The sequence below is a fragment of the Rufibacter roseus genome (genome assembly GCF_001647285.1).
Taxonomy (GTDB): Bacteria; Bacteroidota; Bacteroidia; order Cytophagales; family Hymenobacteraceae; genus Nibribacter; species Nibribacter roseus.
Genome location: NZ_LRML01000003.1, coordinates 1 through 57,671 on the forward strand (window position 1 = coordinate 1; position 57,671 = coordinate 57,671).

Genomic DNA, 57,671 nt, shown 5'->3' on the forward strand with positions numbered 1-57,671 from the left:
TTTATCGTCAATGCTTTTCTAATTACTTCTACACCTACAGAGGGCTTTTATGCAGATAACATTTAATTTCTTAAAGCTTTAAGTTCTTCCAATTAATGTTGAGTGGCGGCTCCTGCTCCACGCGGAATACGAATATCCTCTACCAGTTCCTGAATTTCTAAAGGTGGTGCAGGCGTGAATCTGGAAACAGTGAACGACACCACAAAATTGATTACCATACCCAATGTGCCTATGCCTTCGGGTGAAATTTGCAGAAACCAGTTCTCGGGTTTATTGGCTTCTGGGTGAATGAATTTGAAGTACGAGATATAGGCGATAGTAAACAGCAGACCCACTACCATACCGGCAATGGCGCCTTGCTTGTTCATGCGCTTAGAGAAAATACCCATAATAATAACCGGGAAGAACGAAGCGGCCGCCAACCCAAAGGCAAACGCCACCACCTCTGCCACGAAGCCTGGAGGATTGATACCGAAATAACCGGCAACCACCACTGCAACAGTAGCCGCCAAGCGAGCAGCTATCAATTCATTTTTTTCAGAAATACTGGGCATCACCGACTTCTTCAGCAGGTCATGGGAAATGGCCGTGGAGATAACTAGCAGTAAACCGGCCGCAGTAGAAAGTGCCGCCGCCAAACCACCGGCGGCTATCAACGCCACCACCCAATTCGGTAACTGCGCAATCTCAGGATTGGCCAGCACCATAATATCTTTGTCAATCATCAGTTCATTTTGCGCCGGGTCTTTCAGGTACTGCAACACCCCGTCACCGTTTTTATCATCAACGGTAATTAGCCCGGTTTTCTGCCAGTTGTTTACCCAAGACGGCATTGAGGCAATAGGCTGATTGCTGGTAGAATTGAGCAGATTGTACATACCAAAAGCACCCACTGCCGGCGCCGTAGTGTATAAAATAGCAATAAACACCAAAGCATATCCGGCAGACTTACGGGCGTCTTTCACTTTGGGCACGGTGAAAAACCTAACAATTACGTGCGGCAGTCCGGCAGTACCCACCATTAGCGCTGCGGTAATAAAGAAAATGTCTATAGTAGCTTTACTGCCGTTGGTGTAGGCATTGAAACCCAAATCTGTTAACAGACCATCTAGTTTATCAAGCAGGTACGTTCCGTCTTGCAGGGTGCCGCCCAAGCCCAGCTGCGGAATAGGGTTGTTCGTCAGCATTAAGGACAGGAAAATGGCCGGCACCATGTAAGCCACCATCAGCACACAGTACTGAGCCACTTGGGTATAGGTAATGCCTTTCATACCGCCCAACACAGCATAAAACAGCACGATGATCATGCCAATGACCACACCGGTTTCTATTTGAACTTCCAGAAAGCGGGAGAACACAATACCCACCCCCCGCATTTGGCCAGCCACATAAGTAAACGAAACGAAGATGGCGCAAATTACCGCAACTAAACGGGCTGTTTTAGAGTAGTAGCGATCACCCACAAAATCGGGCACGGTAAATTTGCCGAACTTACGCAGGTACGGGGCCAGCAGCAGCGCCAGCAAAACATATCCACCTGTCCAGCCCATCAGATACACTGATCCGTCGTAGCCCATAAAGGATATAAGCCCCGCCATGGAGATGAAAGAGGCCGCTGACATCCAATCGGCGGCGGTGGCCATGCCATTGGCCAGCGGAGAAACATCGCCGCCGGCTACGTAAAACTCTTTGGTTGAACCGGCTCTTGACCAAATGGCAATGCCTATGTACAGGGCAAACGTGATTCCTACAATTATATACGTCCAGGTTAAAATATCCATTTTGTTTGTTAGCAGAAGGTAAAGAAAAGGGTACTGAAAGCAGCCACCGGTGCCGCTCACAAGTTAGAGGGAAGCCGTTGTGGCTAATTATAGTTTCTGATGGTTTGTATTATGCAACTCTAATCCTCGTGCACGTCAAACTCGCGGTCAAGCTTGTTCATGTACCACACGTAAATGAAGATAATCAGAATGAAGGCGTAAATAGAACCTTGCTGAGCAAACCAAAAACCCAGTTTGAACCCGCCTAGTCGTGTGGTGTTCAATTTATTTACCAGCAGTATGCCGCAGACATAGGAAACCAGAAACCAAAAGCTCAATAAGAGTAATAGTATTTTGACATTTCGTCGCCAGTACGCCTGCATTCTTCCATTATTTTCCATAGATCAGTTCAGTTGAAGCTATTAATATATACATTTTCTATATATAAAAGCCACTTCTGTTGAAATGATGTTAATTTTTGATGGTTTGGTACTATCATTTTTTGAAGCCTATTATTCTTGACCAGCTACTCAATTGCACGTTTTCGGCTTCATTTCTGAAAAACATGCCTAAAACGCTAGTCCACTGGCACCTTTGGAGCTCTTGGGTTAAGTTTACAAATCTGATTAGCAACCAGGTTAGGTTATGCTTTAACATAATATGAATTCTGGACTATGCGTTAACCCTGAGGCAGGCCATTGCGTACCTGAATATCCCCGAAGCTGCCAAGCGCCTGCCTTAGTGCCTGGCAGAGCGTACACCATCTGTTACAACATGCTGTTCATATTTAAACAAAGCGCTTTACCCAGACATTTCTGCCTTCTGCTGTTTTGGTGCACCTTGTGCTTTTTAGGTTGCCAGGAGAAAAAAGAGCAACCCCATGACACGGTGGTTTTCAAGCCACAGCCCGTGCTGCCCCAAGACACCATCAAGTACCCTAACGCACTAATTACAGCCTTAAACCGCCAGAACGATTGGGTAGATTCGGTATTCAACCGTCTTACCCCCGATGAGCGAATTACGCAGTTGATGATGGTGGAGGTTTTTTCTAATCAGGGAGAAAAACACCTGAAAGATGTGCTGCTGCTGGTGAAAAAATATAAAATAGGCGGACTCATATTCTTTCAGGGAGGTCCGGTACGGCAGGCCAGAATGACCAACCTGCTGCAGGAAGCCTCTAAAGTACCTCTGCTTATTGGCATGGACGCCGAAAACGGAATAGGCATGCGCATGGACAGCGCTATACAGTATCCGTTGCCTATGCTCTTGGGCGCCATTAACAATGACAGTTTAATCTACCGCATGGGGGTGGAAATGGCGCATGAATTCAGGCGCCTGGGCATGCACCTTAATTTTGCTCCGGTGGTAGACGTAAACAACAATCCGCAGAACCCCATCATCAGCTACCGCGCCTTCGGCGAAAACAAAGAGGACGTCAGCTCTAAAAGCTTGGCCCAGATGATGGGCATGCAGGATTATGGAATTATTGCCACCGCCAAACACTTTCCCGGCCATGGTGACACAGAGGTAGACTCGCACCACGACCTGCCCATCATTCCTTACGGCCGAGAACGACTTGACTCTTTAGAACTGCACCCCTTCCGGCACCTGATTCAAAGTGGCGTGGGTGGCATAATGGTAGGGCACATTCACATGCCCAAATTAGATTCAGCCCGGCACATGCCCGCATCGCTCTCCAAACCCATAGTCACAGGCCTACTCCGGAATGAGCTACAGTTCAGCGGTCTTATTTTTACTGATGCTATGGTTATGAAAGGGGTGACCAAATACTTTGAGCCTGGCGAGGCCGAGGTAATGGCGCTGGAAGCCGGCAACGATGTGCTGGAAAGATTGGTAAGTGTACCTAAAGCACTGGCAGCCATCAAAGCCGCTATCAAAGAAGGGCGGCTCAGCCAAAAGGAGCTGGACCGTCGCTGCAAAAAAGTATTGGCCGCTAAGTATTGGGTGGGCTTGCACAGCTATGAACCTGTTCCGCTGGAGAATATTTACCAAGACCTGCACTCTTCCTCGGCACAGGAAACTCTGCGCCAGTTAGCCGAAGGGTCGCTTACAATGCTTATAAACAAGCGAAACCAAATACCAATTGAAAACAAAAAGCGTAAAAAAGTAGCCAGTCTGGCCGTGGGAGCCAATGAACCTACTCTATTTCAGGAAACGCTCAGCAAAACAATCACAGCACCCAATTTCTTCCTGCCCCGCAGGCTTTCTAAAAAGAACCGTGAGAAGCTAAGAAAGCAGTTGCTTAAATATGACTTGGTCATCATCAGTATATATGGCCCCAGCATTCGCCCTAGCAACAACCTTGGGTTTAGCAAAGAAGAGCAGGATCTGGTGAATGAACTTATCCGGAAGAAACGATGCGTAGTGGTGCTGTTTGACAATGCTTACACCCTCAACCAATTCAGCAACATTCACCAGGCCACATCACTGGTGGTGGGGTACCAAAAATTAAAGGCGGTTCAGACAGCCGCCGCTAAACTTGTGGTAGGTGACCTTCAGCCCCAAGGAAAGCTTCCGGTTACGGTAAACCATCATTTCCAGTATGGGCAAGGATTGTAATTTTTGAGAGTAGCTTATCTGTTCCAGGCATTTTTCCTCGGGCAAGTGATTGGGGAAAGAATTCCTCTGCCTACATTTTCATTTCATAAACCTTTGAGGCTGTTTTAGGTCTGTTTTTCAAAAAATAGCCCTAAAACAGATAAATAATTAATTTAAAAAGTCTCTCTTGCCTATATTACGGCATGAAGAAACTTCTCTGCATTCGCTTTGCCATTGCTGCCTTAGCTGTTTTGGCATGTGGTACTGGCTGCTCAAACCACACTCCTACCGCCACTCAATCTACGGGAGCCAACCGTGTGACCATTGGCATAGAAAGATTGGTAACCCCAGAGTTTTTGCCCTTCATTAAAGACCGAAGAATAGCCATCTTGACAAACCACACCGGCATAATGCCAGACAAAGGCCATATTGTAGATTTGCTAACAGCCCGCCAGGATATCAAAGTAGTAAAGCTTTTCAGCCCAGAGCACGGCATCAGGGGTGAAGAAGACACACATGTCACCGATCAGGTAGACAAGAGAACCGGATTGAAAGTAATTTCTTTATATGGGCAAGTACGAAAGCCCACGCCCGAAATACTGCAGGATGTTGACATTATTGTTTTTGACATTCAGGATGTTGGAGCAAGGTACTACACCTACATAGCCACCATGAATTCAGTGATGGAAGCCGCCGCCGAAAACAATAAGCTGATGATTGTGCTAGACCGGCCAAACCCAATCTCAGGAATGTATGTAGATGGCGCAGTGGGCAAAGATGCAAATGAACCTGTAACGGGTCCTAATTACCTGCCCATTACACATGGCATGACGGTAGGTGAGTTGGCCCGAATGTTCAACGGTGAGCGGGCAGCCAAAAAGCTGCGCCAAGCTGAGCTGATGGTGGTGCCCATGCGCAATTACTCACGCGCTCTTTGGTTTGATCAAACCGGCCTGCCTTGGGTAAAGCCCTCTCCTAACATGCTTAACCTTACCACCGCCACAGTATATCCGGCGGGCTGTATTCTGGAAGGCACCAACGTTTCTGAAGGCCGTGGAACCATGCAACCCTTTGAGTTTATCGGCGCCCCCTGGATCAATGGCGAAGCACTGGCAAAACAATTGAACAGCTATAAGTTACCAGGCGTCACCTTCACCCCGGTTCAGTTTACCCCAGATAGCGTGGTAGACGGCATCCGGATTTATCCGCCTAAGTTTGTGGGACAGACCTGTTATGGTGCACAAATGAAGGTAACTGACCGCAACAAGTTTGAGTCAGCCAAAGCGAGCGTGTACCTCATTCATGCCCTGCACACACTGTACCCTGACAAACTGGAATGGAAAAACAGCCGCATGGATGGCCTCTGGAAAACGGATGTCACCCGTAAACGCCTTCAGGCAGGAGACTCCCCCCAAAGCATTATTGCCAATTGGCCTGAACAACTGGCTTATTTTAATAAGGTGCGCGCCAAATACCTGTTGTATCCGTAATGAGAAGGTAGCCAAACTACTTTTTCATGACCAAACTACTTTCTCTGAACTATTCCCTTTGGCTGCTGGTCCTCCTGCTGTTGGGAGCTTGTAAGCCTTCATCTAAAAGTGTTTTATTAAAGCCCAGCGGTGACTATAAAGCCCAGAAAGTTGTTCTGGTGGTAATTGACGGAGTTCGGTATTCCGATTCCTGGGGAGACACCTCCTTTGTCAACATTCCGTTTATGGCCAGAGACTTGGCTCCGGAGGGTACTTTCCATCCAGAATTTTACAATCTGGGGGCTACCCTCACCAACCCTGGCCACGTAGCACTTACCACGGGTCATTATCAGAAATTGAACAACCACGGCGAAGAGCTTCCAGACTTCCCCTCTGTGTTTCATTATTACCGGCAGCACACCGGCGCCCCCGCCCACAAAGCCTGGATTATTGCCAGCAAAGACAAACTGGAAATTCTAAGCAAAACCTACAGCTCCGACTCCGCCGCTCAATTTTCGCCCGCCACTAACTGTGGCAACAACGGCTTGGGCACCGGCTACCGGAAAGACAGCACTACCCTACGCATCACTAAGGAAATACTTGCCCGCCATTCGCCTGACCTCGTACTGGTGAATTTAGCCGAACCCGATTCTAAAGCTCATCAACGCAACTGGACCGGCTACCTTAAGGCCATTCAGCAAAGTGACCGCATGGTGCACGAGCTTTGGCAATGGCTGCAGCAACACCCAGACTATCAAAACAACACCACTCTACTTGTTACCAACGACCACGGCCGGCACCCAGGCAATAGGTACCACAGCCACGGAGATGGCTGCAAAGGCTGCCGCCACATTAGTCTATTGATGCTCGGGCCAGACGTAAAAGATGGGTTTGTAGCTAGCAAACCTCGCTCTCAGGTAGATGTTGCCGTTACCATAGCAGAACTTTTAGACATACCCATGCCCACCCGAGACGGTGAACCTATGCTGGAGTTGCTAAAATAGTAGAGATGTGTTTTGAGGCTGTTTTTTGAAAAGTAGGGCTAAAACAGGAAGTTAATGGCTAGTTATTGGTTGCTAATTGTTGATTGATGGTTGTTGTTTTCTCGCTGTTTGAAGTATTTTGAAGAGCGACTTCAAACTTACCAATAAAATAGAAGTCTCTGACTTCCAGCCTGCCACAGAGCAAAAGCCCCTACTTCCTTCAGCAATTGTTTCATTGATGTGTCCTCAACTTATCCGGAACAGAGTTCCTGCTGATTCATTAGAGGTTTGAAGTCATCTTGCAGAAGACTCCAAACAGCAGGTGAAAGTAGTGCGTTTCTTAAAAAGAAGGGGCAAAAAGCAGGAAACGGCCCACTGTTATTTGTAATGTTCTTTTAAAGATCTTCAGAATGATTTAAAGGCTAAATAGCTATTGGATTTTAAATTTACCTTTCTGCCTCTATAAGTTGTTTTATAGTTTTAGCTTTATTTAAGGAATTAATCCACTCCTTTTTCCCCTCTGGAGATGGTAATTCCTCAATTTTCGAAATGAGAAAGCTTTTAGCTTCTTCAAATGTCCAATGTTCACTCGTAGCTTTATATTGAACCTTGTATTTCATGCTAATCCCTAATTTTGACATGAAATTATCAATCTTAACTTTCTCTCCTGCCAAAAAGATTCTACCTGTAGAGTCTAAAAACTGTTTTCTATAAAAGTATTTATTATAAAACTCATCATCATCTGAATAATAGAACTCATCGAACAGGAACAATTCACCCATAATATCTTCATCCCATTCTTGTATTTCAATTTGGACTACAGGAAATTCAGGTTCCATAAGTTTATAAAAACATTTCGCAAATTTCTGTTGTATCAGCCTTCATCCTTAGAAAAACTTCAAGCAGCATTAATTTAGTTAAATTGCTGTTAAACCAAAGTTGCTGTTGAAGTTACTTTCTCTTTTACTTGCTGCGCCCGCTCCTTCTCCTCAATAGCCTTCTTAGCGTCCATCAATCTGCTGAAGGCAGTAACGTTGGTGAAGATGGCAAGAATGGTGAGCGGAATAGTGAAAACAGAAATTGTTTCAAAAACAGGGAAAGGAACGCCTGGCACCATTAATTTAAAGTCACCGCCCAGGAAATAGGATGTGAGGCCGCAGAACATACCGGCCAGGGAAATGAGCACCACGCGCTCGGGGCGCTGGAAGAAACCGCCTTTGCACTCTACGCCCAAGCCTTCGGCGCGGGCGCGGGTGTAGCTGACCATCATGGAGCCAATAAGTGCAATAAATGCAAACAGAGAGCTCAGGAAGTAGTGGTGTGACATGAGGTAATAGCAAATGCCCAGGAACATGACCAATTCACTGTAACGGTCCAGCACAGAGTCAAACAATGCCCCGAAGGTAGAACCCATTTTACCCAGTCGCGCCACCTGTCCGTCCAGCATATCAAACAGACCAGCCATCATGATTAGAAATCCGCCCCAGCCAACAAATGAATAGTCATAGCGGTTTTCGCTTTCGCCACCTACTATAAAAATAATGGCCACACCCACGTTCATGATGAAACCTGTGGTAGTGACCGCGTTAGGCGTGAAACCTATCTTAATTAGTAACCGGACAAATGGATTGATAATGGTGTAGATGGTCTGTTGCAAAAAAACCTTCCATGCTTTTTCTTTCTCACTACTCATACGCTTTTACCTCTAATGATTCTGTTTTACACGTTTCTGTTGCTCCATTATTCTAATCAGAATTGTACCGAAGCAATTCATTTAAAAACAAACCTTTTCTGAAAGACATAGTTATACCCCACCCCTACCATAATGGAAGTAGCCACTTTTGAGTAAACATAGCTGATTCCCAGGTAATGCGTAATCAGAAAAACCCCAAGGGCGTTGAGTAAAAAGCTGCCCGTCCAGACAATGAAATATTTAATAACCTGACCTATCACCCGAGGATCTTCTGATTGAAATACCCAATTGCGGCCCAACGAAAAATGCGTGATTCCTCCGGAAATGGTGCCCCAAACCGTTCCTGACACATACCATAACTCCAGCCACTCCACGGCCAGCACCGTCACCAGAAAATCTACCAGCGTAGCCACTATGGAGGCGGTCTGAGCCTTTACAAAAGTGAGCATTTAAAATAGTTTGAAATACAACAGCAGTTGAAGCACCAGATTGGCATAGAGGCCGGCCAGTACGTCATCTAGCATCACGCCCCAACCTCCACTCACTTTCTCAAGTTTCCGGATGAAAAGTGGCTTGGCAATATCAAAAAACCGGAAAAGCACTAAGCCCCCCAATACCGTTGCCCAAGTTACAGGTACCGCCACCAAGGCTAAGCACATGCCCGCCACCTCATCAATCACTACTTTCTTGTCGTCTTTACCCCAAAGAGGCTCTACCCGTTGGGCCGACCAGACACCCAGTAAAGTGATGAATATTGTGACAAAAAACTGACCTGCCACCCACTGTTCTCTTCCGGCCTGGGCAGCATACCAGATCAGGCAAGCGACTACGGCGGCTACCGTGCCTCCTCCTTTACCCACGTACCCAATGCCCAGAACGGAAGAAATCAGCTTATGCGCTTTTATCATAGTGCCTCTACCAGGTCTTGATAATAGTCAAGGCCTAGGTGAGTGATCAAGTCTTCGCCCATCATGTGGCGCAGCGTGTTCTGCAGTTTCATGAGCTGCTTGAAGATATCATGCTCCGGCGCCAGCCCTTCTGCGGTTTGCGGTGATTTGTAGTAGAAAGAAAGCCACTCCTGAATACCGCTCATGCCTGCGCGCTGTGCCAAATCAGTGAACAAAGCCAAGTCCAACACCAGTGGAGCCGCCAAAATGGAGTCGCGGCACAGGAAGTTGATTTTAATCTGCATTTGGTAGCCCAACCACCCGAAGATGTCAATGTTATCCCAGCTTTCTTTGTTGTCGCCGTGCGGAGGGTAATAGTTGATACGCACTTTGTGGTACATGTCGCCGTACAGGTCTGGATTAGATTCCGGCTTGAAGATCTCGTCCAGTACGCTCAGTTTAGAGACCTCCTTTGTCTTAAAGTTATCTGGGTCGTCTAGCACGTATCCATCGCGGTTGCCTAGAATATTAGAGGAGAACCAGCCTCTCACTCCTAAGGCACGGGCATGCAGGCCTGGTGCCAAAATGGTTTTCATGAGGGTTTGACCAGTTTTGAAGTCTTTACCTGAGATGGCTATTTCCATTTCCTTGGCTAGCTCCACAATGGCTGGAATATCTACCGTTAAGTTAGGCGCACCGTTGGCATAAGGTACTCCCATTTTAAGGGCAGCGTAGGCATAAATCATGCTGGGGGCTATGGCTGGGTCACTATTTCTTAGACCTTCCTCAAACGCGGCAACAGACTGGTGCACGTCAGACTCTTCAATATACCGCTCAGTAGAACCGCACCATACCATCACCAGACGGTCGCAGCCGTTTGCCTCCTTGAACTCCTGAATGTCGTCCATCAGAGCCTCGGCCAATTCCATTTTGGTGGCGGCTTCTTTTACGTTGGTGCCATCCAAATTCTTAGCGAAAGACTTGTCAAATACCGCCTTCATGGGCTTCAGCGCCTCTAACTCTGGCTTTACGGCGTGCAGCAGCATAGGCTCCAGCACCTTGGCGTTTTGGGCGGCCTCAAAAACGTTATCGGCATATACATCCCAGCCCCCGAACACAATATCTTCAAGAGCAGCCAACGGCACAAAATCTTTGATGAGGGGGTGGCGGTTCTCGGTTCTTTTCCCTAACCTAATTCGCCCCATTTGGGTAAGCGAGCCAATAGGCTGGGCCAACTCTTTCTTCACGGCCTCTACTCCTGCAATAAAGGTAGTGGCTACTGCTCCTAGGCCGGGAATCAAAATGCCTAGTTTGCCATTGGCGGGTTTTACCTGGTATTCCATACTTTCTTGTTTAGCTTTAGTTAAAGGGGGTATACTTTGAATTTCTTAAGTCATCTTTTAAGACTGTTCTACAAGAGTATCATTCCTACAGCTGTACAGCCACAACACCATTCCATCACCAATTCACCAAATCACTTCGGTCTTCTTTCACCTTCTCACCACCACAGAAGCTCGTCTGGAAATTACCTCCACCACCATGAATAACACGTGCCTTACAGCCTGTTAAGTTCTCACAAACCTTGATCCACAGTTTTTCTGAATGGTAATATGCAAATTCTAATGCAAAAAAGATAATGCATTCTTAACAGTATTTTATTTTTTCTACCAGTGCAAACAATGGTTTAAAAGCAAAATGGTATTTGACCTCAAGCACTTTTTATCATCACAGTAAAAGCAAAACAACTCTTCAAAGCGTGCCTTGACAGTTACAGTTTCTTGAAAAAGGAAGAGCAACAATAGAAAGCATTACCGGGCAACTAGTACTTCTACTGAGCCCACTCCTGTAAAAAAGGGTATAAACCACACAGCCATAGGCAAATACAATCGTATATAAGAGCATAGCAATTGTTAACTTCAAACCAAGAATACGCCTATGAGAATGATACCCACAAGTGTACACGGAATAATGGATTACCTCACCGCCATTTTACTTATTGCCTCCCCCTGGATCTTCAATTTCTACCGAGGCGGCGCCGAGTCTTGGGTGCCTATTGGCGTGGGTGTAGTTGTGCTGGTTCAGGCTTTGATGACCCGAAATGAAACTGGCGCAGTCAAAGTGTTTCCAATGTCTGCTCACCTCATGAGTGATATTGCGATAGGCTTATTTTTGGCCATGTCGCCGTGGTTACTGTTCTTCCATGAGTATGTGTGGCAGCCGCACTTAATATTTGGTTTATTGATTCTTGGGTTGGGAATATTAACCCGCATGAGACCAGCTAACGCCGCCAGATAAGCAGGCACTACCAAAACAAGAGCGCTGCGTTGATACACAACGCAGCCGCTCTTGTTTTGGGGCTGTTTCTGGAAAAACAGGGCTAAAACAGCCAATCTACACAAAAGAGCAACAGATAATTCTGCCGTTCCCAGTGTTCTGGTTACTTGGCAGCCTGCAGCTGGACGCGCAGGATGTTGGCTGATTGTTTCTTTCCCTCATTGGAGATGTACAGGTCTCCAGTGGGGCTAAACGCAATTCCCTCGGGCTTGTAGAACTCGGTCTTGCTGAGCTGAAACCGGTCTTTGATGCTACCATCTGCGTTCAGGATGAAGATCTGTGGGTTAGTGGCTTCGGTGACATAAATGTCTCCGGAAACCGGGTGCACGGCTATCTCTGAGGGTTGCCAGGCCTTGCTAAGCGTATTCTGCTTCTTCTTTTTCTTCTGGGGCTGCTTCACCAGCTTGGGGTCTTGCAAGTTCAGCTTGAACACCGGCTCCTGGGCCAGTTGCTTTGTTTGCAGGTCGAAGGCATACACGCCTTTGTAGTTTACCCCGTTGGCGTCCTCGCCTTTCAGGGCCAGCAGCAGGCGGTTGTTCTTGCTGTCATAGGCCAATCCCTCTACATTATTCTCTGCGCTTAAAGGCGTGGCATACTCGGTTATCTTGTTCTTGGGCGTGTTAATGTTGGTAACCTCAAATAAGTGTCCGTCGCTGCGCACTACATAGGCGGTGGTACCGGCCAGAGCGATTCCCTCGTAATCACCAGCAGCCCCGAACGTAATCTGCCGCACAATTTGCCCGGCGGCGGTGTCATAAATAAAGATAACACCGGCCTCGTCTTGCACGCAGGCAAACTGGTTGTTTCCCAAATACACAATACCCGACACCTCACGCAGTACAGGCGGCAACTCCCATTTCTGCGACACGGCAATGGCCGCCGATGCGGTTACAGCCTCTGCCTTGGCACCTTTATTGGCTCCTCTGGCGTCGGCTTGGTTGGCATCACAGGCGGCGGCACCAATCAGGAGCAAACTGCTGATCAATATTTTAATGCGTTTCATAGCTTTATTTCTTTTCGGTTTCAATCTCTTCTTTCCCTTTTCTTTAATATTCAGACTCACATCCGCTGTTTTAGGCCTGATTTTCTTAAAACAGGCCTAAAACAGCAGAACAAACCCAAATTCAACCTGGGCGCTACAACTTAATCCCAGTAACTGATGCTAGACTGAGTACCATCTTGGGCAAAAACTTTGGTGAGGTCTTGGTTACTACTGCTCTCCAACTCAACCTGGTAAAAGGTTTGGCCGTCTTTCTCCACTTTTTCCAGGTCATCTACCACATAGGCCGCAAAGTCTCTTTTGATGGAGGACATTACCGGCTCCGGTAGCTGGGTGGTGTCAACGTCGTGCTTGTACATGAGTATTTTGCCGGTGGCGTCCAGCAAGGCGGTATGCTCGGTTTGGTTCAGGTCGAATTCGGCCTCAAAGCTGTTCCCTTGTTTATCCCACTCAATGTTGGCGGCGGCAGGGAATTGGGTTTTCAGGCTGTTCTGAACCAGCGAAGGCACATTGCTTACTGCTAAACGCTGGCTGCACCCTAAGGCAGTGATACCGGCAGTGGCTATTATGATCTGAAGCATTTTCATAGGTCTGAAATTTTAGTTCAACGTTATTGTTTACACCAAATTTCGGCTCCAAATCAGGAAAGAATTGGGAATACGAGGCAGGAGAACTATTTTTTTTGATTTTTTTATGGTGTCTCCTAAACTAGAGCCCGTGAATTGCACCAGACCCTGTATCCGCTGGGGAAAGAACTGAAGATATGTTCTGTTTTAGGCCTATTTTAAGAAATACAGGTCTAAAACAGCTTCTTCGCCATTAGGTAAACTGTACCTGCAGCACATGCCTACTCTGGCGGTACTCATATCCAATCTGGAAGCCGTACAGATCACAGATGGCCTTGGCGATGGACAGACCCAAGCCGGTGGATGCGGAGGAGGGGCTTTCTTTGTAGAACCGCTGGAACAGTTGCTCCGAATTTAGAGGCTTGCTGGGCCCTGTGTTCTCCAGAGTGAAAGTAATGGCGGAGAGGGAAACGTGCACCAACCCGCCTGCCATATTGTGCACGATGGCGTTCTTGAGCAGGTTGGTGACCAGCATCATGGCCAGGTCTGGGTTCATGCGGAGCAGTGGGTCACCGTCTATTTGTTGGGTGAGGCTTAGGTTCCGGAACTGGAGCTGGTCTTGAAAATCAGCCAGGGCTTTCTGCACTACCTCCGCCAGGCGTACCTCCTCCTGACCGTTGAACTGGCGGTTTTCTATCTTGGAGAGCAGCAGCAATGACTTGTTCAGGCGGGTGAGGCGCTCCAGGTTTTCCATGACCTCCCCTATCTGCGCCAGCTGCTGGTCTTGCAGGTTTCCGCCCTCGGCCAACAGCTCCAATTTGTTCAGGCTAATGGCCAGCGGCGTCTGCAGCTCGTGGGCGGCATTCTCAATAAAGTTTTTCTGGCTCTGGTAGGTGGCTACGTTACTTTGCAGCAGCTTCTCCACGGTCTGGTTAAGCAGCCTGAACTCATCAATGTTGGTTTGCAGCGTAGGGAAAGGCTGAGCATCTTGCAATTTGAACCGCTGCAGGCGCTGCAGCAGGTAATAGAAGGGCCGCCAGATTCTTTTCAGGAGCAGGTTGTTGAGCACCAGAATGGTAGCAATAAGCCCCCCATACAGCCACAGCAGCGCAAAAACCAAGTCCTCAATCAGGTCGTCTTCCTCTACCATAGAGGTGATTACCCTGAGCTCATAGTACTTGCTCCCCTGCTGAAATACGGTGGTGAGCATGCGCACCGGCTCAAAATCTTTCTCATTGAGCATGTACATGAGGGTGTCTTGGTACACGTCTTTCTGCCGAAGCGCCGCCGAGAAAGGCACTTCCTTTACTTTGTAGTAACCGTCGTCAAACTCGGTTCTGGCGAGCACGGTGGTGTCTTGGGCCGCTTTGCGGAGCACCAGCATCTTCTGGTTTTCCAGGCCGTCGTCCATGCTGTCGTAGATTTCATCTAGCATGTTCACGTAAAAGAGGCCCGCCCACACCGTAATGATGACCAGCAGCAGCACAGAAAACCAGGCGGTGGCGTGGTTCAGTAGTTTCATGGCGTTATCAGCTTGTAGCCTATGCCGTACACTGCCTGTATCTCTACCTGTGCCCCGTGGTCTTTCAGTTTCTTGCGGAGGTTCTTGATTTGGGAGTAGATGAATTCGTAGTTATCGGCTTGGTCAATGTAGTCGCCCCACACGTGCTCGGCCAGCGCGGTTTTGCTCACCAATCGGTCTTTGTTACTGACCAGGTACAGCAGCACGTCAAACTCCTTGCGGTTCAGGCTCAGCTCCTGCCCTTCTACCCAAACCAGATGCTTATCCAAATCAATCTGCAGGTTCTGGAGTGTCTGCACGTTGCTGCCCTCAAACTTGCGCCGCCGCAGCACCGATTTTACCCGCGCGTGCAGCTCAGCCATGTGGAAAGGCTTGGGCAAATAGTCATCGGCGCCCAGCTCCAGCCCTGCCACGCGGTCATCTACCGAGTTTTTGGCCGACACAATGATGACGCCGTCGGTTTTCTGCAGCTCTTTCAGTTCCTGCAGCAGATCAAGGCCGCTGCCGCCGGGCAGGCCAATGTCCAGCAGAATACAGTCATAGGCGTAGAGGGCAATTTTCTCCTGCGCCTCATCATACGTCTGGGCTGTCTCCACTACGTACTGCTCTTTCTTGAGCGACTGCACCATGGTTTGCAGCATGTCTGCTTCGTCTTCTATGATCAACACTTTCATAGCCCTTGTACTTTGCGGCCAAGAAAAAGATTAATTCTGGAAAGAAGTGGGAATGGCGGAGCTTCGCTAATGAAAAATAAAATGATGAATTAGAAATGATTGGGGTCACTAGCGCCGTTGCAATTAGAAATTAACTCCTATTTCAAGAATTTCATGTCGAGATCACTCTGAACTGGCGTGTAACTCTTAACCATTGTTTTCTATTTAGGCTTGATTTTAGAAAAATAGGCCAGAATCAGGAGCGGGTCACTTTTCCTTTGCCTTCCCAGTGGCTTGATTTGATGGTTTCGCCGTCTGCCTCAAATTTGATGCGGCGCACGTAGCGCTCTCCGCTGATGGCCCCGTCCGGACGCGCTTGCCAATAAAAAGAGTTATTGGGTTCCCTAGATTATCGGTGATAAAGGTGAGGTCGTTGCCAGCAAAAGTATCCTCTATTTTGGCATCGGGGGCAAAGCGTTTGCTAAGTTTGGCTTCTAATTTTGGAGAAATGGGCATGGTGAAAGTAAACGGTTCTACACCGTATACGACTGGAGAATGTCTAAGGCTTCAGCATCTGACTCCGCTTCTACCACCTCATCAATGACATATTGTATTTCCTGGTCTGACCATTTTGCCTGCTCAGCAGCTTTTACAAAAACGCCCAGGGCTACAAATCGGCCTCCTTCAATTGGCAATATGACAGACACTTTTTTACGGTTGTTCATAAATACGTTTCTACGTTTTTCGGCTATTATACGGAAAACAGGCCTAAATCACTAAAGTCTCCCTCCCCTTCTCTTGCCCAGAACAGCGCTGAGTTATACCCCTGAAAGTACTCTACCTCTCCACTAAAATCAGGGCGAAGCGTTGCTACCATGCCGCTGATGGCCATCTGATTGAATATATCGTCAGAGACTACAATACCCAAACGCCTTACTCCCAAAAGCTTAAATTGTGAAAACCATGATTGCATGGTCCATTGCTGGTCTACCTGCCGAATAACCTTCATGTGCTTGGTATCCATGACCCAATTGCGCAGGTACTCTTTCCGGGTAACCTGCACGGCCTCCAGCAAACCCTCACGATACACTTCACTGGCCACAAAGCCTTGGCAATGCAAGACTAGCAGCCTGTGCGGCTTATCTATTTCCAGCCAAAAACGTGGCACTGTCACATCCATCTCTCCTGCCCTCCATTTCTCTCTGCCCTTCGTTGAACATTCATTTAGTATCTCTATAACGCTTGCCTTCCCTATATTATTTAACTTATTTCATGAGCTTTTGTTTTGCAGACAGCCAACAAGCAGATTGTATTAAACTTATTTTACTGTCTATTAACAAGCTACCATCAGAATAAAAGAAGAAGGCCAGAGAAATCTCTGGCCTTCTTCTTTTATTATCTATGAATACCTTACCGGAACATGCTTTTCAGCTTGTTCAGCTTGGTGGCCATGTCTTCTTCCTCTACCGGAGCTTCACGGCGGCTGTTGTTGCCTCCTGCCTTGCGGTCATTTCCACGGCTGGGTCTTGTGCCAGCGGCGGCAGGGTCACCTTTCATAGACAAGGCTATTCGCTTACGGCCAACTTCCACCTCCAGCACTGTTACCTCTACTTTCTGCCCTACTTTTACCACATCATGCGGATTGCTCACAAAACGGTCAGACAGGTGACTCACGTGTACCAATCCGTCTTGATGCACCCCAATGTCTACAAAGGCGCCGAAAGCGGTGATGTTGGTCACTATGCCGGGCAGTTTCATGCCAGTGCGAAGGTCAGTGATTTCGTTCACGCCTTCAGTAAAGCTAAACACCTCATAACTCTCCCGCGGGTCACGGCCAGGTTTAGAAAGCTCGCTCAAGATATCTTGCAACGTAGGCAAACCCACAGTATCAGACACATACTTCTTAAGGTCAATCTGCTTGCGTAGCTCTGGCTTCTTAAGCAAATCTTCTACCGTGGCGCCTAAGTCTTTGGCCATTTGCTCTACCAGCTCATAACGCTCTGGGTGTACGGCACTGGCGTCAAGCGGATGCTTTCCTCCTCTGATGCGCAGGAACCCCGCGGCTTGCTCAAAGGCTTTGTCTCCTAAGCGGGCTACTTTGCGCAGCTCATTCCGGGTTTTGAACGGACCGTTCTGGTTGCGGTACTCCACAATATTCTGCGCCAGTTGCGGCCCTAGGCCTGACACGTACGTGAGCAACTGCTTGCTGGCAGTGTTTACTTCCACCCCAACGGCATTCACGCAGCTCATTACCACATCATCTAAACTGTGCTTGAGGGCATTCTGGTCTACGTCGTGCTGGTACTGGCCTACGCCTATTGATTTTGGGTCAAGTTTCACCAACTCAGCCAATGGATCCATGAGGCGACGACCAATGGAAACAGCCCCCCGAACGGTGATGTCCTGGTCTGGGAATTCTTCACGGGCTACGTCTGAGGCGGAGTAGATAGAAGCACCGCTTTCATTCACCATCACCACGGCAATCTCTTTGGGCAAGCCTATTTTCTGCACAAATGCTTCGGTTTCACGGCTGGCGGTACCGTTACCAATGGCAATAGCTTCTATCTGGTACTTGTGGCACATGACCATCACCTGCTGCTCGGCAGTCTTGGCCTGGGCGGCACCGTTGTGCGGGAAAATAGCCTCATAATGCAGCAACTTACCTTGCTCATCTAAAGCCACTACTTTACAGCCGGTTCTAAAGCCAGGGTCAATGGCCAGCACGCGCTTCTGCCCCAGCGGAGCGGACAGCAACATAGGCCTTAAGTTATCTGCGAATACTCTGATCGCCTCTTCATCGGCACGTTTTTTAGAGGATAGACGCACCTCGGTTTCCATGCTTAAGCGAAGCAGGCGCTTGTAAGAGTCCTTTACGGCCAATTTTACCTGCTGCGCGGCGGCGTTATTACCTTTCACGAACTGGCGTTCCAGCACTTCAATAGCCGCTTCTTCGTCGGGTTGGGCGTCTAGCATGAGCACCATTTCTTTTTCACCGCGGCGCATGGCTAAAATACGGTGGCTTGGGGCTTTCTCAATAGGTTCGTCCCATTCAAAATAGTCTTTGTATTTCTGCCCCTCCTCTTCTTTACCCGGAATAACGCGGGCTTTGAACACGCCCTGCTTCTCAAACAGGTTTCTGATGCTGGCGCGGGCTTCAGGGTTTTCATTCACCCACTCGGCTATGATATCACGGGCACCGGCTAAAGCTTCCTCAGTGTCTTTTACTTCTTTCTCCTCGCTTATAAATGCAGCGGCTTCGGCGGCAACATCTACGTTAGCTTGCTCAAACAGTGTCTGCGCCAATGGCTCCAGTCCTTTTTCGCGGGCAATGGTGGCACGCGTGCGGCGTTTCGGTTTGTAAGGCAGGTAAATGTCTTCCAGCACGGCCATGGTTTCGGCGGCCAGTACCTGCGCCTCTAACTCCGGGGTCAGCTTTTCCTGATCTTTCAGTGATTTCAAGATGCTCTCACGGCGTTTGTCCAGCTCGCGGAGCTGCTCCACGCGGTCACGGATGGCAGCAATGGCCACCTCATCTAAACTACCGGTCACTTCTTTGCGGTAACGGGCAATAAAAGGCACGGTGGCCCCTTCATCTAACAATTGCACGGTAGCTTCTATCTGGCGCTCACTTACCTGCAGCTCTCCGGCAATTTTCTTAAAATGGTTTTCTGGCATGCTAAAAATAAATCTGAAAAAGCAATTTCTTTGCTTGGCTCCCGCATGGGGCCTAAACAGATTTCAAAGATAAGGTATATTCACATCGTCTGCCATGCTTTATGCCCTTTGCACAACTAAAATTTAACGCTTTGCTTGGCCTGATTTTTGTAATTTTGAATCCGCACCAGGGAACTATTTCACTTGGCCTGGCTTTTGCTCTAAAGAGTCTTCTATCTGAAAATCAGAAGGAAACCAATTATTCCAGTTATGAAAAGAACACTATTACTTCTAGTCTTCGTGCTTTTGGCCTTTGGCAGTCAAGCCCAAACTACTATTACTCCTGAGCAGCGGGCAAAGAGTATGACTACTGCCATGGTGCAGCACCTTCGTTTGTCTAGTGCGCAGGCGTTAAAAGTGCAGGAAATCAACCTAACCAGCATCAACCAGATGGAGAAGGCTAAGAAAGACTTGAAAACGAAGCCCAGAGAATTTATGGTTACCGCTGAACTTATCAGTTCTACCAGGTTGGCTGCCTTGAAAGAGGTGCTTACGCCGGCCCAATTCTCTATGTATAATCAACACAGAGAGAAGAAAATGGGTATTCCGCAAGAAGGAGGCAGTACCGGCGGTGGAATCAAACTTCCTGCTGAAGAATACGGTAATTAAGATCTTTGCCACTTTCTGTTTTACACCTTATTTTCTAAAAACAAGCCTAAAACAGAAGGCCCCGCTCTAAGAGCGGGGCCTTCTGTTTTATTTGATCCAAATTATTCTGTTAAAGCATTTCTAGCAGGCCCAGTACCAGGAATACTACCCCCACTACGGCCACTATGGAACCTACAAGCCCTAGCCCCGGAAGAACCGAAAGCAGAACCCCAGCCAGAATCAGCACAATACCAATTTTCATGTAGCTGTTAATGGCGTTGGCTTTGTTCGTTGCCTTTGCATCACGCTTCATTTTTTTGGTAATCTTTCTGATTTCCTTTTTGCTTTTTGCCTCTGACAACTCGTTTACCAGATTCTTCACTTCGGGCTTGGCCGTTGCTAAGGCCTCTTCTACCGCCTGCGTGGTCAACGGTGCTTTACGAGCCACTTTACCAGAAGCTTTAGGTGCCGCCGCATTTGCCTCAAGTTCAGGTTGAGGCTGAATTGTTGCCACGGTAGTTTCTTCTGGGGCAACTGTCACAACAGGCGTATTAGTAGTCTCTTCCGCTACAGGTATTTCCTCTACAGGCTGCGGAGCCACTTTGTGGTATGCAGTGGAAGGAAGGCCAAAATCATAGAATTGCTTTGATGAGTTACAGCCAATCATGATTTGGCTCACAACGCCACAGGCAATAACAGAGAGTAATGATTTAATTTTCATAGTAAGGGAAAGATAAAGTGAAGATGAAAAAAGTATGTAAAAGCTATTTTAGAGAGATGACCGTTTAAAGCTTTAAATTCGCAGTACGTAGTGCAAATAGGCAAGTTGGCCAAGTAACCATAATTAGTTCGTTTTATTTAAATATCGGCACCGCTTTACTCAGGCATTTCATTCTACTTTCAGACTTTGGCGCTGCACCATTCTTAGAAAGCGCTAATATATAAGATTACAAATAAACTGGCTTTGCGTAAAATTATTCACGTTGACATGGACGCCTTTTTCGCCTCAGTGGAGCAGCGGGACAACCCTGTCTTGCGCGGGAAACCAGTGGCGGTGGGCGGTACGAAAGCTCGTGGCGTGGTGGCGGCGGCCAGTTATGAAGCCCGCCAGTTTGGCGTGTATTCGGCTATGCCCACGGTTACGGCCCTCCGCAAGTGCCCTACCCTTATCATGGTGCCCTCCAGGTTTGAGGTGTACAAACAAGTATCCAGGCTAATACGGGAGATCTTTTTGCGGTACACTAATCTGGTAGAGCCCCTCTCTTTAGATGAAGCGTACCTTGATGTAACCGAAAACAAGCTGGGGCTGAAATCTGCCATGTTCATTGCCAAACGCATAAAGCATGAAATTCTACAGGAAACGCAGTTGACAGCCTCAGCGGGAGTTTCCTTCAATAAATTTTTGGCCAAAGTAGCGTCCGGCAAGAATAAGCCAGATGGTTTAACCGTAGTTTTACCAGAAGAGGCAGAAGCTTTTGTAGAGGCGCTTCCTATTGAGAAGTTTTACGGCATTGGTGACGTAACGGCCGCCAAAATGAAGCAACTGGGCATACATACCGGGGCAGATTTAAAGGTACGGTCAGAAGCTGATCTGCGGCGGCACTTTGGAAAGTCTGGCTCCTACTTTTACCAGATTGCCCGCGCCCAAGACGAGCGGCCCGTTGAGCCCAACCGTATCAGGAAAAGCATTGGCTCAGAGCGTACTTTTTTTGAGGATCTGGATACCGAGGAACAGATGCTACCACAGCTGCAGCGCCTGGCCGAAGAGGTAGCCTATGATTTACACCGGCTGGAGGCCTCCGGTAAAACCGTAACGCTTAAACTGAAGTACCACGACTTCACGCTCAACACCCGCAGCAAAACGTTCTTTTCCTCTGTACGAGACGAAGAAGTACTGCTTGACATTGCCACCGAGCTGCTCCGCACCCCCTTCTTCCCTTCAAAACCCATCAGGCTACTAGGCATTACCGTCTCTAACCTCAGTTACGGTAAACACCAAAGCGGTCAATTGTCTTTCCCCTTTTAGCAAAAAGCTAGCAATGTGTTATTTGCAGCCGTTTTGGGGCTAATTTTCTAAAAATAGGCCGAAAACGCCATTAAAGTTCTGCTGATTAGACAGGTCTGATACGCTTGATAAAATTATGCCCTTGCTTTAGAAAACTTCCTGAAGCTCACGCTTTAGAAACTGGAGTGCCTGTGTAGTAGGGTCTATCTCGTTGTGCAGAATGGTTTCCAGCACTCGCTTGGCCAGTTCGGTTCCTTTAGACTTATCTTCCAAGCTCTGGTAGGTCTGGTTGATCATGGTCACCACATCTTCCTTTGTTTTTTTGACTTGCTGCCAAGCCACCTCACTCATGTACAACTGCTGCGACAGGTTATGGGTATACTCGGCTCTGATTTCTTGCAGCAGATGCGCCTGGTATTCAGCGGCAGTTAAACCAGAAGGACTAACCCTGATTAGTAGATTACTAGGCGTGATGCGTTCTAAGAACAGTATGATGCGCTCGTACGCCTGCAACCGCACAGGCAATATGGCTTCACTATTTTTAAGTCTGATTTCCAGCAAGCGTTTACGGTAATCACGCTCAAGGTACTTCTGAGTAAGCAGGTACATACCGCCCGCCACCACCAAGGCCGGAAATAAGCTCAAGATTGCTAAAATAATGAAGGAAGAGGTATCAAAGGTCATAGTTTTATTGAACGGTTAGTCGTGCATTTCAGCCACTGTTGAACGTGAAGCAATACCTGCAGTAGTGGCTTTACGCCTTTTAAACTGAAAATATGTGGTAAATATGGCAAAAAAATCGTTAGGCGTTTCTGAATCATTTCACCGCATTTTCAGTTACTTATAGTATAGCACCATTGTTTAGAAACACTCTAAATGTTGTATCTTTACAACGCAATAACATACTTACTATGGAAAGCACAACTGTAAAACAAGCACCAATAGCCCTTACTGATCGCGCCTTGCAAGAGGTAAAGGTAATAATGAAAGATAAAAACGTACCTGAAGAATATGGTCTCCGTATTGGCGTGCAAGGTGGCGGCTGCTCAGGCATGTCTTACTTGCTAGGTTTTGACAAGGCCAAAGACTCTGATGAGATTTTCGACCTTGACGGCGTTCAATTGATCATGGACAAAAAGCACGGCATGTACGTAATGGGTATGGAAGTTGATTTCCAGGATGGCCTTAACGCCCGTGGTTTCGTCTTCAATAACCCACAAGCTAAGAGCACCTGCGGTTGCGGTAGCTCTTTCTCCGCTTAAGACCCCTCTTTTCTTTAATTATATGTAAAAGGCCTGCTTTCTGAGCAGGCCTTTTGTTTTCACCTAGAGAGAATACAAGAGCCATGTATTACTTGTTGAATGGCACCACCAGTACAATGTCTCCCTTTTCACCTTCCTTACCTATTCTTATCAATAAGCCCTGCGCTTTAGGGTCAACAGATAAACTTACTTCATTGGAACTCAAGTTTGATTGAAAGTAAAAATGAGCAGCCTCCTGTTCCAAGAATCCCCATCTTCTTTCATAAATAGTATAGTCACAGCATCTCCCTAAAAAGCCGCTAATATCCTGCCTTAGAAAATATTCTGATGATTGCGCTACTTTAGATGGTGGCAGCAATATAAAACCTATGGCTGATGCTACTAATGAGCCCAATATTCTATCTGCCAGCCAAGCCACAGCAATGGTAACAGGAGTCAAAATGTATAAAGAAGAGTAAGCCACCAACAGCTTAGAAGATTTATAGAAGAAAAAGCAGAAAGCCGCTCCAGTAACCCATATCAAAGCCTTCAAGCCAAACATTACCTCCGGCATTAACGCAAGATTTGAGGCCCGACCTATAAAAGCAAAAACAAATACTGCAGCTAACAGGAGAAAATGGGCTTTAAATACAGTTCTTTTCATTTTCTACTAACAGTATATTCAATGACTTGAAGAGCAATCAATACGTCCTCGTCATGTTCTCCGGCACTGCCAGCACATAGTCAGCACGTTTCACGTGTTCTTTCTCCAATTTATCCAGTTGCGGCTGAAGAACCGTACTGATGGTTTTGATTTTCAGTTCTGGCCGTAGGCGACGCAAATACCAGATGATTCCTTCGTGGTGATCTGAATGGTAGGCGCCGTTTAAATGCAACATGCGCTGCCCCGGCTGCAGATTTTTGCTGATAAAATGCGCCATGGTGGCATCTTTCAAAGCCTGAGCTTCCACTATTTGTCTGCTGGAGGCTGAGGTGCCGTGTGAATCACCGAACATGCTGAGCATGCGTTTGTAAGCGGGCAGCTCCAGATCAACGGCTATGGGCAAAATGGCCAGCCACTGCTTTTCCTCGACTGTAACTTGATCAAGACCTTTCATGCTTTCGCGGGCTACAATGCGGGCTGAACGCCGAGGCGCGTTGGTGGCAATAAGTTTTAGGCCATGCTCCTTTGCAAAAAGCAAGAATTGCTTATAATCTGTGTTGAAGTTGGGCCAGGCACGGCTGCTGCGGGCAAATTCTTCCTCTTCTAGCTGCCCCAGCAGAAAAGAATCAACGGCGGCTTGGGTATCTGTTTCCCACATTTCGGCACCCAGCACCAATTGTTTCCCGTGGAGCAGATACAATTCTTTGGCTAACTCCAGCTGCAGCCAATGGGCAATAGGGTCATTGTGCTGCTCCCCAAAGAAAACCACATCGGCGGTAACCAGCTCTTTTAGCATCTTCTCATATCCCACGGCTTTGCCCGAGCCGGTGAACAGGCGGTAGGCTGGTTTGTCCATGGTAAAGGAACTTAAAGAAATAAGCAGGGCCAGGGCCGAAAATATCTTCTTCATATTTTAGAGCTGTTTTCAGAAAACCAGGCCGAAAACATAGTTATTGACCAGAAATCTTTCTCTTCCTTAAGTTCATCACTAGCGTAACTTGTGGTTTTCTTTCTGATCAGATCATTTACTGACCATGTTATATTAGCACGTCTTTGCTGTTTGGGGATTTGCAATCCCCGTTGCTGACATATGCAGTAACCGAAGCACGGTGATAACAAATCCTGAATCCTTTCATCCAGTTTGCAAAGCCATTTAAAGGTTCAAATTTTCTGGATGTCAGTTTATAAACTGACTCCATTCGCTTCCACAAGTTACGCTAGCGCTAAACTTGCGGGAGATGCGGTAAACGCTATTTTCGGCCTATTTTTTCGGAAACAGGCCTAGAAAAGTACATTTTAAACAATGGGCAATTAACAATCAGCAATCAATTTAGCCTTTATAAAACAGCCATTTAGAGAGCTCACGGTAGTTCACTTTTTTGCCGTACATGAGAATTCCCACCCGGTAAATGCGGGCGGCAAGCCATGTTGTGGCTACAAAGCCAGCTACCAGCAAGGCCATAGACAGCACCAGCTCCCAAGTTGGCACTCCAAAAGGCAGGCGCAGCATCATGACGATGGGCGAAGTGAAAGGCACCATGGACATCCAGAACGCCACGGGGCCGTTGGGGTCTTTCATGATGATGGTCTGAGCCACAATAAAAGACAGTATGAGCGGCACCGTGATGGGCAACATGAATTGCTGGCTGTCTGTCTCAGAATCAACAGCAGCGCCCACGGCCCCAAACAAGGCTCCGTACAGCAGGTAACCACCTAAAAAGTAGAATAGGAAGCCACCTACTAACAGCGGCACGTTCAAGTTCTCCAGCCCGCTCATCACCGAGTTGATTTCCTGGGCCTGCAGGGCCTCCCGCTCGTTTTCCATACCCTGCATGGTTTGGCTTATCTGGGCATCAGAAAAACGCTTCAAATCAAAGGAGGAGGCCACACCCGCGTATATGGCGGAGCTCAAAACAATCCAGAGCAGGAACTGCGTGAGACCTACGGCGGCAATGCCCATTATTTTGCCGGCCATGAGCTGGAATGGTTTTACCGAAGACACCATCACCTCTAGAATTCGGCTGGTTTTTTCCTCAATCACGCCGCGCATAATTTGTGCGCCGTAAATGAAGATGAACAGGTAAATCAGGAAAGCGCCCATAAAGCCAGCAATGGACGTAACGCCTACGTTGCTGCTTTTTTCGCCTTCGTCGCTGAGGCTCACTGTTTGAATGTTCACCTTGGTTTTGATCTGGTCCAGCACCTTTTGGTCAATACCCGATCGCTCAAATTTGATGGCCTCCAGCTCCTGCTTCAACTGCTTCTCAATTGAGGTGATGACTGAGATGCTGGCGCTTTTCTGGGAATACAGTTGAATTCCCGAGGGCTTATCTAAATTTATGGTAGGGATGTGCAGCAAGGCAGCATCTTCTGACTGGAGATATTGCTGTTTGGCTCTTTCCAGCGGACCCTGTACGGAAACAAACTTGAGTTCTTGCGTTGAATTGAATTTACCGGCTAATAAACCGCTTTCATCCAGCACCTGAATAATTTTGGTGTCATCAGACATCATCATGAGCCCAACGGGCACTATCATGATCAGCGCCATGAGCAACGGCCCCAGAATGGTCATGACGATAAAGCTCTTTTTACGCACGCGCACCAGGTATTCGCGCTGAAACACTAACCAAATCTTATCCATGTTGGGGCTGCGTTACTAGTTGAACAAAAATATCATGAATGCTGGGCACCTTCTCCTCGAACCGGTGAATCTCCACACGGTCTAGTAAGTAGCGCAGTAACTCATTAGACCCTACATTAGGCTCAAGCTGCACCTCGGCTGAAAAGTCGTTTCCGGCCTGTTTTTGCGAAATCACCTTAAAATCAGGCGAGGTAATGAGCAGTTTGCCCTGTCCCTCCACGCAGTAAGTGTTGGTGCGGTAAACGGTTTTCACCTCCTTCACACTACCCTCCAGTACTTTCTTTGAACGGTTGATCAGCACAATGTAATCGCACATCTGCTCAACCGACTCCATTCGGTGCGTGGAGAAAATGATGGTGCAGCCTCCCTCGCGCAGGCGAAGAATTTCATCTCTTATGATGTTGGCATTCACTGGGTCGAAGCCGGAGAAAGGCTCGTCCAGAATCAGCAGCCTGGGCTCGTGCAGCACTGTGGCAATGAACTGCACTTTTTGCTGCATGCCTTTGGAAAGGTCCTCTACGTTTTTATTCAACCATGTAGTTAGCTCCAACCGCTCCGCCCATGCCTTAATTTTTTGCTGGGCATCGGCTTTTTCCAGCCCTCTCAAACGCGCCAAATACACCAACTGCTCCCCCACTTTCATTTTCTTGTAAAGCCCCCGCTCCTCTGGCAGGTACCCGATTTGCTGCACATGCCTGGGCTGCAACGGCTGCCCCTCAAACAGCACCTTCCCTTCATCAGGACCTGTAATTTGGGTGATAATTCTTATGAGCGATGTTTTACCCGCCCCGTTTGGCCCCAGCAGCCCAAAAATACTGCCCGGCGGCACATTGAATGAAACTTGGTTCAGGGCCTGATGCGCCTCGTAGCGTTTGCTCACGCCTTGTATTTGCAGAATGGGTACCAAGAGTTGAATGGTTAGATGTTAGGTTAAAGCTAAGGGAAAGACTTCGACTAAGCAAACCACCCTGCATTTTGGGGCTGGTTTTCAAAAAGCAGGCCTGAAACGCAGAATTGCTTTTTGTTGATTGCTAATTGTTGTGCTTGGAGTTAGCGCCAGCGCTTTACGCACTTCTGGACCGCCGATCTCCTGATTGGCGTAAGCTGCCTGTACCAAGATGATCAGGTTTAATTTTTTGTTTGTAGCATGTATGGTAGCAACAGCTACTGGCGTAGACACTCGCAGGTCTTCAAGACACTGCGAGATCATTTGAGCAAGTGAGGTCTGTTTTGTATTGGGAAAATGTACGGACAGGTCGCGACCTGTCCTGAACGTTGGCCGAGGCATTTGCACCTACCACAGAACATCTTCGTTAGATCCCTCGGCGTTGCTCGGGATGACCGAAAAAGAGTAAAAGAATCAGCAATGCGTGGACCGACAGGTGTAAACATCCCCCTTCGCCCCGTTCAAAGGGGGAGTATCAGGTGGCGCTCCTTTAAAAATGCGTTTTAGGCTTGTTTCCAGTAAACAAGCCTAAAACAGCAACGCCCGCTATTCAAAATGAATAGCGGGCGTTGCTCAAATTATTCTCAACTCGAGACTCGCGACTCAAGACTCAGAACTCCTACTGAAAGTACTCCTTCATTTTCTCGAAGAAGCCTTTTTCATTCTTGCCCGGGTTTGGCGCGAAGTTCTGAGACTCACGTAATCTTTCCAAAATCTGGCGTTCCTCGGCGTTCACGTTCTTCGGAGTCCAGACGTTGATATGGATGAGTTGATCTCCGCGGCCGTAGCCGTTGATGTCTGGAATACCTTTGCCACGAAGGCGCAGGATCTTGCCAGACTGAGTACCTGGGTCTATTTTGATTTTCACCTTCCCGTCGATGGTAGGTACTTCCACAGAAGCACCCAAAGTGGCATCCACAAAACTCACGTACTGCTCAAACATGACGTTATTGCCGTCGCGGCGCAAGGTTGGGTGCGGTTCTTCCTCAATCTGGATGAGCAAGTCACCCGGAATACCACCGCGCTCCGGCACGTTTCCTTTGCCGCTCATAGAAAGCTGCATGCCATCGGCTACACCGGCTGGTACGTTGATAGAAATTACCTCCTCGCGCAGCTGACGACCTTCACCATGGCAGGCGTCACACTTCTGGCTGACAGTTTTGCCTTCACCGTGACAAGTAGGGCATGTACTGCTGGAAACCATCTGGCCCAGCATGGTGTTCACCACCCGTTTCACCTGACCTTGACCCTGGCACGTAGGACAAGTATTTAAAGCAGTTCCGTTTTTAGAGCCGTTGCCGTCGCACACGGGGCAGGCCTCGTAACGTTTTACTTTGATTTTCTTTTCTACGCCTTTGGCTACCTCTTCTAAAGTAAGCTTCAGCTTAATGCGTAGGTTGCTGCCTTTGCGCACGCGTCTGCCGCCACGCTGGCCGCCGCCCCCGAAAAAGCTCTCGAAGCCGCCGCCTCCGCCACCAAAGATGTCACCGAACTGGGAGAAGATATCCTCCATGTTCATGCCACCTCCGCCACCGAAGCCACCGCCATTCACGCCCTGGTGCCCGAACTGGTCGTAGCGCTGACGCTTTTGGTCATCGCTGAGCACCTCATAGGCTTCCGCGGCCTCTTTGAATTTGTCTTCGGCAGTTGGGTCGTCGGGGTTTTTATCGGGGTGGTATTTGATCGCGATTTTGCGGTACGCTTTCTTTATCTCATCCGCCGATGCCCCTTTTGACACCCCCAGCACTTCATAATAATCTCGTTTCGTAGCCATTGTATTATGCTCCAATTACCACCTTGGCAAAGCGAACCACTTTGTCATTGAGGTAATATCCTTTCTCTACTTGGTCAATCACTTTTCCTTTCATCTCCTCACTTGGCGCTGGTATTTGGGTGATGGCCTCGTGAATATCAGCATCAAAGGGTTGTCCTACAGCTTCCATTGGTTTCAAGCCTTTTTGTCCAAGCAGGCCTTGGAATTTACTGAATACCAGCTCCACGCCCGCCTTCACCGCCTCTACATCCTGGGCATCTTTCATGGCAGTTTGCGCCCGCTCCAGATCATCCAGCACTGGAATCAGCGCCACCATCAGCTCTTGGTTTGCGGTTTTAAAAAGTTCTAAGCGCTCTTTTGATGTGCGGCGTCTGAAATTATCAAACTCAGCCTGCAAGCGCAGGTACTTATCGCGCAATTCATCCAGCTCAGCAGCTGTTTTATCTCCTTCCGCAGCTTCGGTTTCAGAGGTTTGCTCTGCTGATTCTTCGGCAGTAGCTTCTGTATTCTCTGTTGCCTCAGCGTTGTTTTCAGGCTGTATATTTTCCTCTTCCTGAGGGTTCTGTTCTTTTGATGTCGTCATATCTCCTTGCAGATTTATTTCTTCTAGTATGGCGTACCCTTGGTGGGCAACTATTTTGCCAAACGTGTTTTTATGCCAAACTGGCATTTTATCTTAAAATGTCTGCCTTTTGCGTGTGACAGGTATGGCAGGAGCTTACTGCCTCTTCTGCCGTCCTTGTCATCCCCCTACCCCCTTCAAAGGGGACTACAAAAAACCGAAAGCCTTTCCGACGTTTCGCTCATTCGGATTTACAAATCCGAATGTACTCTGTCGGGGATTTCCTAATCCCCGAAATTCAGCAGGTGTGAAAAGGGGAATGGTAAATCCCACACAGCGGCAGAGTGTTTTTGGCTATTTTTTTATTAAACAGCTCCATAAACGCGTATGCATCTTCCTTTAAGCCGTATGCAGCGCCTTCCAGATCATGTCTTTCAGCTGGGTGATATTCTTATTGGTCATGCTGGAGATGAAGATGGTAGGCAAATCTTTAGGCAGTGTGGCGCGCATTTCAGCCTCTAGTTCGTCATCTATCAAATCGGTTTTAGTGATGGCCAACAGACGTTGCTTGTGCAACAGTTCTGGGTTGTAGGTTCTTAGCTCGTTGACCAGCACTTCATATTCTGCGGCTATGTCTGGGCTTTCCACTGAGATCATGAACAGCAGAATAGAGTTGCGCTCAATGTGCTTCAGGAACCTGATCCCTAACCCTTTCCCTTCAGAAGCTCCTTCTATGATACCTGGAATATCAGCCATCACAAAGGATTTGTAGTCGCGGTAGGCTACCACGCCCAGGTTTGGCACCAAAGTAGTGAACGGGTAATTGGCAATTTTAGGGGTAGCTGCGGACACAACGGATAGCAGGGTAGACTTTCCGGCATTCGGGAAACCCACCAGACCCACGTCGGCCAACAGTTTCAATTCCAGAATGGTCCACTCCTCCAGGCCGGGCTCACCAGGCTGAGCGTGGCGTGGCGTTTGGTTTGTAGGCGATTTAAAATGAGCATTGCCTAAGCCTCCTCGACCGCCAGGGGTGATAATTTCCATCTGGCCGTCTTCCGTGATTTCGGCCTTTATTTCACCCGTCTCGGCATCACGGGCTATGGTTCCAATGGGCACTTCCAGAACAATGTCTTTGCCAAAAGAGCCACTGGAGTGGCTCGGGCCACCGTTTCCGCCGTTCTCGGCAATCACGTGCTTCTGGTATTGCAGGTGCAGCAGCGTCCAGAGCTGTGAATTGCCTTTCAGGATAATGTGGCCACCTCGGCCGCCGTCACCACCGTCTGGACCGCCTTTGGCTGTTTTCTTGTCGCGGTGCAAGTGCGCTGAACCGGCGCCTCCATGCCCTGATCGGCAGCAAATTTTAACGTAATCTATGAAGTTGGATGATGACACGGCTTATGCAATGATTAATGATGGAATGATTAATGACCAATTGAGTTTGGCGCACTAACAGATTTACGTTTTAAACCTGCTTTTGGTAAAATAGGTCAAAAACATCTTTGATTGTGAGAACCTTACATCAACTAAAAACCATCTGACAATTTCTCATCAGATGGTTTTAGAGATTTAAAATATGGTTAGGTGCTTACGCTAGTTGGCAAGCGCCAATAATTTCGCAGCTCTTCGCGAAGATGTCTTCAATCTCCCCAATTCCGTCTATTGCGTAAAATTTGCCTTGTTGGGCATAATAGTCAGCAACCGGTCTTGTTTTAGTATTGTACTCCACCACCCGCTTCTGAATAAGAGCCTCGTCGGCATCGTCCGGGCGGCCCGAGGTCTTGCCGCGCAACAATAGGCGTTTCACCAGTTCTTGCTCGTCTACCTGCAAAGCAATCATGCAGGTTATGCCTTGGTCGTATTTCTCCAGTAATTGGTCTAGTGCCTCGGCCTGTGGAACAGTACGCGGGAAACCATCAAAAATGAACCCAGCTGCGTCGCGGTTATCGGCAATTTTTGATTCAATCATACCAATCACTACTTCGTCTGGCACCAGCAAACCTTCGTCCATCAGCTTCTTGGCCTTCAGCCCCAGCTCTGTTCCCTGAGAAATCTCTGAACGCAGCAAATCACCGGTTGAAAGGTGAATCAGTCCGTATTTTTCAATTAGCTTCTGGCTCTGCGTGCCTTTTCCTGCCCCTGGAGGGCCGAAGAGTACTAAATTCAGCATGAGTATCAAAATTGTGAGATTACAAAAGTAAGAAGAAAATCTGGAAAAAGGTAGCAGTTTTATAAGCCATTAGCGGCTGAAGTTGACGTTTTAAGCCTGATTTTTAGAAAACAAGCCAAAAACATACTCCTTACCCTAGGCTATATTACCTTGTAAATATCTCGCAGATTACGGCCCAAGCCGTTGTAGTCTAGCCCATAGCCTACCACAAAGTCATTGGCAATAGACATAGCCGGATATTTAATGGCCAGGTTGTGCTGCAGGCTTTCAGGCTTAATAAGCAGTGTGGCCACCTCTACCGAGGCGGGTCCCTTCTGGCGCAACTGCGGAAGCAGACCGGCAATAGTGTGCCCGGTGTCCACAATATCTTCAATTATTATTATGTGCCTGCCTCTTATATCTTCGTTAAGGCCCATAATCTCCTTCACCTTTCCGGTGCTATGCATGTCTGAATAAGAGGCCAACCGGATAAACGAAATCTCGCAGGGCGTGCTCATCTCCTTCATCAGGTCAGACGCGAACATAAACGCCCCATTCAGCACCGACAGGAACAGCGGGCGTTTACCGCGGTAATCATGGCTGAGGCGGGTGGCCACAATCTCCACGCTGTGAAGGATTTTACGCTCTGGAATGTACAGGCTGAACTGCTTATCGTGAATGGTGACCGAAGGATGATGCATTATGATTTCAGATTGGGTGCATCAAATTTGGGGAATAAAGGCCTAAATAAAAAAACAAAAGCCCTTCTCATTTAGAAAAGGACTTTTGAAAAGTAGAAAAAGCTTTGCTGTTTGGAGTCTGAAGGAAGACTACAAACAGCTTTTTACTCCAGAAACTGAGTCGCTTTAAATTTTAGCGGCTGGGTACTGTATCGTTGTTCCAGCGTCTACCGGATTCTGCAACTTTCGTCCCTCCAAATCAATTCTGTTCTCTGGCGCCGGAGGCGGTGTCTCGCGCACGGCAATGTGCGGGGCAATTACCAGTGACACAATAGACATCAGCTTGATCAAGATATTCATAGACGGGCCAGAGGTGTCTTTGAACGGGTCGCCTACTGTATCTCCGGTCACCGATGCTTTGTGGGGTTCAGAGCCTTTGTACTCCATCACCCCGTTAATCATCACGCCCTTTTCAAAAGATTTTTTGGCGTTGTCCCAGGCACCTCCGGCGTTTGATTGAAAGATAGCCATGAGCACCCCGGCTACGGTTACCCCGGCTAATACACCGCCTAAAATCTCAGCGCTAGATACATCCTCAAACACCCCGCGCAAACCGAAACCCACTATAATAGGCACGATCAGGGCAATGGCACCCGGCAACATCATTTCCCGGATGGCCGCTTTGGTAGAAATGGCTACGCATTTGTCATATTCTGGCTTACCGGTTCCTTCCATAATGCCGGGGATCTCGCGGAACTGACGGCGCACCTCATGCACCATAGCCATAGCCGCCCGGCCTACCGCACTAATGGCCAAAGCTGAAAAAACAAAAGGAATCATACCGCCTATAAACAGACCGGCTAGAACAGGAGCCTTGTACAAGTCAATGGTGCTGATGCCGGAGATGCCCACAAAAGCGGCAAACAAGGCAAGAGAAGTTAACGCCGCTGAGGCTATGGCGAAACCTTTGCCCGTAGCGGCGGTGGTATTTCCTACGGCATCCAGAATGTCAGTGCGCTCACGTACTTCTTTAGGCAGTTCGCTCATTTCAGCAATACCACCCGCGTTATCGGCGATAGGCCCGAAGGCGTCAATGGCGAGTTGCATGGCAGTGGTGGCCATCATACCGGCGGCGGCAATAGCCACTCCATAAAGACCAGCTACTGAGTACGAGAACACAATACCTGCAGCAAGCACAATAATCGGCAGAGCCGTACTCATCATGCCCACGCTTAAGCCTGAGATAATGTTCGTAGCCGCGCCGGTAGATGATTGCTGCACAATGGAATTCACCGGACCTTTGCCCATGGCTGTGTAATACTCGGTGATGATGGAAATAAGCGTACCTACTGCCAAACCAATCAGAACCGCCCAGAAAACTCCCATGGAGGTAAATTCATAGCCCCTCAGGCTCAAGGTCTCGGGCATGAGCCAATTGATCAGAAAATACGAGGCGATGGCGGTCAAGGCCACCGAAGACCAGTTCCCCATGTTCAGGGCCGCCTGCACGTTACCACCTTCCTTTACCCGTACAAAAGCGCAGCCAATCATAGAGAAGATAATGCCCATGCCGGCAATAATCATGGGCAACAGAATAGGAGAAAGGCCACCAAAATCATCGGTTACCGTTATCTCCCGGCCCAGCACCATAGTAGCCAGAATGGTGGCCACGTAAGACCCGAACAAGTCGGCGCCCATACCGGCCACGTCACCCACGTTGTCTCCCACGTTATCGGCGATGGTGGCAGGGTTTCGGGGATCATCTTCAGGAATTCCAGCTTCTACTTTCCCTACCAAGTCAGCACCCACATCGGCCGCTTTGGTATAGATACCACCGCCCACGCGCGCGAAGAGAGCAATACTTTCCGCACCTAACGAGAAGCCGGTAAGTACTTCCAGCGCAATTTCCATCTCTTCACTAGAGGCGGAGGCTCCGTGCCTTTGCACAAACCAGTAATAGAAGGCGATAAATAAAGAACCTAAACCCAGAACGGCCAGACCAGCCACGCCCATTCCCATCACGGCGCCGCCGGTGAACGACACGTTCAATGCTCTGGATAAACTTGTTTTGGCAGCCTGCGCGGTTCTAACGTTGGCTTTTGTGGCAATGCGCATGCCAATGAATCCAGCCAGAGCCGAGAAGATACAACCAATTAAAAATGCGGCCACAATGATGGGCGATGATTTCTCACCCACGTAGCCCAAATAGAAAAGAAAAAGGGAGGCTATAATGGCAAAATAGGTAAGCACCTTGTATTCGGCCTTCAGGAAAGCCATTGCCCCCTCGGCAATGTACCTGGCAATGGTGCTCATTTTTTCATCACCGGCATCTTGCTTGGTTACCCAAGCTGATTTTATGGCAGTGTACAAGAGGGCTACCAAACCGAAAGCAGGAATGGCGTAAAGAATAGTCTGCATAGAGAAATGGTTTGTTTGTTAGTTGAATGTAGAAAGCGTACTGGTAAGCTACTCTTGCCCTGCCAATGGCCTAACTCTAAACTTCTCCTACCACTTCCTCACCCCAAAGACCAATCTCCCAAGGTGTGTTTTAGACCTGATTTCCGAAAAACAGGGTTAAAACAGAAGCATAGCTGACTAAACTAAAACGTACTTCTAAATTAAATCATTAGCAGTTACAAAAGCTGAATCAATAGTGACCATACTTGGGTCTGTTGTGCAATCTAGCGTTTCTCCTCTAAAAAACAAATATACCTTATACTCTATGCTGCTGTTTTTACAGTTTATGCATCAGTAGTTTATATATGTCTACCATGGCTTCAATGTCTTTTTTGTGCACCAACTCATTAGGTGAATGCACATGATCTTCCGGTGCGCCAATAAAGCACCAATCCCAGGGGATATCTGAATGCTGCAGCTCCTTGCCGTCTGAACCGCCCGCGTTTTCCACTTCTATCTGGTGAGGAATGTTAGCTTCCTGGGCTAATCTGATAATTTTCCGCACAAAACTGCGCCGGGGAATGAGCGAATCTCTGAGTGAAATAGCCACGCCTTCACCAGCACGCACTCCTTCGGTTACCCATGTAATGTCAGAAACCAAGGCTTGGGTGATTCCATATTGCTCATGTATGTATTTTGCCAAATATCTTACAGAGCCGCCGCCAACTTCCTCCCAGCCGCCAAAGGCAACAACCCCATTTTCCAGCGTTTGGGCCACCTGCAGGGCACTCCAGACGCCAAGGCGGTTGTCTAAGTAGCAGCTCTGGATCGTTTCTTCGGTTTCTCTAAAATCACATTGAAACACCAATTCGGTGCCGCGGTCAATCTCCCGGTGAAAGTCATAGGTTAAGCTGCCATCTTCCTCGTCTTCGCGAAGCGTGCACTCGATTTTGCCTTGGCTGTCTTCGCCTACCAACGTATAGCCAGTTTCGGTTTGAGGTCCTCCTATCTTTACCAACTGTTTTCCGTACCGCACCATAAACCCAATTGAGTCCATATGCGCGAAGATGACTGTGCGGGGCTTCCCGAACACCAACAGAAGACAATCCTGAAAGCCCTCTCCGTATATGATTTGGGGTTGTACTTTCCATGAATGCTGGTGATCTTGCACGTATCTCAGCAGAAATTCTTTCATCTGTACCTCGTTACCCGAAGGGGCATGTAACTGGCAGAGCCGACGCAATAATTCCATAGTTGTTCGTTTCTTCAAAGTAAAGGAAATTCTTTTGCACTAGCTGTGCGTTTTAGGCCTACTTTTGCTAAAACAGGTCAAAAACAGCCGCTTAATTTCCTGCTTTTGAACCCTGCCGCGGGCTAAACATGTTGTGGGGGCAAATATTGGTTTAGGTGCGAAATTTCTCGCCTGCCTTGTGACCAGCGTTTCGGAGCTGTTTTTAGAAATTTGAATGAAAAAGATTCTTCTCTCTCTTCTTCTGATATTGGGTGTGTGCAAAGCCTACGCACAAGTGCCTGACTCAACACAGCAGATTGACCAGAAACTTCTGGATTCGCTCAAGGCTAGCATCATCCTTGATTCTGTCGATGTGCTACCCCAGGCGCTGGACATTAAAGGTTGGCTCTTGCTCAACGAGAGCATCATGAATGAGTTGGGTGGGGCAGTTGACAACATGTACAACTTCAATTTTGAGACGGCCGAAAAGCAGTTTAAGTCGTTGCGCCGCCGGTACCCAAATCACCCTATGCCCTACTTCCTGCTGGGTCTGAGCAACTGGTGGAAAATGGTACCCTCCAATATTAATGATACCCGGTTTGACGCTCCCTTTCTGGCTTATATGGACACCACTATCACCCTGGCTGAGGAGCTTTACGACAACGACAAGAAAAATTTAGAGGCCGCCTTTTTCCTGTCGGCGGCCAATGGCTTTGGAGCTCGTCTGCACTCTGAGCGGAAAAACTGGCGCAAAGCCGCCGTTATGGCTAACCGATCTCTGGATTTCCTGCAGAAGAGCCGTAAAGCTAACGGATTAAGTGATGAGTTTCTGTTCGGCGAGGCTCTTTTCAACTACTACGCCGTCTGGATTCACGAGAATTATCCACTCCTGAGACCTGTCCTCTACTTTTTCCCGAAGGGGAATAAGCAATTAGGCCTGCGCCAGTTGCAACAGGTGGCTTTCAATGGGTTTTACACCGGCACAGAAGCTAAGTTCTTCCTGATGAAGATTTATGCCAATGATGCCAAAAACTCAAGCGCCGCCATGTCACTGTCGCAGTATTTGGCAAATACCTATCCAGACAACCCGTACTTTCAGCGCTTCTACGCCCGAATGGCCTTTACACAAGGCAACTTTACACTAGCAGAGAATGTATCAAATGCAATTCTGGAGAAGATTTCGCAGAAGCAGTTCGGATATGAAGCCATCAGTGGCCGCTACGCCAGCTTTTACCTAGGCTACATCAACCAGCACAAGTACCGCGACTTGCAGAAAGCAAAAGCTTATTACCAGCAATGTATTACCTTTGCCGAGCAAGTGGGGGAAAAGGAATCTGGCTATTATATTTCCTCGTTTCAGAATTTGGCTAGAATTGCTGATCAGGAGAAGAAGATTCCGTTGGCGAAACAGTATTATGAGATGGTGATGAAGTTGACGGATAGTAAATCGGCGGCAAATAAGGAAGCGAAGGTATTTCTGCGTAAGAATAAGAAAGTAAAATAGCAAATCTTCATATAGTAAAATGATTATATTTACCTTTATCCCCAATATATTTGATAATCATTTTCGTTATAGCCTTTCACTCAATGAAGAAGTTACATAATAGATTTACATTAAACATTCCTTCCCAAAGTTAGCTTTTAAAAAAAATTGGTGCTATTCCTATTGGCTTTATTTTATGAATTTGTCAAAGAAAGGCACATTATTATACGATATAAATGAATTCTAGAGTAAATTTTAAAGGGCTAAGCGAATTAAGAGCTTTAGCTGCACTAGCTGTTTTATTCCATCACATAGAACTTTACAAGCATAGAGATAATATATATAGTTTATATGATACAAAATTTGAATCTTTTATTTCCCATCTAGGGAAGAATGGGGTTTATTTGTTTTTCGTGTTAAGCGGCTTTTTAATCACCTTCCTTTTACTGACTGAAAAGGAGAGGACTGGCAGTATAGATATTTGGAAGTTTTACGTGAGAAGGGCATTGAGAATTTGGCCAGTTTATTACCTAGTTGTCTTTCTTTCTTTCTTTCTTTTACCCTTCCTCGCGCATAATATTCCTGCCCTGCATGGAGAGGAATATTATTATAACAGAATTTTACTACTAGATAACCATTTTTATAGCACATTAATTCTGTTCCTCTTATTTCTACCCAACTTGGCTTTATTATTAAGGCCAGGAGTAACTGGAGTAGCTCAGGCTTGGTCAGTTGGAGTAGAAGAACAATTTTATTTGTTTTGGCCGCACCTTGTCAAAAGAGTAAGCAACAAACATTTACCTTATTATCTGCTGGGAATTATAATTTTACTTACTTTCTTCAAAGCATCTTCAATCGGCGAAGAGCAAAAATACATTTTGTTTATGAAGAAATTTTTGAGGCTCTTCCTCATTGAATTTATGGCAATCGGCGCTTTGGGTGCCTATGCTCTTTATTACTATGGAAATAAATTACGTCCTTTTTTTACAAATGGATGGATATTATTTGTCACCTTCGCGGCGGTTTGTCTTTGTTTAATTAAACATATTGATAACCTTGCCTTGTCCTGCCTCTTTGCTCTTTTAATATTATTTATAGTTCAAGATAAGAGTGGCTTTAAACTGGAGAACAAATTTTTGGCTAAAACTGGTATATGGTCATATGGTATCTATATGTATCATCCGATTGTAATGTTTTTCTCATTTGCCTTTGTTAATAATTTAGGAGTAATCAAGGGTTCTATAATTTATAACTTTCTTATTTATTCCCTCGTTTTATCAATTACAATAGTCTTAAGTTATCTTTCTTATGCTTACTTTGAAAGATTTTTCATAAAGCTAAAGGATAAAAAATATTCTGTAGTAGAAAGTGGCCCTAAGTACGCAGATAAGCAAGGGCAAAACTAAATTTCTAATTTTAATTATGTGAATAAATTTTCATAGAGATTGTCTTTTCAATTTTTCTTTTAAAACATGTGAAAGTTTTGGTTACAATAAATACGCACACTAGAACACTATGAAAATGACAAAAAGCTAACTTAATATTACAAAGTTTAATTTTCATCCATGCCAAGAATAGCATAGCTAGGCAATCATCTGCTTTGTAGCCATATCTTTCATGGCTGTGTTTGTAAATAAGAAACTTAGTTAAACCTGATCTAACGATATTGTCAGTAGACAGGCATGGTGCGCTACGGCAATCATAAACTAAACAATTATTGGCATTGGGAGTGGTTAAAGAGGATGAAAAGGACAGGCACATTAAGTCAAATAGAGGAATTTCAAATAGCCTTTTTAGATTTAGTCTACAGCTAATTTCTGCAGGATATATTTAAAATATTATCTATAGCAGACGATGTGTGACACATTTTGGAAATACCGCAACAGGGAGTGTTAAAAAACATTAAGAAAATTGAGGCTCAGCCTGCAGCAGAACAGTTACATCAAATTAGTTAACATATATTCATGCACACCACCTTCAAAAAAGCACATAAATAAAACAGTTTCGTAAAATAGATGTAGATGAATTATCCTCACCAAAGTGAACCTGCTAAAATGTTTAGCACCCTCCTCCAAATTCCGCTTATAACATCCAACTTCTACCATTAATTTAAGCTTTTCGCTTTCAACCCAAAGACATCTTTGAGGGCTTGGGCGGCGGCGTGGTAACCGCACATGCCGTGCACCCCTCCGCCCGGGGGGGTAGAGGAAGAGCACACGTAAATGCCCTTGGCCGAGGTACGGTACGGCGAGGGGCGCAGGGCGGGTCGGGTGAAGAGTTGCCGGATGTCGATCACGCCGCCGTTGATGTCGCCGCCGATGTAGTTGGGGTTGTACGCCTCCATCTGTTGGGTATTCATGGTGTGCCGCGCCAAAATTCTTTCTCTAAAGCCCGGCGCGAAACGCTCCACCTGCCGCTCAATGGCCCCGGCCATGTCTTTGGTGGAGCCGCCGGGCACGTGGCAGTAGGCCCAGGCGGTATGCTTGCCCTCCGGCGCCCGCGAGCCGTCAAAGACACTTTGCTGGGCCAGCAGCACAAACGGTCTGTCGGGGTGCTGGCCTTTCCAGGTCATCTGCTCGGCGGCGGCGATTTCCTCCAAGGTATTCCCAAGGTGCACGGTGCCAGCCTGCCGGCATTCCGGCGCGGTGAAGGGAACAGGACCGTCCAATGCCCAGTCTACCTTGAACACGCCCATGCCGTAGCGGTACTTCTCCAGCTGCCACCGGTACAGCGGGGAGAACTTGTGCCCGGCTATTTCCAGCAGCTGCCGGGGTGTCACGTCCAGCAGCACCGCATGCGAAGAAGGCAACTGCGCCAATGAGCTTACGTGAAAGTTCGTTTCTATTTTACCGCCCAAAGAGATAAAGTAGGAGGCCAGGGCATTGGCAATGCTTTGGGAGCCGCCTTTGGGCAAAGGCCAGCCGTGCAGGTGCGCCTGAGCCATGAGCACCAGGCCAATGGCTGAGGTAGTCATTTTGGAGAGCGGCTGGAGCGAGTGCGCCGCCATGCCCGCCCACAGCCCCCGCGCCTCCGGGGTAGTGAAAAGCCTGTCGGCCAGAAACGTGGCAGCGGTCATGGCCTTCAATCCAAACTTAGCCATTTTAAAAGGGTCATTCGGAAACTGAAGCGGGCCCAGCACGTCAGTGGCAATGTCAGGCCAATCGCCGACGAGGGGCTCCATCAGGCTCAGATAGGCTTTTTCGTCGGTACCCAGCCGTTGAGCTGTTTCAGGGAGAGAGTGGGCAAGGGCGGCGGCAGTGCCTTTGTCAAGCGGGTGCGCAGCGGCTACAGCGGGATATATGTATTCCAACCCATGCTCGTGCAGGGGCAGCGTCTGGAAGTAAGGTGATTTGGCGGCCAGCGGATGAATGGCCGAGCAGACATCGTGCCGGAAGCCGGGGAGCGTGAGTTCCTGCGTGCGCATGCCGCCGCCAATGTTTTCCTTAGACTCCACCAGCAGAACCGAGAGACCCGCCTCCTGCATGGCAATGGCCGCCGCCAGACCGTTAGGGCCAGAGCCCACCACCACCGCATCTACCTCACGTTTTTCCATAATTTGACCCACCTCGATATTGAAATTAAAGGCTCAAAGATACCACACACAAACAAGTATTACCTTTCCCCCTTCATAAAAAAATTAAACACATAATTAAGAGCATGTTAAAGTTATGAACTTTTCCCCTGTCGGTTGTAACAAGTTATACAACTACCAGTACGTTCACCCACTACTTAATAGCCCTTCCCTGTCTTTCTGAAAAAGCCAAACAAGCAAATAACCCCTCATTAGTCTATCTAAATCACTTTGACAATGCATCGCACCTCCCGTTTACAGAAACCAAGACCTATACTGAGCTCTCCTTTATCATATACCCAATCACTAATACTTGCTGCCCTTTTGAAATAGTAACAGACAACCCCAGCCTTAGGATAATAAAAGTCGGCAGTTTTAAGGTTAAAAGTTTTTTTCTTTTAGCAAACAGCTTTAACCAGTTGTAATGTTTAAAAAGTTCAATTCCAAAGAAAATATCAAAAAGCAGCTGTAAGTTCTCCCTCGGATTTTAAGCCATTTAAAGTTGATTTTTTATTTACGATTCCTTCCAATAAATCAGAAGGAGCTCCAAAAGTAAAAGACCTTAAGAGGCAGGAGGCAGTTACAGGCCTCATTAGCTTTTTCTCGAACTTCCGATAAGATTCTGAACAAATAGGGATTGAACAGCTCCCTTCTGAACTGCCGCTACAGCGTTTCAAAAAGGGGTAATGCATCGGTTTACCAAGTAGATTGAAGGACATGCGATTCTTATTTTCCCTGCACCAGCACTCGAGCTTATTTAAGATGAACTCAAGGCCGTTCGACACGTATCATTTCCAGCAGGCTGCCCTCTGCACCTTAATCGGGCGCAGGTAAGGAAGCGACAAATCAGCCTCCGTAGTGAGGATAACCCTGTTGTAGTCGTCGACGTTATTCAAAGGCTGAATTTTCTGCCGTCCCGGAGGCTATCAGACATGAAGTCGATTGACCACACCTGATAAATCCCCTCTGACTGGAGCAGCACCTGTTTCACTCGGACGGGAAACCTGAACCTTTGCCTGATGTTGAGGCTAGGGTGTCTAAACATTAGGGTTTGAGGGATATTCTGATGAAGGCAAGGAAGACAAACTGCAGGTAGCTGAGCGAGAGCTTATCATATCGACAGGCAAACTTTCGCATTTCCTTTAGCTTGTTCACCAGCCTTTCCACCACATTGCATTTCTTGTAAAGCTGCCCGTCGAGCCGCAGCTTTCTGCCTTTTCTTCTGGGCCTTCACCCTCTGGTAGCACCTTCTCCGGTATCTGTGCCCGTACCCTTCTTTCCCTGAGCGCCTTCCTGATCGTAGCCTTTGTCTACGATGAGCACCTTCGCCTTTTCCCTTTCCCTTTCCAGCAGGGTGAGCAACTGCGGAGCGTCACCTGCCTGCCCGGCTGTCAAACTCACCTGCAAAGGAAAGCCTTTACCGCAGCAGAGCAGGTGAACTTTGGAAGAGAAACCGCCTCTGGAGCGGCATAACGCCTGTTGGCTCGCTTTTTTTTAGATCCTGCTGCTGCCACCTCCGGAACCGGTTGTACACTGACTGCCAGGGAACATACTTTCTCCGGCAGGTCTCTCCGAGCACAGGATACAGAGCGTTTCATTGAGCAGCTCCCGGTCAGGCGGCTCGGCCGCCCCTTGCCATCTGCACGCGGAAACGCACCGGTAGCTTCTCCCCTATCAGCTCCCACTGCAACTGGCTTGATTCATATCTGCCGTAACTCATCTAGTCCTCCCTCCTCAGAGGATTCTACGGCTAAACTAAGCCTGATGGTTTTTCAGGCACAGCCTAGGCTGGTTGTAGAGAATGTACACCCACTAATGGTTCCATCCATGGCCCATATTGCGTAGCTTGTAGAAGCACTGCCAAAAACCGATGGAAATATGTTTCTCCACCAGTAACTATAGGTGTTTAGTGAACGGGCTCCCATCATTTGGCCTGGGCCGGTATCAATACGTGCCTTTAGTCAGGTCCACTACTTAAGGGGCTGGCTGCTTATCCCATGCTCCTTTTCCATAATCCCAACCAAAGCCTTTTTCCGTCAGGGCCAAAAGCTTTTTCCCCACAGTGTCCTAAAGGACACTGTGTATCAGATAGAGCCTAGCAGACATCTTTTCAGACAGGCACTCTCCTTCTTCAGCTCCCTTATCCGCTTTAGCACTTTCACTTCTAGATTTTTAAGCGCTGGCACCAATTGTAGAAAGCGGCCGTGGTAACACCTAACTCCAGACAGAGTTCCTAGGCATTGCGCCCGTTCTCGTGCTCCATAATGGCCTTGATAATTTGCGTATCGGTGAACTTTTTCTTTTTCATTACTATTGAAGTTAATAGTTTTACACCTTTTATATGGCCGACTTCAGGAAAGCCTACACAGCCCAATCATTTAAATTCATAGGACTGTAAATAACATTCATTAAATTTGCAGCTTCATCTATACTATAAAAAGTATAAATAACTTATTCTGAGTCTATCAGACAACCTCAAGTTATACTATTGTAAAGCAGATAAAAGATAATGTGCAAATTTTAACCAAGCTCAATATGGAAAATATCCATAGCACAAATACTTCTTCTAAAGATTGTTATCATTCCATTTAATTCATTTGAGCTTCTTAAAAGAAAGTACCCTATGGGATATCTATATATATTCTCTACCATATTCTTCACCGTGTACGGTCAACTTATCTTAAAATGGAGAATCAATAAAATTGGGAGTCTACCAGAGGATTTACCTGATAAACTATTGTTCATGGTAAAGCTTTTACTTGACCCGTTCATTATTTCTGGGTTTGCTTCAGCATTCCTTGCCTCCTTGTTCTGGATGGCAGCCATGACTAAGTTTGAGCTTTCTTTTGCCTATCCGTTCATGAGTTTGAGCTTCATTATTGTGCTTATTCTAAGTGTTCTCCTTTTTGGCGAAGTGCTTACCACAGGTAAACTCATAGGTCTGGGGTTAATTATTACAGGAATAATTGTTACCGTTAAACTATAAAACACATGGCGCTTTTTTACAATAAGCTGAAAAAAGTTTATAAAACAGAAGTCCCATCAGAGGGATTAGCCGTTTTTAGAATCGCCTACGCATCTGTACTATTTTTTGAGATAGTACAGATGTTCTATTTTAGAAAGTTAATTTTTGACCCAATTCCGTACATTGAGTATGCAGAAATTAATTTAACATTTGTACTTATTTGTTGGTTAATTGCTCTATTATCCTTGGCACTTGGCCTATTCACCAGGTATTGTACTATAATTAATCTTGTATTGTCCTTAGGTACCTTCTCTGTATTCAGAACTTATGAATATCATTTAGATTGGTCATTGATAGGAGTAAATTTTCTCCTTCCTTTTCTTCCGCTGTCTAAATCTCTGTCCCTTGACAACGTGCTTAACAACAAATTAGGCACAGGGAGCAAGAGTTTTAACATGAATACAAGCTTATTATACTATTTACTTCCACCATTGGTAGGGATTGGATTAATATACTTTGATTCTATCTTTTGGAAATTTGCCTCTCCTATGTGGTTAAAAGGTTTAGGCTTTTGGCTACCGACTAGCCTCCCTCAAAATACATACATGGACTTATCGTTTGTGCTAAACATCAAGCCCATTAGTTTATTTTTAGGTTATTTAACTCTTATTTTTGAGCTGGTATTTATTTTTTTAATTTGGAGCAAAAGAGCACGACCAATTCTTCTCATAATAGGGGTTGGCCTTCATTTAGGAATTTTAATAGCATATCCGATCCCACTCTTTGCACTAGGAATTACAAGTATCTACACTCTACTTGTCCCTCCTTCTTTCTGGAGAAACTTGTTCAATTTAAAAGCAAATCAAGAAAATTTACAGAATCACGATAAAGAAGAACCTTCTCCAAAATGCTTCAGCACTTCAACAGTAACAGCCATAAACAATATCAAATTTAAATTTATTTATGGGTTCATTATTTACTGCATTGTCGCACAATCACTATGCATTTTAAATACACCATTAATAGGCAAAACTTTTGGCCTTATTGGTCTACATGATGTTAATAATAAAATAATTTCAATTACCCAACCTTTGCTAACCTTAAACAAACAAATACTAGGAATTGCAAATCATGGTGTTTTCCTTGATCAGCATTTTATTGGGTACAACCATTTAATTGCCGTCACTTATGTTGATGATGAAAATAAAAAGGAAGTATGGTTACCAATAATCACTCCTAAAGGTCAAGTAAGCTACTACAACACAGGGAAGCAATGGGCAAAGTGGACCTGGAGAACAAATAAGACTAAAATTGAGCAGGAACTTTTAGCTAAAGGGATCGAAAAGTTTACTGCTTTCTGGGCTCATAAAAATAATGTTGAGTTAGACTCTGCAACCTTTAAGGTTAAAGTCAAGAAAATTATTATTCCCACAGAATGGGAAAAGGACTTTTTAAAAGATCAGATGGATAACCCATGGACAACTGTTGGAGAAGCAACATGGGTGAACAATAAATTTTCTGCAAATATTCCAATTATTGAAAACCTTTAATCTGAAATGGCTAAGAAGATTGCAATATTACAGTCAAATTATATCCCTTGGAAGGGATACTTTGACATTATCAACACTGTTGATGAATTCATTTTCTATGATGAAATGCAGTACACGAAGAATGATTGGCGCAACAGAAACAAGATAAAAAGCCAAAATGGTGTGCAATGGATTACAATACCGGTAATTCAAAATAACCTGGAGCAAAAAATCAATGAAACAGTTGTCTTTGATAAGAAGTGGAATATAAAGCATTGGCGCACCCTACAACAGAGTTACTCCAAAGCACCTTATTTTAAGCAGTACAAAGAGACGTTTGAAGAATTGTATACCAATATAGGAACGGAGTATCTGAGTCAAATAAACTATAAGCTTATTCAAACCATTTGCTCCATATTGGGTATAACTACCAGCCTTACCTGGTCAGAAAACTATAAAATCGGCGAAGGCAAAACAGAACGTTTGGTTAGGCTGGTTCAAGCTGCCGGAGGCACTGAGTATGTCTCTGGACCTGCCGCGCGTGATTATTTAGATGTGAGTCTTTTTGAGAAAGAAGGGATAACTGTTTCATGGATGGACTACAGTAACTATCCTGAATACCACCAATTGTTTCCTCCCTTTGAACATGGAGTATCTGTATTAGACCTGATATTTAACGAAGGCCCTAACTCACCTAACTTAATGAAAACCTTTAACAGGTAGTATATGCTAACCTATTCTGTAGTAATTCCGGTGTATAGGGGGGAATTCACCATTGCTCCCTTGGCTGAAAAACTGGTTTCATTTTTTGAGGCAAGCCACCTTAGCTTCGAAATCATCTTTGTTTATGACCAAGGCCCAGATAACTCTTGGCACGTTCTGCAACAACTTACCACTACATATTCTGCCTATATAAAAGCTATCAAACTAAGCAGAAACTTTGGGCAGCACAATGCCACTATCTGTGGGTTTGAACGTGCAGAAGGTGAGTTTATCATCACCATGGATGAAGATTTACAGCACCAACCCAATGATATTGCTCTTTTGATTGAGGAGCAGAAAAAAGATGATTATGATGTGGTATATGGAAAGTATAATGAACTGAAACACTCTTCCTTCAGGAACTTGACCTCTGTGGCTCTGAAGAAGATGTTAGAGGTAAGTATACCAGATTTGCACCCAGATTATACCGCTTTTAGACTAATAAAGAGAAACGTAGCCCTTGCTACTATAAGAATGAACAATTCTTACACGTTTCTTGACGGGTATATTTCTTGGGTTACCACCCATACCAGCAGTGTAACAGTGCAGCATGAAGAGCGTATAGCGGGCAAGAGTTCTTATACCTTGCAGAAGCTAATTAACCATGCCATTAATATCTTTGTTACATTTTCTGTACTGCCTATCAGGTTGGTTACTTTTTCTTCTTTTATTGTTTTCACTGTCTCTGTTCTATACTCTATTTACTTACTTGTTAGACAATTAGTCTATAATGACCTCATATCTGGCTATGCTTCCATGATGATAAGTATTGGGTTGGGAACCGGCTTAATACTGTGGAGTCTTGGAATAGTAGGTGAATACCTGCACCGCGTTAACTTAAAGACCACTCAGAAACCCAATTTTGTGGTAATAGATGAGTTGTCTATAAAAAAAACCATCAATGATTAAAGTAGCACTTATTGGTTCAGGTACACTGGCACAACACATAGCTCACTATTTGAAACAGTCTGCCACGTTTAAACCAGTAGGTTTCTTTGATGATTACCAGGAAACTGGTTCCTGCACCGCCTATGGACCAATTTTAGGTCCTATTTCAATGGTTGCAGAAAACTTTGCGTTGGGTACTTTTGACCAACTCTTAATAGGTATTGGATATAATCATTTACAGTTCAGAGATGAGCTTTTTGATAGATTTTCACATAAAGTACCTTTTGCCACCTTTATTCATGAAACGTGCTATGTAGACAGAACTGCCTCAGTTGGACCTGGCACAGTTCTTTTGCCCGGCTGCATACTTGATATGCATACTACCGTAGCTGGTAACTGCTTTTTTAATGTTGCCTGCAAAGTAGCACATGATTCAAAAATTGGAGCAAGCTGTTTTTTTGGCCCTGGAGTAAATATTGCAGGCTTTGTGCAGGTAGGCTCTAGAGCATTTCTGGGTATTGGCACCACGCTTATCAATAATATTACTATCACCTCCGGTATTGTAACCGGCGGTAATTCAACTATAACAAAAAGCTTAGACACACCGGGGCTGTATGTAGGCACTCCGGCATCACTAGTCAAAATTTTCCAATAATGATACCATTCAACAAACCTTACATGACAGGTAAGGAAACTGATTATATAAAAGAAGCAGTTGCCTCAGGTAAAATATCAGGTGATGGCATCTTTACTAAAAAGTGCCACCGTTTCTTTGAGGAAAGGTACGGCTTCAGGAAGGTTCTCTTAACTACCTCCTGCACAGATGCGCTTGAAATGGCTGCCATCTTAATTGACATTCAACCAGGGGATGAGGTGATTATGCCTTCCTACACTTTTGTCTCTACCTCCAATGCTTTTGTTTTACGAGGTGCTAAAATAATTTTTGCAGATAGCGAGGCAGAAAACCCAAATATTGATGCCTCTACTATTGAAAGTCTTATTACGCCAAGAACCAAAGCCATAGTACCCGTGCATTATGCCGGTGTAGCCTGTGATATGGATCAAATTATGGCTATAGCTAATAAACACCAGCTTTTTGTGGTGGAAGATGCCGCTCAGGCCATTGATAGTTTCTATACGGGAGCAGACGGCGTTAAAAGACCGTTAGGAAGTATTGGTCATTTGGCTGCTTTCAGCTTTCATGAAACCAAAAATATAATTGCTGGTGAAGGTGGTATGCTGGCTATAAATGATGAAAGGTTTATTTACCGGGCAGAGATAATTAGAGAAAAAGGTACTAATAGATCTTCTTTCTTCAGAGGAGAAGTAGATAAATACGGTTGGGTTGATATTGGCTCCTCCTTTCTTCCCTCAGATATTATTGCTGCTTTTCTATGGGCACAGCTTGAAAACATTGATGATATTCAACAAAGAAGAAGACAAATTTGGTTACAATATGCTGATTCTCTCTTGGAACTTGAAAAATTAAACATTCTTCAGTTGCCAACAATTCCATCTTATGCCACCAACAATGCGCACATGTTCTACATTGTTTGCCAGAGCATTCAGCAGCGCACTGAGCTCATAGAAAAGCTAAAACGGGAGAAAATACACCCTGTTTTCCATTACTTGTCTTTACATAAAAGCCCTTTTTACATAGGGAAGCATGATGGCAGGGAACTCCCAAATTCAGATAGGTTTGCTGAGTGCTTACTGAGGCTTCCTTTCTATTATGAATTAGGAGACAGAACCAAAGATGTTTCCTCCCTTATTATAAATGCCCTTTAATTGTTCAACTTCTGATATGAGAGAGTTAGAGCTACTCCTACCCTTTTTAGGTGTTTTTATGTTTGCATTGATAAGTACCTATTTAGTAGGCGCTATTCTTACAAAGCTGTACAAAAGAAAATTAGCCAATGAGCCTTGGCTCAATATATTTATCTGCTGTATCATTGGTGCCACTGCTATTACCGTAGGGTACTCCTTGATCAAGACCAAGGGAAATACTGTGTTTATTTTGGCTATTCCGCTAATTGTTTATCACCTTGTTTCCAGAAAACTGCCTGATAGCACTGCAATCACAAATGCTCCTAATACAGGAAAGTTGTTTTCAGGTAGAATTCTGTTCAACTTTCTCATACTTACCTTATTTTTTATAATTGCTTCATATCCGATATTAAAGGAACATGTCTTTTACAATAAAATGCTATTAAGCTTATATGGTGACACTAATTTTTACGCCCGAGTTAGTGCTTTCATTGCCAATACTGGCTTAGAAAACTATACACTCAATCGTAGCGCTAAAGGCGCTATCCCCTATCATTATTATGAAATGTGGCTCAACGCTTTCTTTGCAAATGCCACCTCCAGTAATATTTACTTTACCTTTCATTTTGTAACCATTCCTTTTTTAAACACTCTTCTTTTTGCAGGTATTTGCGCCTTAATCACTCTATTGACTAAGCGTGAAAAAAATTATATCATTGTAGTTATTGCGTTTGCTTTAGTTCATTTCACCGGACTTTACATCAAATATTTACCTGAAATACATCCTCTTTTTTTGGGATTAAGGACCTTTCTCTTTGAAGTAAGTTTTTCTAAGATATTACCCACCACTATTTTTTTAACGGTGGCCACCATTCTACATTTTCAACTCCTGAACAAAGAGGCTATACTTATTCTCTTCTTTATTCCTTGTGTTTCTATTGCCACCGCACCTGCCATTTTTTCTGTAGCTGGCCTAGCTGTTTTGTTCTTGATACTTGCGAAAACAAGAAAACAAAACTTCTCAGTCACCATTTCTATTATAGTTTACACTCTACTTTTCTTAAGCTTCTTTGTAACTAATAGTGTTATTCAGAAAGAACTGGAGTCTACTACAACGGCTAATATTCCTAGTATCACAGAAATAGCAAAAGGGCTTTTGAACATAGAATTCCTAACCACATTCTTTAATGTTATTGTGGGCACGGCGCTGTCACTACCCTTTCTGTATATATTACTTATACTTGCAATTCTGTTAATGTTCAAGCAGATGCTTGCCTTCTACAGAAGTATACCTGCCATACTAGTAACTTACCTTTGTCTGAACCTAACAGGAATTGTCATCTGGGCTGCTACACACAAGATGCTAGACTCAGTTCAGCTCTTTCAGATAATTTTCCTACCTACTACTTTCATACTTGTGGTGCTTACTATAAGCCACTTCTATAACCTTTCTACTGTAGAATTGAAAGAGAGAACAGTGACATCTTACCTAGCCTATGCAGCAGTATTATTTTCCTTGGCTATTCCAACAATCTCGAAATTCTACAAAAGCTCAATTAATTTAGCAAGTAATGCAGACTATCCCTACTCTTTAGTATACTTGAACAATATTTATCAACAACTGAATTCATCCAAACAAGACGATGGCTGGAATGGAGTTATTTTGAATAATACAGCAGACAAAGAAACAATTTTTACTAAAAACCTTAATATACAGTGGCCAGGAGCAACCTATTTACCAGGTATCCACAATGAAGTATATCTTACCTCGTTAACGATTATGGATATACCCAGATCTACTGAGGAGATAGAAAATAGAATAGAAGAAGCTTATATTAAGAACTCCCCATTTTTCAATTTTATAAAGAAGAATGATTTGCTGGAGCAATACCAAAAGCATAAGCATCTCGTGCAACTAGATTACATCAACAGCAAGGATATTGACTTTGTGATTATAGATGCCAGCATGCAGGGGTTACTTCCTTACCTGAAAGCAAAGAAGATATTCAAAGACCAGAAATCAGAGCAGACGTTTGTTTTGCTATAATCAATACATTAGTCCCTGTATTTTAATTTGTAATTACAGAAATGCTAGAAGTTTTTAAATTACATTATTGAAAGGTTCTGCTAGATAAGCAAAAAGCTTGTTAAGAAAAACTATCATCTTAACACATAAGTAATTGAAGCATTAAAAATTAGACAATGGCCAGGAAAACACGTTTTTTATGGCCTTAATGCCTAAGAATAGAAAAGATTAAATTAAGGACCAGTATATATTTCTTGGAGCCAACTTACTCCTATCATTTTACCTAATTTCATTATCATACTTTTAATGTTTATTTTTGAAAACGGCACGGTACTAACAAAGGATAGTGTATACCCTTTTAAAGGAATCAAAATGCTCACCAGCTATTTATTCCAATATTCAGTTGAATTTTCGGGATTCACCTTGAGGATTTCCCCCTATTCAATACTACCAGTAAAGCAGTATTAAATGGGGGGGGGGGGGTAAGCCAAGCAGAAATACATTTGCTGATACTTCTTTCAATCAAAGTAAGGTGACAGCTTTATTTTATATTTATTAAACTAATATCTTCCTTGTTTTATATTTTTTTTATACATTAATGTCTTTGTCAAAATATGTCATTTTTTAATACTTAGTATCAAAGAATATCAAATACATATAAAAGTTGCAGCTAATACAGTTCTTTTCTGTGCTCTGGAATATTTGTAGATACAACACCAATCAAGGCCATAGGCACTTTAGAGTTTAGAACTAAAAAACCATGAGAAACCAATTCCTTTTTTTAGGCGATTACCTCCTCTTACCTTTTTATTTAGTAGCTGCCATTATTTTATTAAATATTTATTTCAGGAAAAGACATGGAGGTAATCTCGTACTGAAAAAATATTTTAATTGGGGATTGTATTTAAAACTTTTTGGTTGTATTGCTATTTCTATGATTTATCAATACTATTATGGTGGCTCTTATGATGGTAGGTATTATTTTATGGGCGCCAAAGTTCTTACTTCGTATTTGTTAGACTACCCAGAAGATTTCTTCAAAGTACTCTTTGGGGATTTATCAACTTTTAATACTTCTAATAAGGCAGGGATAAATATGAAAACAGTGCATATCTTTGCCAAAGAGTCATTTACTGTAAGTAAATATGCTGCAATCTTTAATTTATTTACATTCAACTATTTTCTTCCCTGCGCTGTTTTCTTTTGCACAACTGCATTTATAGGCTTATGGAATTTCTTCATTTTTATAATTGAAGAATTTAATATTCCGCCCAAAACTGCAGCTTATTGCTCCCTGTACATCCCTTCAGTTTTAGTATGGGGGTCTGGAATTTTTAAAGATACTATTTCGTTTACTGGCCTGCTGTATATGTTCATTTGCAGTTACTATGTATTTATAAAAAAGAAAAAAGTATTAAAAAATATATTAGGAATTATAATTAGCACAGCTGTGGTATATTACATAAAGTCATATATTGTTGCGGCTTTCGTACCATTCTTTATAATCTATATTATAAACAGCAATAAGGCTCAAATAAAGAATCCCTTACTCCGTATTGCGAGCACTCCACTTATGATTGCGCTTGGCTTTGGCAGCATGGCAATTTTCTTGCAATATGCCGATGAACTATTTGGTCGTTATTCAGTAGATCAGGTTTTAGAAACGGCTTCACAAACTGCCTATTATATTCAAGAAATCTCCTCTGGGTCAGCTTATACCCTTAATGTTGATCTTTCATCTCCTGCTGGCGTTTTGGCGGCTATCCCCATGGCTATTAATTTAACATTGTTCAGGCCATATCCCTGGGAATATTTGAAGCCAATTATCTTGTTTGCATCTTTGGAGAGTATGTTATTTTTATATTTTACTTTAAAAATAGTTTTCAAGGCAGGCTTCTTCAAGCTTCTAGCTATAGTTTTGAATTCACCTTTGATTCAATTTTGCCTATTTTTTAGTTTAACATTTGCATTTATGGTGGGGCTATCCTCCGGCAATTTTGGTACTTTGGTAAGATACAAAATACCCTTAATGCCTTTTTATCTCTTATTTTTAGCAGTATTTTATAAGGAGGTAAAGAGGCCTAAAATATCCAAAAGGAAAAAAGTTCAATAATAAAAGCCCTACATCATACCTATAGGGCTTTTATTATTGAACTTTATTAGATATAACTTATTTATTAAAGGCAACTTTATTGAAGACAGCAAGATAAGTATACTTTGTTTTTTTCACAGAGAACTTTTCTTCTATCCTCTTACGCCCTGCCAGACCAATTTTTCTACGCTCCTCTGGGTGCTGCAAAAGATATAATAATCGCTCCTTCCACTCTTCCTTTGTAGTCACCAAATATCCAGACACTCCGTCTTCAATTACTCTAAAGTTAGCACCAATTGCGGTCGCAATAGCAGGCACTCCCACTGCCATATACTGCAACGCCTTTCCACCACTCTTCCCCAGAACCCATTCATCATCTAGCGGTAACGGATAAAGACCAATATCCATACGCTGTAAGGTAGGTATTTCCATTTCTTGAGTCCAATCTAATGTTTCGATATCCAAACCTTCTATGTGGAATTGCTTATCACCAATGACTAATAGCTTGAAAGGAAATTTTGCATTTACCTCCTGTAAAACATCTTTCAATAAAAAAAGGTATGGAGATGTACTAACACTCCCGCTCCATCCAACTACCACTTTTCCTTCATTTGAATAAGTGTTAATCGGCATATATCTTTCAGTATCCATAGTAACAGAAATGTCAGTTGAATTAGGATTATACCTCAGTGCAAAATCTTTAAGATAAGGAGTTCCAGTCAAGACATGCTCAGCTTTCTTCATCAAATAAATAGGCTTATCCTTACTACTTAGAATTTTTTTCCACCATGCCATATGTTTGGCAGAATTCAGGAAGACCAGATCATCTATGTCATAGATCATATTCCTCCCAACTCTAGAATATATCCACTCAAAAATGGGAGGTCCAATGGGTGTTACCCAAAGATGAACAAAAACAACATCATACTTTCTAAGCCTAAATAAGTCACTCACTCTCCTGAAATAGCCTCTAAAAACAGCTGCAACCTTACTTATGAACTTTCCTTTTTTATAAAGGATAGACCAGGCTTCCTCATCAAAGAAAGAGCTGTATTCAACCTCTATACCTTCTTTTTTGAAAATTGGCACATACTGCTCAAACTTAAGTCGCTGACTAGGAGCCTTATCATAAGGGTAGGGAACAATAAAAAGTATTTTCATAAGTAACTTTTATCAGTTTAAAGATTGGTACACCTGGTTGTACAAATCAATACCACATTCAAGTGAGAAGTTTTCTGCAGTATTTCTAATATGGTCATTTCCTTGGCTTATTTTCTGCAAAACTTGAGTCAAGACGGCATCATATTCATCTGTTGTAAAAGCTTTCATCACAGCAGAATTGTTCTTTTCAAGACGTAGAATTTCATCAACATCACCAATTTTAGTGTTACCTATAACAGGTATATTCATGGCCAGTAGTTCTGCCAGTTTGGTAGGTGAGCAGGCTTGTTTAGCAAAGGATGGAATAATAAAAAACAGAGACAGGTCTGCCTGAGCTATCAAATATGGGACCTCCTCTTTGTTGCCTTTGATTACAATAAGCCTATCGGCGGGAATGCCTCTGCTCTCAGCTGATTGAATAGCAAGATGGTGGTCATTGTTAGCTATAATTAAAAATTTGGCAGAAGGCTTCTTAGCTAATAAAACGTTAAAAACATCCATCATCTCATCAGTAAGATAAGCTGCTCCTAAGCTTCCCAGGTAGTTCAAAACAAAGTCACCGTCGTTAATACCCAAGGATTTTCTAACCACTTTGAGTTTTACAGGATCTAATCTCTCCCTGTTGTAGAAATTGAAATCAGCGCAGCAAGGAATAACTGAAATGGGCGCATCTATGTTCATGCCCTTCTGTCTCCAATCGACCATTACCCTTTTTCCTGCCTCTGTCAAGCTAACAATATGGTCTGACTCCTGCAAAAATGCCTTTTCTTGTTTTTTAAAGTACTGGTACACGGCTTTGTGCATGGGGTTTTTCTCCACATCAAAGACCTTGATTTCCTTTCTGGCATCTGGCCAAAAATCACGCATATCAAAAATGAATTTAATACCAGCCTTTCTTTTGAAATGCAACCCCACCAGTGCCGCCACATAGCTACGGCAATGAGTTGCCCCTATGTTATTCTTAGCGATTAGCTTTTTAGCAACTTTTCGCATGTTGAAGACATCATAGATTGATGACAGCACTGGTGGGTTTTTATGATAAGGCACGTAATGCCATTCAACTCCTGCCTCAGAAAATATTTGCTTATACCTCTCAATAATATCGGCACGTTCCATTTTTTCGGCGCTTAAAAGTGTAATTTTATGTCCCTTCGCCGATAGACCAATCAAATACGGTGCCACCTGAGACTGCCCAATATGATCAGTAATGCCATCATAAGTGATGTATAAAACGTTCATCTTTTTCTTTATTTGTTTGTTCTAGAATCAGCTACCAAAGCTCTTCTTTTTTACTGCTTATAGAATTTCGTTTAAAATTCAACTCCCTCCTATTTGGCAACTATTTCAGCTTTCCATCAGTTGGTCTTAGTTAACTGCCTTTATTACTCCCTGCCCTCCCTTAAAAAAAGCAGTATCCTTTAATTCTAAAGTAGCAGTTAAATCTAATTTTCTTACATTCTGAAAGATTCATTTGCTATTGTACTTTCAGCGGATAAAGTCTCACAACCTGCATATGGCTAGCTTTAAATTCGACTTTCTCCTTACTTCAATATCTCTTCTATTGCCTTGAAATACTGATCCTTTATTTTGTCAACTGAGAAATCAAGAGATCTTTGTTTGGCTTCTTTTCCCATTTGCAGACGTTTATTTTCATTTACCAGAAGTTCAGTTATTATTTGTTGCCAAGCTTTCAAGGTAGACTCATTCTCTTCATCTGGAATTGGCATCAAGTAGCCGTACTTTGTTTCTTCTACATCAGTACGGTCTAATTTAAAAGTGCCTTTTCCTTCCATTACCACATGAGGACCACCAGTGGGGCAATCACTTGTAACCATGGGCAGCTCGGCGTACATAGCCTCTACCATTACTAAGGGTAAACCTTCTGATTTAGAAGGAAAAACAAACATATCACAGCCTCCCATGAACTTGTACGGGTCCACAAACCCTGTAAAAATCACATCTGCTTCTGAGTCAGAGAAAGACGAGGATATGCGCAAGTTCAATTCCTGTGCTTTGCCCTTCAACTGCTCCTCTAAGGGGCCGTTTCCTATAAAAATAAGCTGCAGGCCAGGGAACTGTGACTTTAGATTTTTAAAGATCCTTAAGAGCGGCTCTTGATTTTTGATAGGATTCAACCTACCTACATTGACTAATCTCTTTTTATTGTCCTGTCTGGCTGCATGAGAAGGTAACTCTTTGGGGAACGCTATGAAGTTATTTATAAAATCAATTTTAGAAGATGGGATTTCAAACACCTCCCTAAGCTCGTGCATTAGTGCTTCATTGACTGCAATAATTTTATCAAATCTGCCATAAATTAATTTACCTAGCTTCCGATACTTCAACAAAAGTCTATTTTGGAAGTTGCCCAAAATACTAATATGGCCAATGGAAATAGTTTTGTCTGAAGTTCCAGACAGTATATTTACCAAATCGGCACTCCATAAATTACTTATGGTTACATCAATTTTATATTTCTTTTTTATTTTTCTTAATCTGCTGATCTTTTGGGGATAGTCAGTAATTTTTTTTAACAAGGAACCGCTGTGCGGTGATTCAAGGGATAAAACTATATTTTCATTTCTAAACACATGGGGCTCACCAAACGCATCATAAGAACATTCATAAACATTGTATCTCTCAGCAAGTATTCTGCCTATCTCATATACCATTTTCTGAGCCCCTCCTTCAGTGAAGGTAGGTATAAGTAATAAAATATTTTTATTTCCAAATGACATGAATATCAAAATAAACCTTAAAGGAAAGAAAACAAGAGATTATTATTGCGACCAATTATATATAAATTTTTGTTAGCTGCTCCATATACAGACCCTTCTTAAATGATAGACTGTCAATATGTCCACTTATAGATTTTTCTTGTAGCAACTTTCTATTTTGCACAATCAACTCCAAAGCTTTAAATAAGCTATAAGGATCCTTGTGATCAAAGTACACTGCTTTCCCAAAAGTAACTTCTTGCAAGACAGGAATATCAGATACTACAACAGGTAAACCAACAGCCATGGCTTCAGCTACCGCAATACCAAATCCCTCTGAACTTGATGGCAAAATATAAACATCATAATTTGGTAACCGGGACGCAACATCAGAAACGGCACCTAAAAATTTTATGTTTTTTATATTTAATTTTTCAACAAGTTGCTGTAAAGAGTTCATCAACTCACCTTTTCCGAAAACATCAACAGAAATTAACTTTTCGCCTAGTTGCTTATTAAAGATTGATACACCTTTTATAAGTAATTCATAGTTTTTTTGAGGTTTAAGATTGCCTACAGACACAAAACGCAACTTGCCACAGGTAAGCCTCTTCTCTTGGTACTTCTCAAAAAAGACATCTTCTACATAATTGTATAAAACAATTCCATCAGTTACACCAATAAAAGACTGC

At 44.8% G+C, this 57,671-nt stretch carries 51 protein-coding genes and 1 pseudogene (1 of these 52 running past the window's edge); 17 read left to right on the forward strand and 35 right to left on the reverse strand.

Annotated elements, in window-relative coordinates; translation table 11 throughout:
• Positions 1-92: 92 nt before the first annotated feature.
• Positions 93-1,781 (reverse strand): sodium:solute symporter family protein, encoded by a 1,689-nt coding sequence (locus A8O23_RS04020; RefSeq protein WP_066618245.1) that lies wholly within the window; start codon positions 1,779-1,781, stop codon positions 93-95.
• Positions 1,782-1,900: 119 nt separating this feature from the next.
• Positions 1,901-2,161, reverse strand: a complete 261-nt coding sequence (locus tag A8O23_RS04025; RefSeq protein ID WP_066617042.1) for a DUF4212 domain-containing protein — start codon at positions 2,159-2,161, stop codon at positions 1,901-1,903.
• Positions 2,162-2,534: 373 nt separating this feature from the next.
• Between A8O23_RS04025 and A8O23_RS04030 the strand changes: the two genes are divergently transcribed.
• The 3 genes from A8O23_RS04030 to A8O23_RS04040 all read left to right on the forward strand — a co-directional run bounded on the left by A8O23_RS04030 (position 2,535) and on the right by A8O23_RS04040 (position 6,792).
• Complete coding sequence (locus A8O23_RS04030; protein ID WP_066617046.1) at positions 2,535-4,340, forward strand: glycoside hydrolase family 3 protein; 1,806 nt, start codon at positions 2,535-2,537, stop codon at positions 4,338-4,340.
• 182 nt (positions 4,341-4,522) lie between these two features.
• A complete protein-coding gene (locus A8O23_RS04035) occupies positions 4,523-5,809 on the forward strand; it encodes an exo-beta-N-acetylmuramidase NamZ family protein (protein WP_066617048.1) in 1,287 nt (428 codons plus the stop codon).
• A 26-nt stretch (positions 5,810-5,835) separates the two neighbouring features.
• Complete coding sequence (locus A8O23_RS04040) at positions 5,836-6,792, forward strand: alkaline phosphatase family protein (RefSeq protein WP_066617049.1); 957 nt, start codon at positions 5,836-5,838, stop codon at positions 6,790-6,792.
• Between the two features lie 425 nt (positions 6,793-7,217).
• On the opposite strand, the gene A8O23_RS04045 is transcribed toward A8O23_RS04040, so the two are convergent.
• The 5 genes from A8O23_RS04045 to A8O23_RS04065 all read right to left on the reverse strand — a co-directional run bounded on the left by A8O23_RS04045 (position 7,218) and on the right by A8O23_RS04065 (position 10,694).
• Positions 7,218-7,610 (reverse strand): hypothetical protein, encoded by a 393-nt coding sequence (locus A8O23_RS04045; protein WP_066617051.1) that lies wholly within the window; start codon positions 7,608-7,610, stop codon positions 7,218-7,220.
• 89 nt (positions 7,611-7,699) lie between these two features.
• Positions 7,700-8,464: a CDP-alcohol phosphatidyltransferase family protein gene (locus A8O23_RS04050; protein ID WP_066617055.1), complete on the reverse strand. Its 765-nt coding sequence runs from the start codon at positions 8,462-8,464 to the stop codon at positions 7,700-7,702.
• A gap of 77 nt (positions 8,465-8,541) precedes the next feature.
• Positions 8,542-8,913 carry a GtrA family protein gene (locus tag A8O23_RS04055; protein ID WP_066617060.1) on the reverse strand — a complete coding sequence of 124 codons (372 nt, stop codon included), beginning with the start codon at positions 8,911-8,913 and terminating at the stop codon, positions 8,542-8,544.
• Positions 8,914-9,372 carry a phosphatidylglycerophosphatase A family protein gene (locus tag A8O23_RS04060; RefSeq protein ID WP_066617063.1) on the reverse strand — a complete coding sequence of 153 codons (459 nt, stop codon included), beginning with the start codon at positions 9,370-9,372 and terminating at the stop codon, positions 8,914-8,916. It lies immediately after the preceding gene.
• Positions 9,369-10,694, reverse strand: a complete 1,326-nt coding sequence (locus tag A8O23_RS04065; RefSeq protein ID WP_066617066.1) for an inositol-3-phosphate synthase — start codon at positions 10,692-10,694, stop codon at positions 9,369-9,371. The genes A8O23_RS04060 and A8O23_RS04065 overlap by 4 nt, the downstream gene beginning before the upstream one ends.
• Before the next feature lie 598 nt (positions 10,695-11,292).
• Here A8O23_RS04065 and A8O23_RS04070 point away from each other — a divergent pair.
• Positions 11,293-11,646 carry an SPW repeat domain-containing protein gene (locus A8O23_RS04070; RefSeq protein WP_082882904.1) on the forward strand — a complete coding sequence of 118 codons (354 nt, stop codon included), beginning with the start codon at positions 11,293-11,295 and terminating at the stop codon, positions 11,644-11,646.
• A gap of 142 nt (positions 11,647-11,788) precedes the next feature.
• Here A8O23_RS04070 and A8O23_RS04075 read toward each other — a convergent pair whose 3' ends face one another.
• The 8 genes from A8O23_RS04075 to A8O23_RS04110 all read right to left on the reverse strand — a co-directional run bounded on the left by A8O23_RS04075 (position 11,789) and on the right by A8O23_RS04110 (position 19,101).
• Positions 11,789-12,688, reverse strand: a complete 900-nt coding sequence (locus A8O23_RS04075) for an SdiA-regulated domain-containing protein (protein WP_153042065.1) — start codon at positions 12,686-12,688, stop codon at positions 11,789-11,791.
• A gap of 140 nt (positions 12,689-12,828) precedes the next feature.
• The gene (locus tag A8O23_RS04080; protein WP_161486692.1) at positions 12,829-13,266 is read right to left on the reverse strand and encodes a PepSY-like domain-containing protein; all 438 of its coding nucleotides are present in this window, start codon (positions 13,264-13,266) and stop codon (positions 12,829-12,831) included.
• Between the two features lie 238 nt (positions 13,267-13,504).
• Entirely contained in the window at positions 13,505-14,773 is a 1,269-nt protein-coding gene (locus tag A8O23_RS04085) for a sensor histidine kinase (RefSeq protein ID WP_066617078.1), read from the reverse strand.
• Entirely contained in the window at positions 14,770-15,447 is a 678-nt protein-coding gene (locus A8O23_RS04090; RefSeq protein WP_066617080.1) for a response regulator transcription factor, read from the reverse strand. Before A8O23_RS04090 ends, A8O23_RS04085 begins: the two co-directional genes overlap by 4 nt.
• A gap of 246 nt (positions 15,448-15,693) precedes the next feature.
• Positions 15,694-15,942, reverse strand: coding sequence for a hypothetical protein (locus tag A8O23_RS04095; RefSeq protein ID WP_239693340.1), 249 nt, complete (start codon positions 15,940-15,942; stop codon positions 15,694-15,696).
• Between the two features lie 17 nt (positions 15,943-15,959).
• The gene (locus A8O23_RS04100; RefSeq protein WP_066617082.1) at positions 15,960-16,151 is read right to left on the reverse strand and encodes a hypothetical protein; all 192 of its coding nucleotides are present in this window, start codon (positions 16,149-16,151) and stop codon (positions 15,960-15,962) included.
• 26 nt (positions 16,152-16,177) lie between these two features.
• Complete coding sequence (locus A8O23_RS04105) at positions 16,178-16,606, reverse strand: hypothetical protein (RefSeq protein WP_066617083.1); 429 nt, start codon at positions 16,604-16,606, stop codon at positions 16,178-16,180.
• Positions 16,607-16,836: 230 nt separating this feature from the next.
• Positions 16,837-19,101 (reverse strand): Tex family protein, encoded by a 2,265-nt coding sequence (locus tag A8O23_RS04110; protein WP_066617093.1) that lies wholly within the window; start codon positions 19,099-19,101, stop codon positions 16,837-16,839.
• Between the two features lie 249 nt (positions 19,102-19,350).
• Here A8O23_RS04110 and A8O23_RS04120 point away from each other — a divergent pair, with 249 nt between their 5' ends.
• A complete protein-coding gene (locus tag A8O23_RS04120; protein ID WP_153042066.1) occupies positions 19,351-19,749 on the forward strand; it encodes a hypothetical protein in 399 nt (132 codons plus the stop codon).
• Positions 19,750-19,858: 109 nt separating this feature from the next.
• Here A8O23_RS04120 and A8O23_RS04125 read toward each other — a convergent pair whose 3' ends face one another.
• Positions 19,859-20,449, reverse strand: a complete 591-nt coding sequence (locus tag A8O23_RS04125; protein ID WP_066617101.1) for a hypothetical protein — start codon at positions 20,447-20,449, stop codon at positions 19,859-19,861.
• 243 nt (positions 20,450-20,692) lie between these two features.
• Between A8O23_RS04125 and dinB the strand changes: the two genes are divergently transcribed.
• Entirely contained in the window at positions 20,693-21,754 is a 1,062-nt protein-coding gene (gene dinB, locus A8O23_RS04130; RefSeq protein WP_074988319.1) for a DNA polymerase IV, read from the forward strand.
• 126 nt (positions 21,755-21,880) lie between these two features.
• On the opposite strand, the gene A8O23_RS04135 is transcribed toward dinB, so the two are convergent.
• Positions 21,881-22,417 (reverse strand): DUF7935 family protein, encoded by a 537-nt coding sequence (locus A8O23_RS04135; RefSeq protein WP_066617106.1) that lies wholly within the window; start codon positions 22,415-22,417, stop codon positions 21,881-21,883.
• A gap of 227 nt (positions 22,418-22,644) precedes the next feature.
• On the opposite strand from A8O23_RS04135, the gene A8O23_RS04140 reads away from it, so the two are divergent.
• Complete coding sequence (locus A8O23_RS04140; protein ID WP_066617108.1) at positions 22,645-22,995, forward strand: HesB/IscA family protein; 351 nt, start codon at positions 22,645-22,647, stop codon at positions 22,993-22,995.
• A gap of 88 nt (positions 22,996-23,083) precedes the next feature.
• Here the strand turns inward: A8O23_RS04140 and A8O23_RS04145 are convergent, their stop codons facing one another.
• The 12 genes from A8O23_RS04145 to A8O23_RS04200 all read right to left on the reverse strand — a co-directional run bounded on the left by A8O23_RS04145 (position 23,084) and on the right by A8O23_RS04200 (position 36,039).
• Positions 23,084-23,638: a hypothetical protein gene (locus A8O23_RS04145; protein WP_066617111.1), complete on the reverse strand. Its 555-nt coding sequence runs from the start codon at positions 23,636-23,638 to the stop codon at positions 23,084-23,086.
• Positions 23,639-23,675: 37 nt separating this feature from the next.
• Entirely contained in the window at positions 23,676-24,548 is an 873-nt protein-coding gene (locus A8O23_RS04150) for a ChaN family lipoprotein (protein ID WP_066617113.1), read from the reverse strand.
• A gap of 420 nt (positions 24,549-24,968) precedes the next feature.
• On the reverse strand, positions 24,969-26,279 hold the full coding sequence (locus A8O23_RS04155; protein WP_066617117.1) for an ABC transporter permease: 1,311 nt from the start codon (positions 26,277-26,279) through the stop codon (positions 24,969-24,971).
• Positions 26,272-27,186 carry an ABC transporter ATP-binding protein gene (locus A8O23_RS04160; RefSeq protein ID WP_066617119.1) on the reverse strand — a complete coding sequence of 305 codons (915 nt, stop codon included), beginning with the start codon at positions 27,184-27,186 and terminating at the stop codon, positions 26,272-26,274. Before A8O23_RS04160 ends, A8O23_RS04155 begins: the two co-directional genes overlap by 8 nt.
• A gap of 81 nt (positions 27,187-27,267) precedes the next feature.
• The gene (locus A8O23_RS04165) at positions 27,268-27,459 is read right to left on the reverse strand and encodes a hypothetical protein (protein WP_153042068.1); all 192 of its coding nucleotides are present in this window, start codon (positions 27,457-27,459) and stop codon (positions 27,268-27,270) included.
• 385 nt (positions 27,460-27,844) lie between these two features.
• Positions 27,845-28,999, reverse strand: coding sequence for a molecular chaperone DnaJ (gene dnaJ / locus A8O23_RS04170; protein WP_066617124.1), 1,155 nt, complete (start codon positions 28,997-28,999; stop codon positions 27,845-27,847).
• 4 nt (positions 29,000-29,003) lie between these two features.
• Positions 29,004-29,669: a nucleotide exchange factor GrpE gene (locus A8O23_RS04175; RefSeq protein WP_239693341.1), complete on the reverse strand. Its 666-nt coding sequence runs from the start codon at positions 29,667-29,669 to the stop codon at positions 29,004-29,006.
• A gap of 291 nt (positions 29,670-29,960) precedes the next feature.
• Positions 29,961-30,956: a GTPase ObgE gene (gene obgE, locus A8O23_RS04180; protein WP_066617128.1), complete on the reverse strand. Its 996-nt coding sequence runs from the start codon at positions 30,954-30,956 to the stop codon at positions 29,961-29,963.
• A gap of 193 nt (positions 30,957-31,149) precedes the next feature.
• Positions 31,150-31,731, reverse strand: coding sequence for an adenylate kinase (locus tag A8O23_RS04185; protein WP_066617131.1), 582 nt, complete (start codon positions 31,729-31,731; stop codon positions 31,150-31,152).
• A 140-nt stretch (positions 31,732-31,871) separates the two neighbouring features.
• Complete coding sequence (gene hpt / locus A8O23_RS04190; RefSeq protein ID WP_066617133.1) at positions 31,872-32,411, reverse strand: hypoxanthine phosphoribosyltransferase; 540 nt, start codon at positions 32,409-32,411, stop codon at positions 31,872-31,874.
• Positions 32,412-32,576: 165 nt separating this feature from the next.
• Positions 32,577-34,808, reverse strand: coding sequence for a sodium-translocating pyrophosphatase (locus A8O23_RS04195; protein WP_082882905.1), 2,232 nt, complete (start codon positions 34,806-34,808; stop codon positions 32,577-32,579).
• Between the two features lie 316 nt (positions 34,809-35,124).
• Positions 35,125-36,039, reverse strand: coding sequence for a M20/M25/M40 family metallo-hydrolase (locus A8O23_RS04200; protein WP_066617136.1), 915 nt, complete (start codon positions 36,037-36,039; stop codon positions 35,125-35,127).
• 214 nt (positions 36,040-36,253) lie between these two features.
• Here A8O23_RS04200 and A8O23_RS04205 point away from each other — a divergent pair, with 214 nt between their 5' ends.
• Positions 36,254-37,522: a tetratricopeptide repeat protein gene (locus A8O23_RS04205; RefSeq protein ID WP_066617139.1), complete on the forward strand. Its 1,269-nt coding sequence runs from the start codon at positions 36,254-36,256 to the stop codon at positions 37,520-37,522.
• 215 nt (positions 37,523-37,737) lie between these two features.
• Complete coding sequence (locus tag A8O23_RS04210) at positions 37,738-38,907, forward strand: acyltransferase family protein (RefSeq protein WP_066617142.1); 1,170 nt, start codon at positions 37,738-37,740, stop codon at positions 38,905-38,907.
• Positions 38,908-39,605: 698 nt separating this feature from the next.
• On the opposite strand, the gene A8O23_RS04215 is transcribed toward A8O23_RS04210, so the two are convergent.
• Positions 39,606-41,054, reverse strand: a complete 1,449-nt coding sequence (locus tag A8O23_RS04215; RefSeq protein ID WP_066617145.1) for a phytoene desaturase family protein — start codon at positions 41,052-41,054, stop codon at positions 39,606-39,608.
• Positions 41,055-42,302: 1,248 nt separating this feature from the next.
• A pseudogene (locus tag A8O23_RS21195) lies at positions 42,303-42,527 on the reverse strand (transposase); the annotation flags it as partial.
• A gap of 1,168 nt (positions 42,528-43,695) precedes the next feature.
• Here A8O23_RS21195 and A8O23_RS04220 point away from each other — a divergent pair.
• The 8 genes from A8O23_RS04220 (at position 43,696) to A8O23_RS04255 (ending at position 53,122) form a co-directional block, all read left to right on the forward strand.
• Complete coding sequence (locus tag A8O23_RS04220; RefSeq protein ID WP_066617150.1) at positions 43,696-44,058, forward strand: EamA family transporter; 363 nt, start codon at positions 43,696-43,698, stop codon at positions 44,056-44,058.
• A gap of 5 nt (positions 44,059-44,063) precedes the next feature.
• Positions 44,064-45,587: a hypothetical protein gene (locus A8O23_RS04225; RefSeq protein WP_066617153.1), complete on the forward strand. Its 1,524-nt coding sequence runs from the start codon at positions 44,064-44,066 to the stop codon at positions 45,585-45,587.
• A 6-nt stretch (positions 45,588-45,593) separates the two neighbouring features.
• The gene (locus A8O23_RS04230; protein ID WP_066617159.1) at positions 45,594-46,289 is read left to right on the forward strand and encodes a WbqC family protein; all 696 of its coding nucleotides are present in this window, start codon (positions 45,594-45,596) and stop codon (positions 46,287-46,289) included.
• Between the two features lie 3 nt (positions 46,290-46,292).
• Positions 46,293-47,237, forward strand: coding sequence for a glycosyltransferase family 2 protein (locus A8O23_RS04235; RefSeq protein ID WP_066617162.1), 945 nt, complete (start codon positions 46,293-46,295; stop codon positions 47,235-47,237).
• Positions 47,230-47,871: an acetyltransferase gene (locus tag A8O23_RS04240; RefSeq protein ID WP_066617163.1), complete on the forward strand. Its 642-nt coding sequence runs from the start codon at positions 47,230-47,232 to the stop codon at positions 47,869-47,871. The genes A8O23_RS04235 and A8O23_RS04240 overlap by 8 nt, the downstream gene beginning before the upstream one ends.
• Positions 47,871-49,004, forward strand: a complete 1,134-nt coding sequence (rffA, locus tag A8O23_RS04245; protein ID WP_066617166.1) for a dTDP-4-amino-4,6-dideoxygalactose transaminase — start codon at positions 47,871-47,873, stop codon at positions 49,002-49,004. The genes A8O23_RS04240 and rffA overlap by 1 nt, the downstream gene beginning before the upstream one ends.
• A 16-nt stretch (positions 49,005-49,020) precedes the next feature.
• A complete protein-coding gene (locus A8O23_RS04250; RefSeq protein ID WP_066617168.1) occupies positions 49,021-51,030 on the forward strand; it encodes a hypothetical protein in 2,010 nt (669 codons plus the stop codon).
• A gap of 739 nt (positions 51,031-51,769) precedes the next feature.
• Positions 51,770-53,122: a hypothetical protein gene (locus tag A8O23_RS04255; protein WP_066617170.1), complete on the forward strand. Its 1,353-nt coding sequence runs from the start codon at positions 51,770-51,772 to the stop codon at positions 53,120-53,122.
• A gap of 57 nt (positions 53,123-53,179) precedes the next feature.
• Here the strand turns inward: A8O23_RS04255 and A8O23_RS04260 are convergent, their stop codons facing one another.
• From A8O23_RS04260 to A8O23_RS04275, 4 genes are all read right to left on the reverse strand, one after another.
• Complete coding sequence (locus A8O23_RS04260) at positions 53,180-54,262, reverse strand: glycosyltransferase (protein ID WP_066617172.1); 1,083 nt, start codon at positions 54,260-54,262, stop codon at positions 53,180-53,182.
• Positions 54,263-54,274: 12 nt separating this feature from the next.
• Positions 54,275-55,501 (reverse strand): glycosyltransferase, encoded by a 1,227-nt coding sequence (locus A8O23_RS04265; protein ID WP_066617175.1) that lies wholly within the window; start codon positions 55,499-55,501, stop codon positions 54,275-54,277.
• A 302-nt stretch (positions 55,502-55,803) separates the two neighbouring features.
• Complete coding sequence (locus A8O23_RS04270; RefSeq protein ID WP_066617177.1) at positions 55,804-57,000, reverse strand: glycosyltransferase; 1,197 nt, start codon at positions 56,998-57,000, stop codon at positions 55,804-55,806.
• A gap of 55 nt (positions 57,001-57,055) precedes the next feature.
• Positions 57,056-57,671, reverse strand: the 3' portion of a protein-coding gene (locus tag A8O23_RS04275) for a glycosyltransferase (RefSeq protein ID WP_066617179.1). The gene runs 452 nt beyond the window's last position; the window shows 616 of its 1,068 coding nt (coding positions 453-1,068); its start codon lies beyond the right edge, outside the window; it ends in the stop codon at positions 57,056-57,058.

Bases quoted from the DNA above. Each gene is read 5' to 3' on its own strand.
- A8O23_RS04100 (WP_066617082.1), bottom strand. From the start codon at position 16,151: ATGAACAACCGTAAAAAAGTGTCTGTCATATTGCCAATTGAAGGAGGC.
- A8O23_RS04060 (WP_066617063.1), bottom strand. From the start codon at position 9,372: ATGATAAAAGCGCATAAGCTGATTTCTTCCGTTCTGGGCATTGGGTAC.
- A8O23_RS04155 (WP_066617117.1), bottom strand. From the start codon at position 26,279: ATGGATAAGATTTGGTTAGTGTTTCAGCGCGAATACCTGGTGCGCGTG.
- A8O23_RS04195 (WP_082882905.1), bottom strand. From the start codon at position 34,808: ATGCAGACTATTCTTTACGCCATTCCTGCTTTCGGTTTGGTAGCCCTC.
- A8O23_RS04265 (WP_066617175.1), bottom strand. From the start codon at position 55,501: ATGAACGTTTTATACATCACTTATGATGGCATTACTGATCATATTGGG.
- hpt (WP_066617133.1), bottom strand. From the start codon at position 32,411: ATGCATCATCCTTCGGTCACCATTCACGATAAGCAGTTCAGCCTGTAC.
- A8O23_RS04040 (WP_066617049.1), top strand. From the start codon at position 5,836: ATGACCAAACTACTTTCTCTGAACTATTCCCTTTGGCTGCTGGTCCTC.
- A8O23_RS04080 (WP_161486692.1), bottom strand. From the start codon at position 13,266: ATGCTTCAGATCATAATAGCCACTGCCGGTATCACTGCCTTAGGGTGC.
- rffA (WP_066617166.1), top strand. From the start codon at position 47,871: ATGATACCATTCAACAAACCTTACATGACAGGTAAGGAAACTGATTAT.
- A8O23_RS04240 (WP_066617163.1), top strand. From the start codon at position 47,230: ATGATTAAAGTAGCACTTATTGGTTCAGGTACACTGGCACAACACATA.
- A8O23_RS04070 (WP_082882904.1), top strand. From the start codon at position 11,293: ATGATACCCACAAGTGTACACGGAATAATGGATTACCTCACCGCCATT.
- A8O23_RS04270 (WP_066617177.1), bottom strand. From the start codon at position 57,000: ATGTCATTTGGAAATAAAAATATTTTATTACTTATACCTACCTTCACT.
- A8O23_RS04135 (WP_066617106.1), bottom strand. From the start codon at position 22,417: ATGACCTTTGATACCTCTTCCTTCATTATTTTAGCAATCTTGAGCTTA.
- A8O23_RS04045 (WP_066617051.1), bottom strand. From the start codon at position 7,610: ATGGAACCTGAATTTCCTGTAGTCCAAATTGAAATACAAGAATGGGAT.
- A8O23_RS04020 (WP_066618245.1), bottom strand. From the start codon at position 1,781: ATGGATATTTTAACCTGGACGTATATAATTGTAGGAATCACGTTTGCC.
- A8O23_RS04145 (WP_066617111.1), bottom strand. From the start codon at position 23,638: ATGAAAAGAACTGTATTTAAAGCCCATTTTCTCCTGTTAGCTGCAGTA.
- A8O23_RS04110 (WP_066617093.1), bottom strand. From the start codon at position 19,101: ATGCCAGAAAACCATTTTAAGAAAATTGCCGGAGAGCTGCAGGTAAGT.
- A8O23_RS04210 (WP_066617142.1), top strand. From the start codon at position 37,738: ATGAATTCTAGAGTAAATTTTAAAGGGCTAAGCGAATTAAGAGCTTTA.
- A8O23_RS04255 (WP_066617170.1), top strand. From the start codon at position 51,770: ATGAGAAACCAATTCCTTTTTTTAGGCGATTACCTCCTCTTACCTTTT.
- A8O23_RS04120 (WP_153042066.1), top strand. From the start codon at position 19,351: ATGAAAAGAACACTATTACTTCTAGTCTTCGTGCTTTTGGCCTTTGGC.
- A8O23_RS04220 (WP_066617150.1), top strand. From the start codon at position 43,696: ATGGGATATCTATATATATTCTCTACCATATTCTTCACCGTGTACGGT.
- A8O23_RS04075 (WP_153042065.1), bottom strand. From the start codon at position 12,688: ATGAAACGCATTAAAATATTGATCAGCAGTTTGCTCCTGATTGGTGCC.
- A8O23_RS04055 (WP_066617060.1), bottom strand. From the start codon at position 8,913: ATGCTCACTTTTGTAAAGGCTCAGACCGCCTCCATAGTGGCTACGCTG.
- A8O23_RS04250 (WP_066617168.1), top strand. From the start codon at position 49,021: ATGAGAGAGTTAGAGCTACTCCTACCCTTTTTAGGTGTTTTTATGTTT.
- A8O23_RS04090 (WP_066617080.1), bottom strand. From the start codon at position 15,447: ATGAAAGTGTTGATCATAGAAGACGAAGCAGACATGCTGCAAACCATG.
- A8O23_RS04205 (WP_066617139.1), top strand. From the start codon at position 36,254: ATGAAAAAGATTCTTCTCTCTCTTCTTCTGATATTGGGTGTGTGCAAA.
- A8O23_RS04175 (WP_239693341.1), bottom strand. From the start codon at position 29,669: ATGCCAGTTTGGCATAAAAACACGTTTGGCAAAATAGTTGCCCACCAA.
- A8O23_RS04095 (WP_239693340.1), bottom strand. From the start codon at position 15,942: ATGCCCATTTCTCCAAAATTAGAAGCCAAACTTAGCAAACGCTTTGCC.
- A8O23_RS04235 (WP_066617162.1), top strand. From the start codon at position 46,293: ATGCTAACCTATTCTGTAGTAATTCCGGTGTATAGGGGGGAATTCACC.
- A8O23_RS04260 (WP_066617172.1), bottom strand. From the start codon at position 54,262: ATGAAAATACTTTTTATTGTTCCCTACCCTTATGATAAGGCTCCTAGT.
- A8O23_RS04035 (WP_066617048.1), top strand. From the start codon at position 4,523: ATGAAGAAACTTCTCTGCATTCGCTTTGCCATTGCTGCCTTAGCTGTT.
- A8O23_RS04105 (WP_066617083.1), bottom strand. From the start codon at position 16,606: ATGGATGTGACAGTGCCACGTTTTTGGCTGGAAATAGATAAGCCGCAC.
- A8O23_RS04085 (WP_066617078.1), bottom strand. From the start codon at position 14,773: ATGAAACTACTGAACCACGCCACCGCCTGGTTTTCTGTGCTGCTGCTG.
- A8O23_RS04215 (WP_066617145.1), bottom strand. From the start codon at position 41,054: ATGGAAAAACGTGAGGTAGATGCGGTGGTGGTGGGCTCTGGCCCTAAC.
- A8O23_RS04225 (WP_066617153.1), top strand. From the start codon at position 44,064: ATGGCGCTTTTTTACAATAAGCTGAAAAAAGTTTATAAAACAGAAGTC.
- A8O23_RS04140 (WP_066617108.1), top strand. From the start codon at position 22,645: ATGGAAAGCACAACTGTAAAACAAGCACCAATAGCCCTTACTGATCGC.
- A8O23_RS04050 (WP_066617055.1), bottom strand. From the start codon at position 8,464: ATGAGTAGTGAGAAAGAAAAAGCATGGAAGGTTTTTTTGCAACAGACC.
- dnaJ (WP_066617124.1), bottom strand. From the start codon at position 28,999: ATGGCTACGAAACGAGATTATTATGAAGTGCTGGGGGTGTCAAAAGGG.
- A8O23_RS04230 (WP_066617159.1), top strand. From the start codon at position 45,594: ATGGCTAAGAAGATTGCAATATTACAGTCAAATTATATCCCTTGGAAG.
- A8O23_RS04065 (WP_066617066.1), bottom strand. From the start codon at position 10,694: ATGGAATACCAGGTAAAACCCGCCAATGGCAAACTAGGCATTTTGATT.
- A8O23_RS04025 (WP_066617042.1), bottom strand. From the start codon at position 2,161: ATGGAAAATAATGGAAGAATGCAGGCGTACTGGCGACGAAATGTCAAA.
- A8O23_RS04150 (WP_066617113.1), bottom strand. From the start codon at position 24,548: ATGAAGAAGATATTTTCGGCCCTGGCCCTGCTTATTTCTTTAAGTTCC.
- A8O23_RS04030 (WP_066617046.1), top strand. From the start codon at position 2,535: ATGCTGTTCATATTTAAACAAAGCGCTTTACCCAGACATTTCTGCCTT.
- A8O23_RS04125 (WP_066617101.1), bottom strand. From the start codon at position 20,449: ATGAAAATTAAATCATTACTCTCTGTTATTGCCTGTGGCGTTGTGAGC.
- A8O23_RS04200 (WP_066617136.1), bottom strand. From the start codon at position 36,039: ATGGAATTATTGCGTCGGCTCTGCCAGTTACATGCCCCTTCGGGTAAC.
- A8O23_RS04185 (WP_066617131.1), bottom strand. From the start codon at position 31,731: ATGCTGAATTTAGTACTCTTCGGCCCTCCAGGGGCAGGAAAAGGCACG.